Here is a 57671-nt window from a genome sequence, read left to right as displayed (position 1 = left end):
ATTTTTCGAACAAGGTTTTGCCGAGCTCATAATGTAACGATTCCTCTTCATAATAAATAATTTTCGGATTCAAGCAGGCACCTCCTCTCAATCTTATAGTTTGTCACTTTGTATCTTCAATATGCTAACTGTAAAAAAAATTGAATAGAAGGTTCTAAACTTCACTTTGTCCAAATATATATAAAATAAAATTAAATATGAGAAAAAGGAGGTGGGACTTCATGAGGAAGCCAAAATTCCTCCCCATCATCATGGTTGTAATCGTCTTGCCTAAAGTTATTGCAATAACGGTAACAGTGTCATTGAGTTAAAAAATGAGCAACCAATTAACGAAAGGAACATTGCGTTAGTTGGTCTCAACTACATATATTTAAAAGAAGGAGCCTAAAAAGGCTTTTTTTATTATATCAAATATATTACCTGCGATCTGAACGTTCTATCGCGTTGGAACATTTAAAAAAGAGGTATATATCCTTTGCATCTGTCCATACTACATACTAACTATTCATTGGAAGGAGATCTTTGAGTATGAAACTGATGCTTAAACTGGATATCATGCTTCATGTAGCAATCTTTGTTTTAGTTATTGCCTTTTTCTTTTAAGGCTCCTATTAAACCATAGATGCTTCATTTCAACCGTTGCTTTGAATGAATATGCCAGTGAAATTTATGTATTAAATATACATAAAAACCTGCTTATGAAAGTTGATACTTTTTAAGCAGGTTTTTAAATTTATCTCTTGATATGGATCCCGTCTTCTATATAGTCTCCGTTATCCTATCTGTTATTTGGTCCATCTGTATATTGCTTCTGCAAATATTTTCGTCGCTTTTATCATACCTGAGATAGAAATATACTCATCTGCCTGATGTTCTACCGCCTCTTCTCCAGGGAAGACCGGTCCGAAGGCTACACTGTTCGGTACTGTTCTCGCGTAAGTTGCACCGCCGATAGCAAGAGGCTCACTTTCCTTATCCCCTGTAAATTCTTGATAAACTTCCATTAATACCTTTACCAGCGCATGATCTTTCGGCACATATAATGGGGCTAAATGATCCTTTCTTTCAATGGAATAGCCAGTAGGTCCCACAACGGTCTCCATACCGAGGTAGACATCCTCTACGTCCATCGTAGCAGGATATCTGATATTAATGGTTAACCTAGCCTCTGTTTCATCAAGTTTAAATAAGCCTACATTGAAATTTAATTTTCCCGATGGCTCATCTTCAAAAGCACAGCCAAATCGCTCTCCGTGATAATCAAATCCAATGGTATCGTTATAGAACTTTATAAAAGCATTTACCTCTGAATTGTTGAATTCGATATCCTTCACTGCGTCAAACAAAATGGTGATGGCACTGAGGCCTACCTCCGGCATTGCTCCATGTGCAGAAATACCCTTCGCACTTATTTCTAAGCAATCCTCTACTCTTTCACAAGTAATGTCATAGCCGCTGTTTTTCTTATATTCAGCAATCTTGTCTGAGATGTCTCCGCCTGTTACTACTAACTTTGCCCGATCCGCGACCATATTCGGTGCGTTCCCGCCTTCGAAGCGAACCAAACGCAAACCTGATGCATTGACGTTATGTAAGCTTTTCATTACATCAAAGACAATCAATCCTTTTTCACAGTAAATAACGGGGAAGTCGGCATCCGGTGCGAATCCGGAATCTGGGATTTCTTCATGCGCCATATAATACTTCATCCCATCCCAATCCGTTTCCTCATCCAGTCCTAGGATCAACCGAATATCTTTGCGCGGTTTAAAGCCTGAATCTTTAAGGGCTTTCATCGCATAAAATGCTGCCATCGTAGGGCCCTTATCGTCAATCGTCCCTCTTCCGAACATCTTATCGCCCACTATTTCTCCGCCATAAGGCTCATGCACCCATCCACTGCCTTCCGGCACTACATCAAGGTGTCCCACCAGCGCAAAGATGCCATCGCCATCGCCCTTAAATTCGAGGTGACCACCATAATTGTCAACATTCTTTGCGGCGAATCCTTCCCTCTCTCCTATTGCAAGCATGGCATCCAATGCATCTTGTACGCCTTTGCCAAAAGGGGAATCCCCTTCCGGTTCTCCGGCAACGCTTTTTATCGCAACAATTTCTTGTAGATCTCTTAACATCTGATCTTTATACTGATCGATTAATTCCAAATAATTCCCCATGAGATTCCTCCTGTTATACGGTTGCCACTTCGATGCAAAGGAAGGCTATCGAAAATGCTACTAAAATTCCCATCAGCGGCAGAACAAATCTTAAGTATTTATCATAGTTCACATGAACCAGTTGCAAAATAACAAGGACTAAACCGGTCGGTGTAATAAAGCCCATGGTTCCCTGACCAAACAGATATGCTGTAATGACAACTTCTCTCGGAAGTCCAACCGCATCTGCAAGTGGTGCCATGATCGGAATGGAGAGCATAGCCAGCCCAGATGTGGAATTAATGAAGAATCCTAAAATAATATAAATAAAATACATCATAATGGCAAAGGCATAAGGGCTCATACCTGCTACCCATCCGGACATGGTGTTCAGCAATGCATCGGATACTAAACCGTTTTCCAAGATTACGTTGATGGATCTAGCGACACCGCAAATCAGTGCAACACCGATCATATCTCCTGCTCCTGCTAAAAATTCATTGACCATTTCTCTTTCGCCCATGCGTAAAATGATTCCCATGATAATCGCTGAAACTAAGAATAGGCCGGTCATTTCACCAAACCACCATTCCAGCTTCACTACACCATAAACCATGATGACAAAGGTGAAGAAGAATTGTACCAGAACAATCTTAAATCTGCCGGTCAATGCAGGAACCTCTGCTTCACTGCAATATTTTTCTTCAATATACGCTTTGCTTTCTAAGATATAAGATCTCTCCGGATGTTTTTTAACCATATTGCCATACCGGATGACATATAGGATACAAATAATCGTTCCGACAACAAGCGCTGCGATTCGTATTCCAAAGCCTTCCATGAAATTAATTCCTGCCGCATTGGATGCGATTACCGTTGCAAATGGGTTCACAGTTGAACACATTGTTCCTATGGATGATCCCAAATAAACGGCGGCGATCCCTACTAATGCATCATAACCTGCCAGCACAAAAATCGGAATAACTACTGCATAAAGGGCAACGGTCTCTTCACACATACCAAAAGTAGTACCGCCAAGTGCAATCAGAATAGTAATCAGAATAATAAGTATAAATTCCCTACCTTTTGTGGCCTTTGATAATGCACCCATACCCGCTGCGAATGCCCCTGATTTATTTAAATAAGCAAGCATACCACCCAATACGAAAATAAATAAACTGATATCAATTGTGTCGTACACACCATTCACCAAGGCTAAAACACAATCCGTGAAGCCCTGTGGATTAGGCTCAATCGCTTCATAGCTTCCCGGCACACCGATTGGCTTATAAATACTTCCATTTAAGAATAAGCCTAACTGCGCTTTTATATTTAGCTTATCAAGTGTTGCCTGATCCGCATCCATTGAAACAAGGCTTCCGTCAGGTGCGGTGACGTCAAACATATCCGTATCTGCGTTGTAAAGCAGCTTTGAGTATGATCCTGTCGGCATGAAATTCGTTCCTATAGCCGCAATAATTAGGATAATAAAAAGAATTGTAAATGCAGATGGAAATTGACGTTTTTTCTTTTGATTGATTGGAGTTTTATTCTCCATTAGATCTGTTTCTTCCATTTTTTCATCCCCTCAAATTTTATTTTTTTCTAGCTTTTATCAGCATAATTATATTATACATAAATTGGATACACTTCAATGTTTTTTGTGAAAATAATCTAAATAATTTAGAATTTTGTGTTAATTCAACAAATGCTGAATCAAATAAGAGTTGTCAGTGCACAAAAAAATAATAAGCTTGACTTTTATTCAATTGCATATTTTTCGTCGAAAAAGGAAATGAGAAGGTAAAATTTAGATGGAAATTACTTGACAAATTATATTAACAGGTATACATTCATACTATACCTATTAGTTAAGTATGAATTAAAAAGGGGAATTTTATGAATACAATTCAATTTGTAAGAAATTTAATCATAAAACGAATGCATAAAAAAAGATGCATCTGTTGTCATGCTTTAAAAACAAATTCAAGTGTCATATCCCGTCAAGAATTTTATTTTAAATTCCGAGCGGTCTAATGACATAGGCTGCTTTTCATAATAATTTATCCATTAAAGCAGTCTACTTATAGGCTGCTTTTTTATATAACATTCATTTGCCACAACGAAGACACCCTTATTCACCTTTATTGACTGACAAATCAATTTGATAGATTGGGAGTATAAGTATAATATGTTTGAAATAAAAAAAATAGAAAACAATAAATTAATAAATCTATCATCCAAGAGAAACTTTTCAGAGGAAACCGTGACTCTTCACGCACCTTTTTCTGAAGCTTCAAATTATCAGCAAATCATGAATGCTATTGAAGACCCTGTGTGGTATTGGAACATAGAAGATTCATTTATTACTTTTTCGAGCAAATGGAAAGAAATTACCGGATATGAAGAAACTCGTCTCCATATCAACAATGGGAAATGGATGTCCATCATCCATCAAGATGACCATCATATTATAAGGGACTATCTGTATCAATTTCAACAGAGACAAGTCAGACCTTTGACTTCTGAATTCAGAATCAAATTGAAGGATGAAACCTGTAAATGGTTCTCCTGTCATAGCATCGCCGCATACGATACACAGGATCAGCTTGTGAGTATTGCCGGCACACTTAAAGATATTTCTTATCAGAAATCAATGGAAGAGCAATTACGGTATCTGCATGATTATGACCCTGTTACAAAACTTCACAGTTATACATACGCCTTAGACATCCTAGCTTCTTATCTGAAGTTTAGCAAGAAAGGCACCGTTTTATTTATTGATATTAATGGATTTCGAAAAATAAAAAGTACCTATGGCATTTTAGTCGGTGATGAGCTGCTTCGCGTTATCGGCCGGTTGTTAAATGAACGGAGCAGAGAAAATGATTTAATATCTAGGATTGATGAAGACAAATTTATTATTTTAATGTCAGATAGTACCGACAAGCAAAAATCCGCTAAAGTGGCACGCAGAATTCTTAACGTGCTAAACACTCCGTTTTCTATATTTGATCAAGATCTATATGTTAATGTGTCCATTGGAATTGTATTTCTGCCAGGGGACATCAAAGATGTTTTTGACCTGATAAAACACGGTAATTCTGCAATTTATGCAGCACGCGAATCCAGCAGTGAAAAAATGGAATTTTTCAGCGAGCATTCAAAGGCTCGATATCCTCAGCGCTTCAATATCGAAAATGACTTGAGACGTGCATCTGAAAAAAATGAGTTTTCTCTTTATTATCAGCCGATTGTAAAAACTACAGGCAAATTAGCCGGAGTCGAAGCGCTGATTCGATGGAAACACCCCAAAAGAGGCCTTGTCTATCCAACTGACTTTATTCATATTGCCGAAACCAGCGGAATGATTGCATCCATTGGGAACTGGGTCTTAAATACGGCTTGTCTTCAGAATAAAGTGTGGCAGGACAAAGGTTATCCAAAAATACGAACGGCGGTCAACATATCTGCAAAGCAATTGCAAGAACCTGATTTCTTTAATACGGTGAAAACCGCCTTGAATATTTCCGGGCTTAACCCCGAATATCTTGAGCTTGAGCTTACCGAAAGCGTATTGGTTGAATCGATGAACAAGGCTGCCAAGACTTTAGAACGTTTAAAAGAAATGGGAGTAAAAATTGCATTAGATGATTTCGGCAATGGCTATTCTTCTTTAAATTATCTAAAATCATTGCCAATTGATAAGATTAAAATAGATCGGTCCTTCATTAAGGATATTAATAAGAATGCCAAGATTGAAGCCATCATTTCAGCCATGATTACGTTATCTCAAAAGATGAATCTGGAAATTGTCGCGGAAGGCGTTGAAGAAGCTGACCAATTGAATTTTCTAGATCAGATGGGATGCCATTTAATTCAGGGATACATTTATAGCAAACCGCTTCCCTTGGAAGATATTGAGCCTATTGTTAAACACTCAGAAATCATCCTCTCAGGGAATAGCTATAACTATTATCAAATATAGGCCGCAGCAAGGAGGTAAGACAAATGCAAACAGAAATGCCATCCGTATTGATCGTTGACGACAGCCCTCTGAATTTGATGTTTATTGAGAGTATTCTTAAGAGAAATCATTATAAGATAAAAACCGCCTCTACCGGTGCTGAGGCTATCGAAGTCCTTACAAATCAAAACCCCGATATCATTTTACTGGATATTATCCTGCCTGATTTATCTGGATTCGATTTATGCAAATCCATACGCTCCAATCCTGATACGGATTCGATACCGATCATCTTCATTTCATCCAGATCCGAACCGGATGAAATACAAAAAGGATTGCGAATCGGTGGCTCCGATTATCTCATAAAGCCTTTCAACGAGATCGAATTACTAGCCCGGATTGATAATCACTATAAATACAAAAAAAGCCAAGACAAACTGAAAGCTTTAAATGAAGAGCTTTTAAAAGCCAATAATATGATCGCCAAAAAAAATGAAGCCCTAGAAAATGCATTACTTCAGTTAGCGGAATTGGCAACCACTGATTCCTTAACTAATTTATATAACAGGCGTTACATCATGGAGCGAATCAATGAAGAAGTAATTCGATACCGGCAAACAGGAAGAGTTTTTTCTCTGGTTATATGTGATATTGATTATTTCAAGCAAATCAATGATCAATACGGTCACGATTTTGGAGATTATTGTCTGAAAGAAATTTCTAAAGTTATTTTGATTAATGTGCGAGAGGCGGATATTGTCTCCCGATGGGGCGGCGAAGAATTTTTGATCTTTCTTTCTGAAACAGATAAGCGATCAGCATACAAGTTAGCAGAACGCATTCGCTTTGCAATCAGTAAAATGTCAATCAGATATAACGACATCGATATTAGCATGACCGTAACGATCGGGCTTTCCGAATACAACGGTAATTCCAAAGTTGAAGAGAGCATTAAACGCGCAGATATTGCGCTTTATCGGGGAAAATCCGACGGTCGAAACAGAGTTGTTGTCGCATCTTAATGGAAGTTACGGGCAACTATCATCTCCCTGTCTTAAATAACTTACATGAAAGAGGTTTTTTCATTTCAGTTATTAACCCTTTATTAAATTGGTTGATTTCAATTCATCCAGCGCGGTATACGAAGCTTTTTATCCTCACCTGCATAGCCGATGGATTTCAATTACATAAATATAGCACTAACATTTCGTTAGTGCTATCCCAAGATTCATTTAGTTTTAATTTACAGTTTTTTAGGGCTTATCATCATAGTAATGATTCTTCCTTCAAGAGCAGGCGCCTTCTCGACAGACCCGACTTCCTTTATGGAATCAGCAAATCTTGAAAGTACATCGAACCCATCTGTTGTATATTTTTGTTGCCTACCCTTAAATCGAATACTTGCTTTTACTTTATTACCTTCTAATAAAAATTTACAGGCATTTTTACTTTTAACCTCTAAATCATGTTCTTCTATTTTAGCAGATAGTCTTACTTCTTTAAGCGTTACTACCTTTTGGCTTTTCTTCGCCTCTTTCTCCTTTTTAGCCTTTTCATACATGGTTTTATTGTAGTCAGCTATTTTGCATACTGGCGGTACAGCATTCGGAGAGATTTTCACTAAATCTAGATTCTTTTGAGATGCTAATTCCAGTGCTTCTGAAGTTGATACAACTCCAAGCATCGTTCCATCCGCATCAATAAGTCTGATTTCTTTATCTTTTATCTCATTGTTAATTTGTACTTCATTTTTGTTATTGCTAATAATAAATACCTCCTGTTTGGTCTTTCATAAAAAATAAAAGTGGATTAAATAATCCACTTTTGTTTGAAATAAACATCATTATTAGTATCTATTGCCATTATTTCTGTTATTTCTTTGTTGTTGTTTTCTTGCGGATCTACAAGAAGGACATCTCTGTGGTTCGTTTTCGAATCCCTTCTCTTTGTAGAACGCCTGCTCACTTTCAGTAAAAGTAAATTCTGCTCCGCAATCTTTGCATGTAATTGTTTTGTCAGCCATAACACTAACCTCCTTTTATTTTATTTAGGATTTCAAAATCAAAGACATCTCTCTAAATAAATCAAAGAAGGGTCGTCAAAAATCAATTAATCCATAACTGATAAAGTTTATATCAGCTCTTTAACTATAATATAATAATTGGAATTAAGCAAGAAGAATTACAAAAATATTTTTGAATTTTAAAAATAATTTTATGAAAAATAAAAAACCTACAGAAATTTAATCCTATAAGTTTAATTTTTTTAAAAAGCTATTTAGTTTTAGTAGTTTCTGTTATTGTTATTCTGGTGTTTTTTTGCTTTTCTACAGTCAGGGCATCTTTGTGGTTCGTTTTCGAATCCTTTTTCTTTATAGAAATTCTGTTCGCCTTCTGTAAAGATAAATTCTTTACCACACTCTTTACAAATTAAAGTTTTATCTGGCATTTCATTCCTCCATTTAATGTTAGACAAAATACTGATTTTTAACCTACCTTATAGTGAAAGGTATAATCAGATTTTTAAAATATTTATAATAATCTGAATATATCACACAACCAAAAGTAATGCAAGCTTTATTTATGATAAAATTTAAAGAATACTCTTGTAATGAGAGTAAAAAAAATCAGAGGCCAATAGCCTCTAACAAATGTTGCATAATTAATCCAATATCTACTTTCTGATATTGAAATAATCATTTCAATATGTAACATAAATACACCTTGAAATGATCCAAGGTGTTGCATTTAAACGAGCTTACATGAACTGTAAGCATTCGTTAATGACTTCTTGTGTGAGCACAAACTCAGTATTTTTTTCTTCTATCATTATTCTCTTCTTTCTTTTTTTATTTCTATTGCCATGAAACTTGATACCACTCCATCCGATTTTCAAAACTTCTATATGTTCGATATGTTTTAATGAAATCTATTTATTAGATTCTTCTATCTTTCGTTTCTTCTGTGAAAATGCCAAGTATATTCACATAGATATCGTCAGGCAGTCTTTCATCTAATAACGGCTTTCGACTTTCAATACCTAACATTTTATCTAAAATCTTATCAATACGAACTAGAGTTTTATGTTGATCAAAACCCAAGTTGGTAACTTCTTTTAATAAATCTAGTGCGGTTTTCATTTTATCTACCCCCTATTAAATGGATTACCGAATGAACCCAAGTCAGATTATTTATTAATGATACTTATTTCTGGAACTCCAGTCCCATATTAGCTATTATTTCCTTTTTAATTTTTTTTATTAAAAATAAAAAACTCCTGCAACAAAAATCGCAAGAGTAAAATAATATCTTATTTATTGATTATTAATTAAATATCTAGTACCCATTGAGTACATTCTTCTGCAATTTCTATATTATATCATATATAAAAGAATAAAGCAAGTAAATGTCGAATTATCATGTTGTTATCTTGCGATAATGTCAGTATGTAAACTATCGAGCGAAAATGTCACCCCTAAGATAAAATATAATTATGAAACAGGATGTGATTTCTTTGACTCGACAACAACTTAATAAACTCGATATTATCAACAAAGCAAACGCTGGCTTCCTAACTGTTCCTGAAGCTGCATTGGGACTTTCAGAACGTCAAGTACAGCGCTTAAAAAAGAAAGTGAGGGAATTAGGCTCTGCCGCTGTCGTTCATAAAAATTCTTTGAATATCCCGCATAACTCTCTTTCTAATGAAACTATTGATACTTAAAGGTGATTCTAAAAGGTATTCATTGCATGGGGCTATTGATGATGCAACAAGTCAGATCACAGGGCTTTACCTTTGTAAAAATGAATGTCTCATGGGATACTTTGCAATGCTTGAAAGAACTATTAAAAATTTTGGTATTCCCATGAGCCTTTATGCCGATAGGCATACAATATTCCAATCCCCAAACAAAGAGAAAGCTATTTTTGATTCCTCTATCAAGGTCAATGATACTCAATTTGGCAGATGTCTTAAAGAGCTTTCTGTTGAACTCATTCCTGCCCGTTCTCCACAGGCTAAAGGCAGAATTGAAAGGCTATGGGCTACATTACAAAGTAGGCTTCCTATTGAATTTTCAATTAGGAATATAACTTCAATTGACCAGGCTAATGAATTCCTTGCAAGCTACATTTATTCGTATAACAGTGAATTTGCCGTTGAGCCTGCTGATACAGATTCCATGTTCATTAAGCTGGACTCAGATATTAATCTTGATTATATACTTTGCATAAAGGAAACTCGGAACGTAGATTCCGGAGGCATATTCTCTTTTAATAACAAAACCTTTAAAGTAGAAGAAGGTTCTTATTCGGCAATGATTCCACTCAATACAAAGTGTCAAGTACTCACAAGCTCGAAGTTTGGTGTAAAGCTTCAATATCGAGGCATTGTGTTTGATGTATCCAGATGCATTCCTGCTAAGCGTAAACCGATACAAAAGAAAGAATCATGCACACCTTCAAGTCCGGCTGACAGTCATTACTATAAATATGGACAGTCTCTAGTTCCTAAATTAAACTACGATGAAACGGATCGTGAAATTATTTGTATGCTTGAAGATTTATTCTTCAGCAAGCAGGCATAAAGTATTTCTATCTAATCAATTATCTCTTAGTCGAGTTGACACGGGGGTGACATTTTCGCCCGATAATTAACTCGACTTAGGGGTGACATTTTCGAAAGTTATTGACAGTGAAGGTTGGAATTATCAATATAGGTCCCTTGGCCGACCCCCATTGTGAACATATTCGCATGTTCATTCAATAATGCCATGATTAATATGGTTCACTTTTTATAACTCATTCTGTTCTTATAAAAAGTTTCGTCTTTCAATAAATTAGATATGATGTAAAAATGACAGCTAATCTTAAAGTTTAGCTGTCACTACATGTATCATATTATTTAATTTTTAGTTATTCCATCTCAATCGTAGCAGGCGGTTTGCCCGTCAAATCATAAAACACCCTGTTTACATGTTTCACTTCATTTACAATTCTTGTGGTCACCTTTCCAAGCACGTCCCACGGAAGTTCTGCGGATTCTGCTGTCATGAAGTCGGAAGTGGTTACGGCACGAAGTACCACCGCATAATCGTAGGTTCTGAAGTCGCCCATGACCCCTACGGATCTCATGTTGGTAAGAGCCGCGAAGTACTGGTTGATATCCTTATCAATACCGGCTTTTGCGATTTCTTCTCTATAGATCGCATCGGCTTCCTGTACAATCTTTACCTTTTCTGCTGTGACTTCACCGATGATCCGGATGCCGAGTCCCGGGCCTGGGAACGGCTGCCTGAATACCAGATGATGAGGAATACCAAGTTCAAGACCTGCTTTTCTCACTTCATCCTTAAACAGCATACGAAGCGGTTCGATGATTTCCTTAAAATCTACACAGTCAGGAAGCCCGCCTACATTGTGGTGGGATTTGATGACTGCTGATTTGCCAAGTCCACTTTCGATCACGTCCGGATAAATCGTCCCTTGTACGAGAAAGTCTACCGTACCGATTTTCTTTGCTTCTTCTTCGAATACTCGGATAAATTCTTCACCGATAATCTTTCGCTTTGCTTCCGGCTCTTCTATTCCTGCAAGCTTGGTGTAGAATCTCTCCTGTGCGTTTACTCGAATAAAGTTTAGGTTATAATCTCCGCTTGGTCCAAATACGGCTTCGACTTCATCCCCTTCATCTTTACGAAGAAGACCGTGGTCTACGAACACACAAGTCAACTGATTTCCTACCGCCTTGGAAAGCATTACCGCCGCTACAGAAGAGTCCACTCCGCCGGAAAGAGCGCAAAGCACTTTTCCGTTTCCGACTTTTTCTTTGATAGACTTAATCGTTTCCTCTACGAAGGAATCCATCTTCCAATCACCTATACAGCCACAGACATCCTTTACGAACGCTTCCAGCATTGTTGTACCTTCCTGTGTATGATTTACCTCAGGATGGTGCTGCATTGCATAGAGGCCCTTTTCAGGGCATTCCATTGCTGCCACTGGGCATACCGGTGTGGAAGCAGTCGTCACAAAACCTTCCGGTGTTTTTGAAATATAGTCGGTATGGCTCATCCAGCAGATGGTCTTTTCCGATACATCTTTAAACAATGGGGACTTTTTATCAACAGTCACTTCTGTTCTTCCATATTCCGATACCGGTGCAGTTTCTACTTTTCCGCCAAGCTGATGGGCTAAAAGCTGTGCTCCGTAGCATAATCCCAAAATAGGAATACCCATCTTATATAATTCCGGATTGCACTGCGGAGAATCTTCTCCGTATACACTGTTCGGTCCGCCGGTAAAAATGATACCCTTCGGATTTAGCTCCTTGATTTTTTCCAGAGAAAGCGTATATGGATGCACTTCGCAATATACATTACATTCTCTCACTCGCCTGGCAATCAGCTGATTGTACTGACCGCCAAAGTCTAAAACGATAATTTTTTCTTGTTGCATTTTTGTCCTCTTTCGTTGTATTGCAATAAAAGTTATTTTTCATTTCAAATTTTAGAGCGCAGTTTACCCTCTATGATCTATCGGAGCGTATTATTGGAGGTATCCTTTAGGATAACGTCATGAGCTCCGCCTTCCACGATACTGGTTGCAGAAACCAGCGTAATCTTTGCATTCTTCTGAAGCTCAGGAATAGTTAACGTTCCGCAGTTACACATAGTAGACTTCACTTTATTTAAAGAGAGCTGTACATTGTCCTTTAAGCTTCCGGCATACGGAACATAGGAATCTACTCCTTCTTCAAACTTAAGGGTACCATCACCGCCAAGATCGTAACGCTGCCAGTTTCTAGCTCTATTGGAACCTTCACCCCAATATTCCTTTACATAAGTACCATTTATGTTAAGCTTATTTGTCGGAGATTCATCAAATCTGGAGAAATATCGTCCAAGCATGATAAAATCCGCTCCCATAGCCAGTGCCAATGTCATGTGATAATCGTATACGATGCCGCCGTCCGAACAAATCGGAATATAGATTCCGGTCTCTTCAAAGTATTCATCTCGCGCTTCTGCCACTTCGATAACGGCAGAGGCCTGTCCACGTCCGATGCCTTTCTGCTCTCTTGTAATACAAATCGAACCACCACCGATACCGATCTTGATAAAGTCCGCACCTGCTTCCGCCAAATAAAGGAAGCCCTCTTTATCCACTACATTACCTGCACCGATCTTAACGCTGTCACCGTATTTGCTTCTTATAAAATCAATCGTATCTTTCTGCCATTCGGAGAAACCTTCTGAGGAATCGATACAAAGTACATCCGCACCTGCTTCTACAAGCGCAGGAATTCTCTGTTCGTAATCTCTGGTATTCACACCGGCGCCCACCACATATCGCTTATGCTGATCCAACAATTCATTTGGATTTGCTTTATGGCTGTCATAGTCCTTACGAAATACAAAATGGGTTAAACGCTGATTTTTATCAATAATCGGAAGCGCATTCAGCTTATGATCCCAAAGCATATCATTGGCTTCGGATAAAGTACAGCCTTCCTGTGCATATACTAATGAAGAAAACGGTGTCATGAACTCAGAAATCTTCGTATCATTGCTCATTCTGCTCACTCTATAGTCTCTGCTGGTAACGATCCCTAAGATTTTGCCCTCCGCCGTTCCGTCATCGGTGATGGCTACAGTGGAGTGTCCGCTTCTTTTCTTTAATTCTAAAATATCCGCCAACGTTTGATCGGGTCTTAAGTTGGAGTCACTTTTTACGAATCCTGCCTTGTGGCTTTTTACTCTCTTTACCATGGCCGCTTGGCTTTCAATGGACTGGGAGCCAAAGATAAAGGAAATGCCGCCTTCTTTCGCCAGTGCAACGGCCATTTTGTCATCGGATACCGACTGCATGATGGCAGACACAAGCGGAATATTCATAATAATCGGGGCTGCTTCACCCTTCTTATACTTTACTACCGGTGTTTTTAAGCTTACATTGTCCGGGGTGCAATCCTTTGATGAAAAGCCCGGTACTAATAAGTACTCGTTAAATGTTCTTGATGGTTCATTGAAATACTGTGCCATTTCTCCTCCTTTTGCTTTTTTCATCCGCGTTATGCGGACTTTCATAGGCAACAAATTATAACTATCAATCAGTATCAAACTGATTTCGATTTCTTTTTTAACGTAAAACGCTGCTATTCCATGGTCTTTAGATAGCTGTCCCAATATTCTTCAAGGGTGATTCCCTTTGTATAGATCTCTTCCGCCGCAGTCTTTCCTACATAGCGTACATGCCACGGTTCATACATATAGCCTGTGATGTCTTCTTTCCCTAGAGGAAACCTTATGATGAAGCCGAACTTATGAGCGTTATCATTTAACCATTTCCCTTCCGCTGTATCAATATATTTTTTGGTCAGTTCATAATGGACAGACGGAGAGGAAACATCCGCCGATAAACCGGTCTGATGTTCGCTTTTGCCGGGCTGTGCGCTGAATGTATCTGCCGCAGCTTGTCCGTACGTGTTCACATAATTATTGTACAGCTGAGTCTGAAATTCATAACTTCTGTATGCAGTCGTTACAACGATGGTATAGCCTTCCTGTGCGGCAGCCTCAGACATTTGATTAAATGCTTGCGCGGCCTCTTCCCTCATATATCTTGAACTCGGACTTCTGTCTTCTGCATAATACTTGATCGCAGTTAGGTCAGACGGCTTGTACTCCTTGTCCACAGCATGTTGTTTATTGACAAGAATAAGTAAGCCCTTATTGATATCATTTGTTAAAGCTGTCGGTTGGATGGCTGATTGTGTCACCGCACCCGGCAATGCACCTTCCGAAGGATGTTTCACAGGACCTTCCGGTTGACCGCTGCCATGATTTGTGCCCCCTTGCGATAGTTCAAAGGCTGGCGGCAGTAGCCCGGAATGGCTTTCAGGATGAACACCGCTTGCCATCAGCGGTATCCCAAGTGAATAAAGAAAAGTTTGACTTACTAACAAGGCAACAGAAACAGCAACGATCAAACGCCTGGATAAGGACGTTTTTATTTGCTGCTTGTAAAAAATCATTTTTCGTTTTTCAGAAACGTAAAACTCACTCATGTCTACTCCCAATTGTCTGGATTTCGATTATTTTTCCCGATTTTTCCAGGCTCTACTCCCTTGTAATATGTCTTCTATTTAATATAAATAGCTTTGGGTTTAATTATACTATTTTATAACAAGTAGCGCTATAATACAACACAAAAGCGACCTATTTCAAAGTATTTTTGTCTAGAATTGGCTATTTTTAGCAATCAAAAGGATTTGACATTTATGAAAATTTCGAAGATTCATTTTCCGAACAAAAAATAAAAAGTCAAATTAATTGTACGGGATTTATCTTTTGTGCTTCCGTTTATATTATGAAAACGACGATATTTCCTTGTAATAAAATAGAGATAGCCTAAGGCTATCCCTATAATCGTAAATTTGAAATTTAAGTTTAAAAAAGTTTCTTTGCCATTTGAGTGGGCTTACATCATGCCGCCCATTCCACCCATGCCGCCGCCCATTGGAGGCATCATTGGTTCATCTTTCTTCGCATCAACGATACCTGCTTCCGTTGTAAGAAGCATTGCGGATGCGGAAGAAGCGTTTTGAAGCGCATATCTTGTCACTTTAGCAGGATCTACGATACCAGCTGTAATCATGTCCACATACTCTTCTGTCGCCGCATTGAAGCCAACACCGGTTTTGCTGTTCTTTACTTCAGCCACTACTACGGAACCTTCAAAGCCCGCATTTTCAGCAATCTGTCTAACCGGTTCTTCCAACGCTCTCATGATAATGTTTGCACCTGTCTTTTCATCCCCGGAAAGAGTTTCAATATATTTCGCAACGGCAGGGATAGCATTTACAAGAGCTACACCACCACCGGCTACGATACCTTCTTCAACAGCAGCCTTTGTTGCATTAAGAGCATCTTCAATTCGAAGCTTTCTTTCTTTCAGTTCTGTCTCCGTAGCAGCACCAACCTTGATTACTGCAACGCCGCCGGATAACTTCGCTAATCTTTCCTGAAGCTTTTCTTTGTCAAATTCGGATGTTGTATCTTCTAGCTGTGCTTTGATCTGACCGATCCTAGCCTTGATTTCATCCTGATGTCCTGCTCCGTCTACGATGACAGTGTTTTCTTTTGTCACCTTAACAGATGCAGCGGTACCAAGCATATCTAATGTAGCTTCCTTAAGATCATAGCCCACTTCTTCTGAAATCACTGTACCACCTGTTAGAACAGCAAGGTCTTCCATCATAGCTTTTCTTCTGTCACCGAAACCAGGAGCCTTCACCGCTACGCAATCAAATGTTCCTCTTAGCTTATTAAGAACTAATGTAGCCAGTGCTTCCCCTTCCACATCTTCTGCGATGATAAGAAGCTTTTTGCCCTGCTGAACGATCTGTTCAAGAATAGGAAGGATTTCCTGGATATTGGAGATCTTCTTATCTGTTAATAAAATGTATGGATTCTGCATAACAGCTTCCATCTTTTCTGTATCATTTACCATATAAGCGGATAAGTAGCCTCTGTCAAACTGCATTCCTTCCACAACTTCCAAAGTGGTTCCCATGGATTTGGATTCTTCAACGGTGATAACGCCGTCCTTGCCCACCTTTTCCATTGCTTCTGCGATCAGCTCACCGATATTGCTGTCTGCCGCAGATACAGAAGCCACTTGAGCAATGCTTTCTTTGCTTTCAACGGGCTTTGCAATATTCTGAATTTCTTCTACAGCTACATCAACAGCACCCTGAATACCCCTCTTCAAAACCATTGGATTCGCACCGGCAGCCACGTTTTTGAAACCTTCTCTGATGATGATCTGTGCAAGAAGTGTAGCAGTAGTCGTTCCATCACCAGCTACATCGTTTGTCTTTGTAGCTACTTCCTTCACAAGCTGTGCGCCCATGTTTTCTACAGCATCTTCCAGTTCAATTTCTTTTGCAATAGTAACACCGTCGTTTGTGATAAGAGGTGAACCGAATTTCTTGTCAAGAAGCACATTTCTTCCCTTCGGTCCAAGCGTAATTTTCACTGTATCTGCAAGCTGGTCAACACCTGCCTGTAATTTTCTTCTAGCATCTTCACCATAATAAAGTTGTTTTGCCATAATAAAATCCCTTCTTTCTTCTATTCAAATTTTCTAAACTCTCATTTTTCATGTATGTTTCATACATTTAAAAGCACGCAACAAGTGTCACATCGGCCCTCTTTGGCATTCTTCCCCCTACCGATGTTAATCTCTAATCTCAAAATCCTCATTCCTTATTTTACGATTGCTAATATATTTTTCTGTTCTATGATCGTGTATTCCTGTCCTTCATACTTCACATCTGTTCCAACGTATTTAGCGAAGATCACCTTATCCCCCACTGAAAGCTCCATCTTTTCCTCTTCTGTTCCAGGTCCTACTTCAATGACCTCTGCCATTTGCGGCTGTTCTTTTGCCTGTCCCGGTAATACGATGCCGCTCTTTGTCTTTTCTTCGGCCTCTACCATCTTGATTACTACTCTTGATCCTAAAGGTTTAATTCCAAAACTCATTTTAATATCCCTCCTGTAAAGTAATATATTTTTTAATAATTTTTTACTGATTTATGGGGCAGTGTCTAATTTTAATCTGCCAATGTACGTTGCGTTTGTTAGCACTCATTCTCATTGAGTGCTAATTCTATTTTAATCGAATCCCAATTAAAGTCAATACTTTTTTTAAATTTTTTCCTGCAATCTCTTCTACAAAAAAAGACATATCCCAATGTCTGGAATATGCCTTATATATGATATATATGATTTCCCCTTACAGGATATGCGTTTGTATTGCGATAAACAGCCACGGCAAAAATATGGCCGGTATTAAATTAGCTACCTTGATTTCTTTCACTTCCATAAAGTTAAATCCAATCGCGGCAATCAATAAGCTGCCTACCGCCGACATTTCCCTAATAATCTCTTCCGTCAACAGGTCTTTCATAAAAGTAGCACAAAGTGCAATACTGCCTTCATACAGTAAGACCGGAATAGCGGAAAACACCACACCAATACCCAATTGAGAAGCAAATATAATGGCAAGTATACCATCCAATATGGCTTTTGCGAAAAGCATTTCATTGTTGCCTTGAAGTCCGCTGTTTAAAGCTCCTACGATACTCATGGAACCTGTGCAAAATAAAATGGAGGTCGATACGAATCCTTGTGAGAAAGTTCCTCCCGAAAACCCCATTTTGTATTCAATCCATTGACCCAGCTTGTTCATACCTTTGTTGATATCCATTGCCTCACCGATCAATGCGCCGAGCACCAAGCTTAAAATCAACACCATCACCTGCTGATTTTGCAATGCCCCGGCTATCCCTATGTAAATTAAAGCCAGCGCGATTGATTTCATGACGATTTTTTCAAAACGTTCCGGCACACCTTTTATTACGTATGTTCCTAATACACCACAACCTGCAATTGCCAGTGCGTTTACCATTGCTCCTATCATAACTCCCCTTGTCCGTCTATTTTCTGCTGCTTACCGGTTATATGCTTCGAATATAGTAAAACAAATAATGCTGCGCAATTCCGCCGTATTCACCGAAATTCTGTTTTGCGTATTCAGCCATTGTTTTCACATCGTTTTCTTCGATCCCATAAAGTCGATTCATGACACGCTTTACCCATACATCAATAGGAAAGCTCTCGTGCTTTGCCATTCCATAGAGAAGGATGCAATTGGCGACCTTGGGCCCTACTCCGCAAAGCTGAGTCAGATAATCGTACGCTTCTTCCGTAGAAGCCTGCCTCATACGGTTTAAATGGCAAGCTTCCGATATGCAGGCTTCCGGGTCTTTTTCGCCTGCCACCGCCTTCGCCGTCTCCAAGATGTATTTGGCCCGATAGCCTAACCGAATGGGAGCTAAATCCTCTTCTGTCAGTCCGGCCAACCGAACAGCTGTTGGGAAGGAATAGTAACTTTTTCCGCGGTATTCTCCTGCATGTTCTCCAAAACGCTCACACAATCCGTCAATACACTTTTTTATTCTCGTGATATTGTTGTTCTGCGAAACGATAAAAGAAATTAACGCCTCCCACGATTCCTGCCTCAGAATGCGGATACCGTGCCCATAATCAATGGCCTTCGCCAGCACTTCATCTTTTTCAGACAGGAGTTTTTTTACTGCAGAATAATCCGTGTCTAAATCCAGATAAGGTTTCCACTTTTGTTCATATGCCTCTTCATCGATATTATCGATGATTAATGTTCCCGCAGACTTTTCATCTTCATACGGCTGGAACCGGATGTTGACAGGCATCCCGAAGGCAATCCCGTTATAACTTCCGTCTCGCTCTTTTGTCCATCGAAAACATTGTCCGGAATCAAACGTATGATCCGGATGAAAGTCTGTAATATTTTCTCTTACTACCATTTCTCTATACTAAACCTCTTATCTCCACATTCACGGAACATACATTGAAAGCCGTTATATATTCCACTCTCTCCGCAATTTCGGTTTGAAGAGCTTTTGCTTCCTCTATAATTTTGCTTCCGTAATTCAGATTTACCAGTACGGTTAATTCGAGTCCCTTTTTTGTGCTTTTAGTCAGTACGCTAAGCACCGAATCAACCGCTTCATTCGTACCGCCCAAATATTGAACAATATCCGTTACCACCTTATTGGAAATAAAAAACTCTCCAAGATAGCTGTAAGTCGGGCGCACCACCGAACGGTCGGTTTGCGTTTCCTTATTAAACCCAAAGTTTCGAATTCGTCTCAGCGGATGCAAAAAATACCCGGAGAAATCTGTTTTCAACTGACCTATCGGGGCAGGAATAACATGCTTTCCCAGCTCCACCCGCTGCTTCCTTGCTGCGGTTCGCTGGTCTTCTGTCGTAATCTCCTCAATAAAAATCCGCTCTTCTATCTCCGGCAGTTCCAGCCTTTCTGAAATACGATTAACCATACCCGTAGAGGTTCCCAGCAGTAATATCTTTTCCGGATCGGTTTCCTTTATTTTAGCCGCCACCTCTGCACGATGACTTTCATCGGTGAACAGAGCGGTCTTAATCGCACCTATTTTTGTCGCTTCTCTTTTTGCAGATTGACCTGCCAAAATACGACTTTCATATATAAAAAGGCCATCGTCAATAATAGCTGGAATTTCCATCTTCCCGCATAAATTCATGGCTTGATAACTTTTACCCGTTCCACTTTTTCCGACAAGGGAATAAACTTTCATCTTTACTTCTCCTTCTCCTTTTGTTATAATCTAGTTGGCTTGTTAGCACTTTAAAAAAGGAGGATTATCACTATGGCTTATAAAATTACAGATGCTTGTATCAACTGCGGAGCTTGCGCACCAGAATGTCCAGTAGAAGCAATCACTGAAGGCATTGGTGCGCACGTAATTGATGCGGACAAGTGTATTGATTGTGGCGCATGCACAAATTCATGTCCTACTGATGCAATCGTAGAAGGTTAATTTATAAATTCTACTATACTTAAGCGACCGTATTGCGGCAGTTTACTGCAAGGCATGCTTAGGTGAAATTCTTCGATTCAATTCGTAGATTATAACAAATAACCGTTTCAAAGGAAACGGTTATTTTCATTTTATCGCAGCTATTTGTTTTGATTTCTATTGATGTGATACGCAAGCGAATGCAGCCCGTCGCTTAAATGAACGTTTTCTACCGCTATATGATCCGGTACTTCAAGATCAACCGGAGCAAAATTCCATATGCCTTTCACTCCCGCAAACGCCATCTTATCAGCGATCTCTTGGGCAGAGTCCTTTGTTGTACAAATAATACCGATATCAATCGCATTTTCTTCTATATATTCCACTATGTTTTCATAGTCAAGAACACTGATGTCATTGATCTTTAATCCTATTAACTTAGGGTTTACTTCAAACAACGCGCAAACAATAAACCCTGCCTTATAATAGTAGGTATGATTTGCTATCGCCTGCCCCATATTGCCTGCCCCAACAACAATCATTTTGTATTCTCTGTCTAAACCTAAAATAATGCTGATTTCATTATAGAGGGCATCTACGTTGTACCCGTAGCCCTGCTGTCCGAAACCACCGAAATTATTTAAGTCCTGTCTGATTTGAGAAGCCGTATACCCAATTAAGTCACTCAATTCCCTAGAAGAAATCTTATCGACCCCTTTTCGCTGAAGTTCCTTAAGATATCTGCGGTATCTCGGCAATCTCTTGATTACTGCATTTGATATTTTTGTATTACTTTTCATATTCTGATTTTCCTTTTCCTCAAAATTAATCGTGGAAATCGTCGAACTGAAAAGCCCGCTTCCGCGGGCCCATCTACACTAGTTTAATTTTTCTTCAACATACCGAACGATGTCTCCAACACTCTGGAACTTTTCTGCATCTTCGTCAGGAACTTCAATATCAAACTCGTCTTCAATAGCCATGATAATTTCTACGGCATCCAGTGAATCTGCTTCAAGATCCTTCATAAGGTGTGTATCCATTCCAACCTGAGCCTCATCTACACTAAGCTGTTCAACGATAATCTCCTTTATCTTCTCAAATGTCATTTAATTAACCTCCATACTTTAGAAACTATATATTACCTATATACCATTTCATTTTGTTTCATTTTTCCTAATAGCCTGTCGACTAAAACCCATTATAATTTACTGTTTTAATATATGCAAGACTAATTTCAAAAAAAATTGTACAAATTTCAATGCAAGAAATGCGTAAAATTATTGATCTTGAAGCTCCAACCAATTGTTGTATGTTTCTTCCAATAACTGCTTTCTTTTTTCATTTTCTTCGTGATATTCCGCCAATAATATATGATCGCTGAACACTTTTTCTTCACACATCTTACTTTCAAAGTCGGAAATTTCAAGCTCCAAGCGTTCAATTTCCTGTTCCAGCCGTTTTTGTTCCCGTTCTTTTCTTCGTTCTTTAGCTTCCTGCTCCTTACTCCGCCTGCGCTGTTCGCTCGCACTTAACTCAGTCATTTTTTCTTCCGATTGCTGCATCACAAGTTCACTATTTTGCGTAAGATTTAATTCATTTAGATACTTTTTCCCAGATGCGATCTCTTGCTTTTTTTCCATGTAATAATCATACGAACCCAGATATGGTGTGATCCCATCTGTTTCCATTTCAAAAATCCGAGTAGGGATCTTATTTAAAAAATATCGGTCATGGGAGACGATGATAACCGTGCCTGGAAATTCCAAAAGAGCATCTTCAAAAATTTCCTTTGAAGCGATATCTAAATGATTGGTCGGTTCATCCAAAATGAGTACATTAGAGCCGGAAAGCATGAGTTTCAGTAAGGATAAGCGGGCTTTTTCGCCACCGGAAAGCGTTCCTACCTGAAGAAAAGCGCTTTCATTTCTAAATAAGAAACGTCCCAATAAACTCCTCATCTCCGTATCCGTATAGAGTCGGTAAGAATCCTTCATCTCATCAAAAACCGTATTGGCCGCATTCAGATTCTGCTGTTCTTGGTCATAATAGCCGAATTGCACATTGTGTCCGATTTTCAATCGTCCGCTGTCTGCTTCAAGATCCCGCATCATGATCTTAAGCAGCGTTGTTTTTCCAACCCCATTTGCCCCTACAATACAGATTCGTTCTCCTCTTTTGATGTCAAAATCAACGTTTTTAAAAAGCTCCTTACGGCGCGGACCGTAGCCAAACGCCTTTTCCAGACCTTCCGCCAGAAGTACGTCATTCCCGCTTTTAAATTGTTGCTTAAAATGAATTTTCATTTTCCCTACGACAGGTTCCGGCTTATCCAATACATCCATTTGCTGCAGGCGCTTTTCTCTGGATTGAGCCCTTTTAGCAAGCTTTTCCGTGCCATGCTGTTTGAACCGCCTAATGATTTCTTCCTGGCGAGAAATTTCCTTCTGCTGCTGTTCATACTTCCGAAGTTCTTCTTCCCGTCTCTGACGTTTCTGTTCGGCATAGGTAGTATACCCGCCTTGATATGTAACCAGTTTATGATTTTCTACTTCAAATATGCGATTAACCGTCTGATCTAAAAAATATCGGTCATGGGAAATCAAGATGACCGTTCCCGAATACGTCTTTAAATATTGTTCCAGCCACTTTAAGGTGCCTATGTCCAGATGGTTCGTCGGCTCATCCAGAAATAGAATATCCGGCTTTTTCAGCAGCAGGCAAGCTAAGGCAAGCCGGGTTTTTTCGCCGCCGCTAAGCGTATCTATTTTCTTATCATAGTACGCCTCTGTAAAAGCCATGCTGTTTAGGATACCGATCATTTCACTTTTATAGCTATACCCATTATGGCGTTTATACGCCTCCATCATTTCATCATACCGGTGCAAAATCTTGTCCACATCCTCTCCCTTCGAGGATTTTTCCGAGATTTCATGGGATAAATCTGCCATATCTCTTTCCAATTGTACAATATGTCCAAAGATGGCGCTGACCTCTTCCATTACAGTGTTGCTCAAACCAAAGTTTTCACTTTGCTTCAAGTATCCAATAGAAGTGTTGGAGGAGATGAAAATATTGCCTTCATCATAAGGCAATTGCCCCGAAAGTATATTCAATAAGGTGGTTTTTCCCGCACCGTTAGCACCCACAATACCGATTCGATCCCCTTCATTTACATGAAAAGAAATGTCTTTCAGGATCACATCTACTCCATACGATTTTGAAATATTCGTTGCCGAAAGTACTATCATTTATCTTTATTCCTTTTATTATAGTTTAATTTTAACCACTCAGTTTACTATCTAATTTTAGAGTATATTGATACATATATCTCTGCGAAGGAAAATTTCATCAGTGCACAGCTATATTGATTGCGTGTGAGGGCGCGTACATAGACGTACGTAACCGAACACGATATGAATATAGCGAAGCAATGGTGAAATTTAACGAGCAGATAAAGACAGATTCGGAAATGCATCCAGAGTCAGATCACTGACAAACCCCGCCTTATATTTGTAATATGCTGCGCAGCCGATCATGGCCGCATTATCCGTACATAAAATCGGTGACGGACAATATAATTGAATTCCATTTTTTTCGCATTGTTCATGCAGCATTTCTCGCAGCTTGCTGTTGGCCGCAACGCCTCCTGCTAGAACCAATTTATCCTTTTTCATCGCAAGGGCCGCAGTCACAGCTTTTGCGACGATGACATCCATCACGGCTTGCTGAAAGCTGGCAGCAACATCCGCTACCACCACTTCACGCCCCGCCTGTTTTTCTGAATTCAAATAGTTTAATACGCCTGTTTTAATGCCGCTGAAACTGAAATCAAAGCTTCCCTTTTCAAGAAATACCCGCTTAAACGGAATGGCCTGCGGATTTCCTTCTTTTGCGACTTTATCAATGAGCGGGCCGCCCGGATACCCGAGTCCAAGCACACGAGCTACCTTATCGAATGCTTCACCTGCCGCATCATCTCTGGTTCCGCCCAATACTTCAAAGGTATTATAATCTTTTACTTCAACAATATTCGTATGTCCGCCTGACACCACCAGAGCCATAAAAGGCGGCTCCAAGTCAGGATGTTCTATGTAATTGGCACTGATGTGCCCTTGAATGTGATGCACCCCGACCAGAGGAATATTCTTTGCGAAGGCAAAGGCTTTCGCTGAAGCAAGTCCTATGAGTAATGCCCCTACTAACCCGGGTCCGTAAGTGACACCGATTAGGTCCACTTCATCCCATGTCACACCTGCTTCTGCAAGTGCCTGATCGGTGACTTGGTTGATATTATCCAAATGATGCCTTGAAGCGATCTCCGGTACCACACCGCCAAACACCTGATGCACTTTTATCTGTGAAGAAATCACGTTGGACAAAACCTCACGCCCTTCAATCAGAAGGGCTACCGAGGTTTCATCACAGCTTGATTCGATTGCCATAGTTAAAAATTTTCCATTTTTCATTCCATTCTCCCGATGTAAGTATTTGCACTCACAATACATCTATTATCCGCAGACATATGCCTGCAGTTTTCACATGAAGTATAATCAGCCATGTTGAACGTGCTGAAATCATGCCTTCTTTCAAAGCGACTGCAATTCGTCATAGGTCTGCTCATCTCGTCATTAAAATCATCATAGTGATAGTTTTCATTTGTAGTATCAACACCACCATAGCCTGAATATCTCATCATCTTCGTAACCCTCCAAAATACTTTTTTTCTTTCCTTTAGTATCTCAAAGGGCTGAGGATTTATTCGCACGATGCGTTAGATTTTCTTCTCCACATAATGATTGCATCTTCGCCGTTATCCTGATAATAACCTTTTCTGATTCCAGCTTCTGTAAAATCAAATTTTTTATATAAATTTTGCGCCTGAATATTGGAAATCCTGACCTCCAGCGTGAAACTGTTCAATCCGGCCTGTTCTGATGCATCAAGCAGCACTTCAACCACTGCATTGCCGATTCCTTTTCGCCGGTATTCCGGAGCAACCGCCACGTTAGTGATATGGCCTTCCTCTAATATAGCCCAAAGGCCGGCGTATCCGACGATTTGTTCATTCAATTCCGCTACAACATAAAATGCCAGATTGTTTTCTTCAAGCTCCTGCCGGAACGCTTCTTCACTCCATGGAGCAGTAAAACAAACAAGATCCAAAGCGGCCATTTCCTCGATATCTGTGACTTCTGCTTTTCTGATGATTAAACTACTCATTCTGTCGTCCTTGGCTTTCCTCTAATTTTCGTTCCGCCTCAGCCTTTCTCATATAGTTTGGCTTTAACTCCTGATACTCTTTCAGCTGTCCCTCCCGATACAAGTCAAGGGCCAATCTCGCAACAGACGACGCAGTTTGACGGTTTACGCTTTCATTTGCAAACTCAACCTGTATATCGTTATTTAACGATGAGTTTTGCCATTGTTTGATTTTTTCTTTATAAGGTTCGACACCATCTCCAAAAAAAGTAATCGTATCATTCGGCTTACATGCCTGTTTGAGAAGTGCTAAAAGTTCTTCCAACGCATAGGCATCGCCTACAACGATCTCTTCTATGCCCTCCAGATTTCTCAGAGCGTTTTCCTTCCATTTGTATGCGCCTCCATATACCTGACTTCGTCTCGCATCAAAGATAGGGCAAAGGATGCCGCTCACATCCGGGGTATTATACAGAAAAGTTTTCAAGGTAGGTACCGAAATCGTTTTTAGTTGAAGGGCCTGAGCTAATGCCCTGGCGGAAGACACCCCTATTCGGATTCCCGTAAATGATCCGGGTCCTTCCGACGCTGCGATTGCTGTCAAATCGCCTATCTGCAATTGACTTTTTTCGAGCACTTTTTCTATCATCGGCATCAAATACTGCAAATGATTCAGTGTTCCTGTCGATACTTCTTCAAAAATTTGTTCTTTTTCATTTATAATGGCAACAGAAGCGGTGGCCCCTGTCGTTTCAATAGCTAATATGTTCATTTAATGTCCCCCGGTTCCTGTATCTCATACACTCTTTCGCCTTCAAGTTCTCCATAATAAATACGAATTATGACCGCATCCTCCGGAATTAACTCCATAATAAGATCAGCCCACTCTACCACGGAGACACCTTTGCCGAAAAAATACTCCTCATAACCTAATTCGTACATCTCCTCCGCATCATTAATTCTGTACACATCAAAATGGTATAAAGGCATTCTCCCGTCATGGTATTCCTGAACGATCGTAAAAGTAGGACTTGTAATCATTTCTTGAATCCCAAGACCCTGTGCTATATATTTGGTTAAAGCAGTTTTCCCGGTTCCTAAATCCCCGATCAATGCGACCACTTTACCCGGGGTTAAGGTTTCAGCAAGCTTTATCCCAAATTCTTTTGTATCTAGTTCATTTGTAATAATTATTTTTTTCATAAATTATATTTTAACATAGAATATTTTTTTATTAAACATCAAAATGGAATCTTCTCTTTTTGCAACATACTGCTTTTTCTTTAATAGATTTCAATTATATTGGTATTTTGTTCTTTTACTGTTATTTTATATATCATTTCCTCGATATATAAGATATATCTATAGAAATTATAAAGGGGAATAGATTATGCAAATTCATACAAATTCTGTTTTTTCAAATACCGGCAAACCATTTAATCCTGCCAATAAAAATACTTCCAGTAAGAATTCCTTGATAGATAGTCTTATGGACCAACGGGAAAGTCTGATTAAAAAGAGAAACGCGCTTATGGCAAAAACTGCTGAAAACGATCAGCCTTTGGATACCATACAAGATCAATTGAAAATCTATAATCAGCAAATTGAAAATCTGACAGCTCAAATAGCTCAAGAAACCCGTGCTGCCGCCAAGGAAACGGTACGCGACGCACAGACCAATCAAAATCAAATGCAGGACAATATAGATTCGTCTCCGAAAACTGAGGAAGAATTAACAAATGACAAGTTAAATCTTGTATCTAAATTAGGGACAAACTTTGATACCATCAAAATCATGGGCTCTATCAAAACCAAACTGGAAAGTGAAGCGAATGTTACCGAGAATCAAATTAATACAGACAACCAAAACAGAGCTGATTTTATAGAGCATGTAGCTTGGTCAAATCCGGAAGCCGCAAGCTTACTGTCCAAGCAAGGTGCCAGTGAAAACAAATATGATAAATTAGCATCGCTTACTATGCGCATTTCGGAACTGATGAATATGCTCGGAGACCAGATGACCGAAGCCCAGCAGGAGATAGAAGACACGAAATTGCAAGAAAAGATTCAGAATTTGATGCAACAATGGCACAAAAAAGAAGATATCGACAATGGCGACTCTGCTGGTAAAGCAGATTCGCAAGAGATTCCTGCTTCAAATAACGCCTTGATTAAACTTGATGAAGCTTTCAAACATGCGATGTCTGCGACAAAAGATTTCTCAGACAATCTTCCTCAATGGCTTCAAGAAGCAGAAGAAATCAATCTGTCAGGCATAAAAAAAGAAGATTTTCTGAATGACAAATTACGTGACTGGGAAGACAACTTACAAAAGAAATCCCCGGATGAATATGAATCATGGAAAAGAATAACTGCTTCTTTAGATATAACCGTTTAACAATAAAAGGGGGCCTCCCATATTATATCATTCGTTTTTGAGGCACCCTATTTTTATACATTTTTATTGTTTGATCGATCTACTTATGTAAAAATCCCGAAAGTCTCTTATATAATAAGAATGTGATGATGGAATTTACACCTGCTTTCAGTAAATTAAACGCGATAATATAAGGTAATAACCCTTTTACCACACTTACCGGAACCCCCATGAAATATGGCGTTACGATCAGATTGGCAATGACCATCATCACCGTCATCGTAGCAACACCCGCAGCAAGTGCAACCACTGCTTTGCCTCTGCTCTTATGTCCTCTATAAATAAGACCTGCAACTAATACAAAAGAGCCTGTAGCCAGAATATGCATGATGATTCCATATAATCCGCTCGCCGCGCTTACCGTGGTTCCCTGTATAATGGCTGTGACTGTTACTAACAGGATTCCTGCCAAAGGGCCGAACGCAAATGTTCCAATAAAAATCGGAATATCCGCAGGATCATATTCTAAGAAAGCAACCGGCGGAAAAATAGGGAAGTGTACTAAGTAAACCAGTACGACAGAAATAGCCACCAGCATTCCCATCTTGGCAAGTTTTATCGTTTTGTTCTGACTATTCATTTTTTTAGTTCCTTTCATATATACATATATAAAAAATCTCTGATCTGTTCAGAAAAGCGCGACTTCCGTCCTTCTGCATTTCTTTTAATCTAATAAAATCATACGATATTTCTCATTAGATAAAAAAAGCCCTGAGATTTCTCTCAGGGCAGCTCATGCGAAAATAAGCGTGAAAATACGCGTTTCTTTCATCCGGACTATACCGTCGGTATCGGAATCAAACCGATTCTGCCTTTCGGCTCGCGGACTCGTAGCGCAACGCTCTTTACCGCCGGTGAGGACTCACACCTCGCCCTGAAACAGATTGTTGTTCAGTTGTTTACAACCTTACAGTTCAGTATAGACTTAACTGATCTTTATGTCAACAGCTTTTAATTTGTCCGGGCAAAAAACATTTTTTATATTTCCTTCGTTAAACGGAAGATCGCATCGGCAAAAATTTTTGCGTTTAAGACGAGCTTTTCAATCTCTATGTATTCATTCTTCTGATGGGCTAAAGATGGTTCGCCGGGGAATACACTTCCAAAAGCGATAATATTCTTTGCAGCTCTCGCATAGGTTCCTCCACCGATCACAATCGGCTTGCTCTCAAAATCTCCGGTGTGTTCCTTATAAACTGCCATCAAGGTCTGTATCATCGGATCATCCGCAGGGATATAGATCGGGTCCTGTCCTTTCCCTTTGATGACTCCCATATTGTATTTATTGATTACAGGCATCATCGATTCGTATACGGCTTCCTCCTTAAACGTAACGGGATATCGAATGTTAATGGTCAGCCGCACTGCCTCATGATCTAAATCAATCTTTCCCACGTTGAATACAAGCTTGCCTGATGGTTCATCCGATAGGCCACAGCCCATGGAAGCGCCGTCCAATTCAAACCCAATATGGTTATTATAGAACTCAACGAACTCATTTACATCATCATTTATTATGTCAAGTCGACTCAAAAAATCCATTAATACCGTAATCGCATTGAGTCCTTCTTCCGGTCTTGCCCCATGCGATGAAATCCCCTGAACGGTTACTTCTAAGCTCTTCCCGATACCTTTACAATTTAATCTGGCACCATAAGCTCTTTGTCCTTCAGCAGAACAATTTTCATTTCTGTACTGCGCTGCCAGCTCTTTTACTTTCTCGTAGACTTCCATTTTATCGGCTCTCAATACTGCTCTGGCATTGTCCGCAACCATATTAGCTGCATTGCCGCCTTTTAAGCTTCGAAGTTCTAAGCCCTTGTTTATCGTCTTTCCTAATTTCTTCGCCAGATCAAATACAAGAATGCCCTTTTCACCATGAATGGCCGGATATTCGGCATCCGGTGTAAACCCGAAAGTAGGCGGTTTTACTTTGGACAAATAGTAGTCCATCCCTTTCCAGTTTGTTTCCTCATCGAGCCCTAAAATCAGCCGAACCTTTTTAGCCGGGATGATTCCGCTTTCTTTTAATGCTTTCATAGCATAATATGCCGCGACAATCGGCCCTTTATCGTCAAAAGTGCCTCTCCCGTAAATTTTGCCGTCCACCACTTGCCCGCTATAAGGATCAAACATCCAGTCCGTTCCCTCAGGCACCACATCCAAATGGCCGATAATTCCCATGATTTCATCGCTGGTCGCAATAATATCGCCAGCTTCGTCCGTCAAATATCCGCCAAATTCAATATGCCCTCCGTAGTGATCTATATTTTCGGTCTCAAAGCCGTCCTCTTCCGCTTTCTTTAACATGTAGGCAAAGGCCTCCGCTACCCCTTTCCCAAAAGGCGCATTCGGCAGTGGTTTATCTTCCACACTTTTGATTGCCACCAGCTCTTGGAGCATTTGTATCATTTCTTCTTCGTATTCATCAATTCGATTTAAGTATTCCATTTGCGTCCTCCAGTGCTTGCTTCGCCCTCAGCAAATGCCCTGATGCAGCAAGCGTCTCATTGGTATCTAAATTTCTGTCCAGCGGAATGATCTCATAAATCGGCTTATCTCCCGATGAATATTTTTCTACCCACGTAGGGATTGCACTCATTTGGATATCCGTGATTTTGTCTTCCGATTTAATATATTGAATCGTCACTTGAGCCAATATGCCTTGTTCTGTATATCGGTTGTCCAACGTTTCCGTTCTTTGATTGGAAATAAAATTCCCCATGCTATAAAACACCGGGACTGTCTTGCCCGTTGTTTCATTTTTGATATATTCCATTTCTTGAAGAACATGCGGGTGAGAACCGAAAATGATATCCACATCCATATCTTCTACACTTTTCTTCGCCATATATTTTTGCCACTGGTTCGCAGACATCTGATATTCTTCACCCCAATGATAATACAAGATGACAATTTGTGCACCATCTTGTCTGGCTTCCTCACAAACACTTTTTATTTCTTGTAGATCCGTATCAATGGTATCATAACTGAAGGAGTTGATCAGCTGGGCGCTTTCAGAGGAAATAGGATTACCGTTCATAGACGTTCTTCCGTTTCCGGAGGAAGTCTCATAGGTATACGGTATAACAGCAATTTTCACATCTTTCACTTCTACCATGGCGTATCTTTTTTCCTCGGTAGTAAGTCTGCTTCCTGCTGTATTCAGATCCATTCCCCGGAGCACCTCAAGCGTTCTCTTCATACCGTTCAGGCCTTTATCCATCATGTGATTATTGGCAGTCATTGCGACATCAAAACCTGTATCTTTCAATGCAGCGGCTAACGCATCCGGTGCAGAAAAGGTCGGATATCCGGTATACGGCTTTCCTGCGAAAGTAGTCTCAACATTACACAAAGCGAGATCAGCCTTGTAAATATAATCTTTTACGTATTTGTAGTTATTGTTGTAACTGTATGTACCTGTTTTCGAATCGTATTGGCAAGCTATCTGCGGATTATGAACCATAATGTCCCCTACACAGGTTATATTTAACTCAACTGGGGCCTCCGGTTCTTCTATTTCTTCATTCTGTGAGGTCTCTTGATTTGGATCGAAATAACTGCAACCACTAAAAAGCAGTGGGAATGCAATTAAACACCCCACTGCAATTAAATTCAATATCAGAAGCTTTGCTAATTGATTCGTTCTCTTAGCAATTTCCATATGTTCCCCTTACTGTACGTTTTCAACGCCTGCGATTTCAGGATATGATTCTTTAAGAATTCTTTCTACGACAGCTTTTAATGTCATAGTTGCACCTGGGCAGCCAGCACAATGGCCTTGCAATCTTACTCTAACAATATTGTCTTCTGTAAGCTCAACAAATTCGATATCTCCGCCATCTCTTTGCAAAAACGGTCTGATATTTTCTAAAGCATCTTTTATTTTCTGCTCCATCTCGATCCTCCTTTATTATTACCAATTTCTCTATTTCATGATTGGTATTCTTATTTTACCACAAAATCCGATAATTCCATAGTAAATATTTTATACGATTTTTGGCAATGTATACTTGTTGCTAATCTATTCCAGTCATACTTCTATTCACCCATATTGACAAGCGCAGGTTCCATTGTATAGACTGATTCAGCCTGTCCGCTATGAATCTGTTTCACTACTACGGATTTGATCGGGTCCCCGTTGATGTCAAAGGTAATGGTTCCGGAAGAGCCTGGAAATGATTTTGTTACGAACAGTGTATCTTTAAGCTTCTCGCCGTCTAAGGCCGTCCCTGCCTTATTTAACGTATCTACAGCGATCATATAAGCATCAAACGCTAAAGCAACCGCACTTTCAGGAACGGCATCTTTCCCGTACTTCGCTTTGTAAGCTTTTTTAAAATTATCCGACATCACGGTTGTATCCGTGTTCGGGTCAAAGATGGTTGAAAAGGTAACTCCTTCTGCCGCATCTTTTCCCATCGCCGTAATTAAATCTTGGGAATCCCAATGATCTGTTCCTAAAAACACGGCATGAACGCCTAGCTCTTTTGCCTGTTTCATAATCACAGCAGCATCATCAATTTTAGCCGGTAAAAATACTACCTGAGCGCCGGAATCCTTTATTCTCTGAAGTTCCGCTTTAAAGTCTTTATCTCCTGTATCATAGTCGCAGGTAACCACTATCGAAGCCGGATTCTCTGTCATCTGAATGTATTTATCAGAGAACCGCTGAGCAACCGCTGTCGCATAGTCATCATTTAACGGTCTCATAATCGCCGCAGAAGTGGTACCGAGCTTTTCCGTCGCATATTTAGCCAAAGCAACCCCTTGGAAGGATTCCAATAAGCATACTCTAAAATAATATGGATTGTTACTGGTCACCAATGGATTGGTATTCGTAATGGCAATAGCCGGAATTTTTGCATCCTCGAAGTATTTTACCGCAACCAGAGAATTGGCACTGCCGTAGCTTCCCAATACTAAGGCCACTCTTTTTTTAACGAGCTCTTTTGCAGCACTTTCTGCCACGTTAATGTCCGACTTATTGTCCACGTAGACCAGCTCTATTTGCTTTCCTAACGCAGTAGGAAACATGTCGTGAGCCAATTCAATACCCTCTATCTCCAATTTCCCCTTGTCCTTATCTTTACCGCTTAAAGGCTGAAATACACCAATCCGCACCGTTGCTTCCGGCTCACTTTCCTTTTCAAAGAATTCCACTTTAAAATTGTCAAATGTTGCACATGCTGACAAACTGCTGGATAGCAATAGCGTAAAAGCGATAACGAAGGCCAGTTTCATTTTATGTCTCTTTTTCATGTCTTTCATTGTATATAATCTCCCATTAATTATCCCATATCTTTATATATTAACAAAAGTTCTGCTTTTTTTCAATAGCAGGTGAACTTTTCACAAATGTGTGTTTAGCCCATTCTTCTGATGGTATATATAAATCATAATTAAATTATTTGCTGATGATAAGAAATATCTATCGATAGGTCTATCTTTTCAGCTAAATATCAAAATTTTTTAGATTATGGAGGATTAAGATTATGAAATGGACTTGTTCAATTTGCGGTTATATTCATGAAGGTGCGGAGGCTCCGGCACAATGTCCACAATGTAAGGTCAGCGGAGATAAATTCATAGCATCTCAAGAAGGTGCCAGAGAATGGGCTGACCAGCATGTAGTTGGAGTGGCTAAGGGTGTTGATCCTGAAATCCTGGAAGGTTTAAGGGCAAATTTCATGGGAGAATGTACCGAAGTTGGGATGTACTTAGCGATGTCCAGAGTAGCGCATAGAGAAGGCTACCCGGAAATCGGGCTTTATTGGGAAAAGGCAGCTTGGGAAGAAGCAGAACATGCTGCAAAGTTTGCTGAATTACTCGGTGAAGTGGTTACTGATTCTACAAAGAAGAATCTTGAATTGAGAATCGAAGCCGAAAACGGTGCTTGCGCCGGCAAGAAGACTCTTGCAACGTTAGCGAAGCAGCAGAATTTAGATGCCATCCATGATACGGTTCATGAAATGGCGAAAGACGAAGCCAGACACGGTTGTGCTTTTGAAGGACTTTACAACAGATACTTCAAATAAATCGGGCTCACAGCATAAAATCCCCTTTGACATCAGGAAACATCCTATGCCAAAGGGGATTTTATGTTTTTTAACGAAATTCATTTTATGTCAAACGGTTCTCAGGAGTATGTTTCCCTTATTATTCTCAGAAGGCACGAGTAAAGATATCGCTGTTTTCCAGCAGTTTCTCAACCGTATCAAATCCTAGTTGCTCAAGCAATTTAAGAACATAAGGATTTTCGATAGGAGTTTGGTAGAGTGCTTCATCTCCAAACCGATTGACGTTTTCACATCCTTCTTCTTTGTTAATCATCGCTTTTGGCCCACCGACACAACCGCCGATACACCCCATGCCTTCATAGAAATTAGCCTCATATTTTCCCCCTATCAATTCATTCAGCATCGCACGGCAACCAGGTACTCCGTCTGCATATTTCGTTCGAATCCGGATGTCACGATTAGGATTCAGATACTTTAACGTGTCTGAAACGGCTTCGCTTACACCGCCAGCGCGAGCATAGATGCGTCCTGCACGGGAGGTATTTTCTCTATCGTCGTCTTCCATGTCGGAGGGATTGACCTCCAGTGCTTCAAAGATATCATGAACCTCTTGGAAGGTAAGTACAAAGTCTACAGCATCGGCGACATCTTTTTCACGGGCCTCTGCTTTCTTAGCCATGCAGGGTCCGATAAACACCGTCTTGCTATTGGGATACAACGTCTTGATAGTACGGCCGCTGGCCACCATCGGGGACACAGATCCTGGAACATGCGGCATGAGCTCATGATATACCTTACGTATCATAGCGATCCACATAGGACAGCAACAGCTGGTCAGTTGATAGTCTGATTCTGTTGTGATATTGTGGTCAAACTCCAGTGCTTCCTTTAACGTAAGGATGTCCGCAAACAGCGCTACCTCAAGCATGCCTTCAAAGCCGATTTTTTTCAGAGCAGATCGGAGTTTTCCTGGGGTGACCGCTTGACTGAACTGACCAAGAAAAGCAGGAGCCACTAATGCATAAACATGTCCTTCATGTGAATCAAGCGCCTGTAACACCGGCATGATGTCTTTGCTAGAAGTCAGATTCTTGTATTTGCAAGCGTCAACACAAATGTTACACCCCACACATTGATTTGGGTCAATAGATATTCCATCGCCCTCTTTTGCCTTCATCGCGTCAAAAGGGCATCTGGCGGTGCAGTTCTCCTGCTCCTTTACATCGCAATCGCAATCCTCTAATCGCCAGATAACCGGATATTTTCGCGGATTTAACAGGCAATCAAGCTGTGTTGGATCACAATCGTCCCAATACGTGTTCCTATCCGCTCCATGCAGTGAAGACTTCACAAGTCTTCTATAGAGTTGTTCAAATGTTGCCATAATACATTCTCCGTTTCAGCTTTGCAAGGGCTGATTGTTCTGACCTTGCATTATTTCTCTGTTTGATGTTGATGGTCTTTCATTACTTATTATGCCATTGGTTTTGAAATTTATCTAGACAGATAAAAAACTGGGGCTATCTAAAAAATAGTCAAACTATTTTAAGAAGCCCCAGCCTTATATTTATAGATTATATCCTATTTTTTCTTCTGATTAATGAACCATCGCTGCAATAATTGGTGCGATGATTAAGGAAATAGTACCCATAACCTTGATTACAGCGTTTAAAGAAGGACCTGCTGTATCCTTGAACGGGTCACCGATTGTATCTCCGACAACCGCCGCCTTATGAGCCTCGGAACCCTTACCGCTATGTGCTCCTGCTTCAATGTATTTCTTTGCATTATCCCATGCACCGCCTGCATTGGACATTGTAAGAGCCAGTAACACACCGCTGGCAGTACCGCCAACCAACATACCGCCGATTACCTGTAGTGCCATCTTAGGATCAAATGTCGCGATTCCGAAACCGACAACGATTATGCTTAACGGAGCAAGAATTCCCGGCTTAATCATTCTTTTGATCGCAGCCTTTGTTGAAATATCTACACACTTCTTGTAGTCTGCCTTCGCTGTTCCCGCAAGAAGTCCAGGGATTTCTCTGAATTGTCTTCTTACTTCTTCAATCATATCAAATGCCGCTGCACCAACTGCTCTCATGGCGAACGCACAGAATAAGAATGGAATCATCGCACCGAAGAGCAATCCCAAAAGAATCATCGGATTTAATATGTCAAGTGTTGCCAGACCTGCTCTCTGTGCAAAGGCGGAGAATAACGCGATTGCTGTGATTGCAGCAGATCCGATAGCAAATCCTTTTGCTATCGCTGCCGTTGTGTTTCCAACAGAGTCAAGCTTGTCCGTCACTTCACGAACGGATGGATCAAGACCAGCCATTTCAGCAATACCACCGGCATTGTCTGCGATCGGTCCGTAAGCATCGATTGCTACGATGGTTCCTGCCATGGATAACATGCCCATTGCAGCTAGCGAGATTCCGTAAAATCCATAATGACCGCCTCCAGGAACTAAGTAAGCTACGGCAACGGTTGCAATGATGATGACGATAGGCATCGCAGTGCTTTCAAGTCCTACCGAGAAACCGTAAATCGCATTGGTTGCTGCTCCTGTTTCAGATGATTTGGCAATGCTTTTAACCGGTGCATATGCATGAGATGTATAGTACTCTGTTACTAATCCGATCAAGATGTTTGCAACTAATCCAGCCATAATTGCGATAAAGAACTGGATTTGATGATCCTGAAGTAAGTACCTCGTCAGGAAGAATGCTGCCACTGAAGATAAGATGAAAGAAGTATAAAGGCTTCTGTTCAATCCGGACTGTGGATTTTTCTCGTCTCCTGTGTAGATAAAAATCGTTCCGATAATGGAAGAAATGATACCGATTGCGCCTAAAAGCAATGGAAGCAAAATGCCGATTTCTCCGTGAAGGAAGGAACCTAACAGCATTGCTGCGATGACAGTGGCTGCATAGGATTCGAATAAGTCCGCACCCATACCTGCAACGTCACCAACGTTGTCCCCTACGTTATCCGCGATTACAGCAGGATTTCTTGGGTCATCTTCAGGAATTCCGGCTTCCACTTTACCAACTAGGTCTGCACCCACGTCCGCAGCTTTGGTGAAAATACCGCCGCCGATACGTGCAAAAAGAGCGATCAGTGAAGCGCCGAATGCAAAGCTGTCGATTGCTGCAATCTGGTCAGGATTTCCTTTTGCAACAAAAATGTAAAGCAATGAGACGCCAAGCAAGCCAAGGCCTACAACCCCCATACCCATTACAGAACCGCCTTTAAATGCAATTCCAAGTGCTTTTTTTATGCTGCTCTTTGCTGCATGTGTAGTTCTGGCATTGGCTCTGGTTGCAATATACATACCAAGATATCCTGCAAGTGCTGAGAATAATGCACCAACGCCAAACGCGACAGCAGAAGACCATTTGTGTTCAGTTAAAAATCCTAAAACGATAAAGATGATAATTGCGATTGGTAATAAGGTCTTATACTGCCTGTTTAAAAAGGCCATGGCACCCTGCTGAATTGCCTCAGAAATTTCAATCATTTTTTCAGTTCCCATGTCCTCTTTTAGAACTGAACTTGACAAATAAGCTGCAAATATTAGTGCCACAATAGATGCTGCCAAAACAAGAGTAGTCATTTTCTAGTATCTCCTTTGTAAATAAAAAATTGATGATAAATATAGCTTTAATGAATCATTAAAGCATACTGTATACCGTATTCGCGAAATTCTTTTTTTTTCATTTCATCATGAATCAATGTGCACCGTATTTTCCATTGAAATTTGAGAATTTAGGCATCCGAAAATGAATAGAAGAGTCTAACGCAATGCTAGGTAAACATTGGTGATTATTATGATCAATGTCAATCCGAAATAATCATCTTACTATTCTATATCACGTGATGAAATAAGTCCAATAAAAATTATTGATTTTATTATAAAAATTTATAATTCCCAGATAATGTTACAATATTCGACTTCCGCATGAAATAATTGTTTATTTTATCCAATTCAGGGTATATAATTTTCATAAAATAAGTAAACCGACTTTTATATTTTGCTTCGGCGAGCATATAAAGTCAAGGAAAAACTTATAGTCCATATCCTATCACGGATTATCAAAGGAGGGAAATAATCATGGCATATAATTGGACTAGTGATTTAGAAACAGGAAACGGCACTATTGATGAACAACATAAACAATTAATTGCTGCTATTAATAATTTGCTTGAAGCCTGTTCACAAGGAAAAGGAAGAGATATATTAAAAGAAACAACAGCTTTTTTATATGACTATACGGCCAAGCATTTTGCTGATGAAGAAAAGCTTCAAATAGCAAGCCAGTATCCTGATTATGCAAATCACAAGCAGTATCATGAAGGCTTTAAAAAGGTTGTACGCGAGATTATGCAACAATTAAATGAAGAAGGCCCTACCCTTCTTTTAGTAGGTAAGGTAAACAGCAGCATCGGCGGATGGCTTATCAATCACATCAAGAAAGAAGACGTGAAAGTAGCTACCCACATTCGTTCTAAACAGAGTTAAAACTTAATACATAACATAAAAAGAGGAAGTCTCGTTATGAGAGTTCCTCTTTCTTACATTACCAATGCTATTCAAAAATTGCTTTTATGTCTCCTGCTGAAGTTCTTGCTTCTATGCGGTTTTCTCCACTGTCACCAGTACTATTACTCGCACTGTACGAACCGCCTCTTTGTTCCCCGTCTACTTTTATATCTCCTAACTGCATGTCAAAATGTAAGGAATATTGATCTTTTCCAAGGGTTGAAATCAGTTTAATATCCCCCATTTCAGCAGACAGGCTGCTTACTCCCTTTAAGATGCCTTCTATGTGCATATCCCCCATTTTTGTACTTGCTGTTAAACCATTTGTTTCAGTGTCTTTAGTCTTTATATTTCCCAAGCTTGAATCAAGTTCTGCGGTCTCTATATTGACTTTTTCAAGATTGACATCCCCTACATCAAGTTTGATCTTTAAGCTTTTTGTTTTAATATTCGAAATATCAATATCCCCTAAATTGTTATTCATCGTAATAAACTCCAGATTCGTTCCTTTTGGATAATAAATTCGATATTCGAGGTCTTCACTGCCTTTAAAAGAAGACCACTTTTTTACACTGAAATCGACACCTCCTTTACCGAATTTATCAACAATACTTAAAGATCCGTCTGAAAAATTGATATTCGGTTTTCCAAAGCCCTTATCGTACGTATATTCTATTTTAAATTCATCCCCTTCCACAAGATAAACTTCTCCGATACCTACTTTCGTTTCTATCGACAGAATAGGCTGATTGAACTTTATGGTTTCAGTCTCCGTCTTTCCGCTAAATCCTGCTTGACTTTCCGGTTTGCGTAAGCTTAGATTAAAACTGCTCTTATCATCGTTTAAATTCCATGACATATGCTTTAGGTTAATATTTCCGTCCGCCCCCAGCATCAGCCCTAACCCGGCCAGACAAGTCCCGGCTATAATTAAACAAATACAAGTTATAATAAATACTTTTAGTCGTTTACTCATTTCTCTTCCCCTCCGTCTGATTGGTCTTCATTTGTCTTTTTTCGTTCATCTTGCTAGCACTAAACTGCACCAGCTTCTTTGTCACAAATACGACAGCCACTGCAAGCAGCGCAGTTACACCGATTAATGCCATACCCGTTCCTATGGCAAATAGTCCGTTCACAAAATTAACAAAAAGAATAGAAAATCCTATTACAAATGCAATAATACCGCTTACGAAAAATGCGCCCAAGCAGAAAAGGGCAGCCAGCAGAATAGACCCTACCGTCAACAACATAGCGAGCGCAAACAGCCCTCCGGCTATTGCCAGCGGAAGCGCCACCGGCGCAGTAAAAATGCCTAAAATGATCCACCATATTGCGGAGACCCCTTTTCTCCCTTCCTGACGGCTACCGGATTTTTTATCGCTTAACTGTTTTACTGCAAAATCAGCTTTAATTTGAGTGGCAATTCTTGACGGATTACCAAATTCTCGCAAAACAGCTTCTTCATTTTCCGGTCCTGCTTCATCAAAATATTCATTATAATAATCAATCACGTTTTGTACTTCATCTTTAGGAAGCTTCGACAGTTCAAACTGGAGCTTCTTTATAAATTCCTGCCTATTCACCCTGATCCCCCTCACACAATAATGCATCTACTTGATTTTTGTAAATGATCCAGTCTCTTTTATACAGTTCACACTTCGCTTTACCTTCGTTGGTTATGGCATAATATCTTCTGTTTCTTCCTTGAAACGGTTGGTCATACGTTCTCAGATAATCTTCTTTTTGCAATCTGCGCAAGACCGGATAAAGCGTCGATTCTGATATATCCATCACCTGCTTCATTGTCTGCGTTAACACATAACCGTAGGTGTCACCCTTTGAAAGTACGGATAGCACACAGGCATCAAGCAAGGCTGATCCAATTTGAAATCCCATTTTCTCCCCCTTTTCTTATGCAGTATATTATTTCGATAACAATACTATACGTCATATAATATTATTCGTCAATACCTATATTCTTACGAATTTCTTAACAAAAATGAAGGTCACTTGATGGATACAATAAAAGAAATAATTATTGTCCCTAATTCATTGAATTCAAGGTTTGTGAGGTTTGCATACAGTCCTCGAAATATGCTATGATAGAATCAACTTTTATAACGAAGGAGATATTTTTTATATCACCATTTTAGGACTTTATTTAGGAGGGAAAAATGCCAGCAAATAACCGTTATCCACAACTTGAAGTGGATTTAAAAAAATTGAGACATAATATAGACACCATGGCCGCACTGTGTCAGCAAAAGGGAATAAACATCGCAGGTGTTATAAAAGGATTTCATGCCATTCCGGAATTGGTTAAAGAATTTGACGAATCAAACTGCCAATACATAGCCTCATCCAGAATGGAACAAATTATTGAATCCAAAAAAGCAGGCTGCAATACTCCTTTCATCATGATTCGTATTCCAATGCCCAGCGAAATTCCTGATCTAGTAAAATATGTAGACTACAGCCTAAACAGTGAAGTTTCGATCTTAAATAAGATAAATGAAGAGTGCCTTCGCCAGAATAAACGACACGGTGTTATTCTGATGGCAGATCTCGGGGATTTAAGAGAAGGTTTCTGGGATAAGGAGGAAATGCTGCAAGCGGCACTTCATGTAGAAAAAGACTTATCTCACATAGACTTAATGGGTGTCGGTACCAATTTAGGCTGCTATGGCTCCATTAAAGCCACTCCTGAGAAAATGAATGAACTGATTGACATTGCGGAAAGAATTGAATCGGCCATTGGGCGCAAGCTAGAGATTATTTCCGGCGGAGCTACTACCTCTGCCATCATGGTCTTTGACGGCAGCATGCCAGAAAGAATCAACCATTTAAGAATCGGTGAAGGCATGATATTAGCCTACGATTACGGAACTTTATTTGGGGTCGATGCGAGCTTTTTAAATCAAGATGTATTTACGCTGAAAGCTCAAGTTATTGAAGTAAAAGATAAGCCGAGTCATCCCGTGGGGGAATTATCTTATGATGCGTTCGGCCGTGTTCAAACGTACGAAGACAGAGGCATTCGAAGAAGAGCCTTAGTGGCTTTAGGAAAGGTCGATATCGGAGATGCAGACTGCTTATTGCCTCGTAATAAGTCTATTGAAATCCTTGGGGCAAGCAGCGATCACCTCATTTTAGATATAGAAGACTGCAAAGACGACCTTCACGTCGGAGACATTTTGGAATTTGATTTATGCTATGCAACTATTGTTTATGCAACAAGTTCCAAAAACATTACTATTTGCGTGAAATGATAAAAAGTCCTCTTCGAGGAGCTTTTAGCTCCCATTCGGTTGCATTTTATCCGTAGACTTTTTTGATATTCCGTCCATATCGCAAGCGATATTTCCTGCATAATAAAAAGAGGGGCCTCATCATGATTCATCTGAATATCGTTGAGACACCCTCTTTTAAATTGCTTATCGTTTATTTGCTTCTGCAAATCGTTTGATCTTTTTAGACGTATTTTTTTCAAATTCTTCTTTTCGGAAGACAATGCGCTTTACCCTTTTAAATAAAGGCACCTCTTCATTGATTTTATCCACTTCCTCCCAGAGCAGCTTCTCCACATCGGAATCGGCATAATCCGCTCCCAGTCTTTCGGCGGTTTCCTCCTCATCTACCCGAATAGCAGCCACAATCAACGTATCACTGCCGTCGTCGGAGTCCTTTTCATAGACAAAAGATTCCAAGATAAAAGGAATTTTACTCAGATAATATTCAATTTCTTCAGGGTATACATTCTTTCCGTTCTTTGTAATAATGACGTTTTTCTTTCTTCCGGTAATGTATGCATAGCCTTCTTCATCAATATAGCCCAGATCCCCCGTATAGAACCAGCCATCCTTAATAACTTCAGCGGTAGCTTCGGGCATATGATAGTAGCCAAGCATCACATGACCGCCTTTTACACAAAGCTCGCCTATCCCCTCTTCATTTTCGTCGACTATTTTCAATTCAAAGTTCGGCAATGCTCTTCCGATAGACGCAGATTTTGTCGCTGTATCCGGATTTAATGCCGCAATGGGGGCACATTCTGTCAAACCATAGCCCTGAAGTGCATTCATGCCAAAATCGCGCAACCCTTCTAAAATATCCGGATTAATAGCGGCACCTCCGCAAATCAAGAGCCTCATGTTGCCGCCGAAAATGGCTCGAATGTCCTTTAAGAAAATCTTTCCTAAATCAATTTTAAATTTTCTCGTTTTCTTATTGAGTGAAATAACCTTACGAAGCAGATCTTCCTTACCTTCTTTTTTTACACTCTGCCAAATCTTTCGATATAAACTTTCAAAGATAGCAGGAACACCCATAAAGACGGTCGGTTGCGCTTCTGCCAAATTCTTCGTGATGTATTTTAAGCCTTCACAGTAAGCAATAGCCGCTCCTTTATACAGCGGAAGTAAAAATCCGCAGGTACATTCGTACGTATGGTGGATTGGTAATATCGAGAAAAAAATATCGGTAGAACGAATATCCAACACGGACGGAGCACTCATCAAATCTTCTGTAATATTTCCGTGAGACAGCATCACACCTTTTGAAATGCCGGTTGTACCGGAGGTAAACAATAAGATGCTCATCTCATTCCTATCAATCTGTGCATCCAAAAAGGTTCGGTCGCCTCCTTGAAGCAACAGTTTCCCTTCCTCCAAAAGCTCGTCTAAATTATGCACCTTCTTCTGTTCACTTTTTGAATCCAGATTTACGAGCATCTTGAGCACGGTTTCACCGCTGTCCAGCATTTCGCGAAACATTTTTTCATACCGCTCCGCAAAGAAAACACAGCTCACTTCTGAATTGGCAATTAACTGCATCAATTCATTTGCTTTCAATTCCTTGTCCAGAGGAACCACTACGCCCGTCCCACAAACCGTTGCCAGATACGTAACCGACCATTCATAGCTGTTATCCCCGATCACGGCAATGCGCTTATCCTTCATGCCCCTCGCAATAAGGGATGTACCCAATGCATTGATATCTTGCAACGCCTGCTTATAGGGAATAGGCTGATACGGCTCGCCCTTTTCTCTCTTTACAAGGAACGCCGTATTTTCGCCATACAGCGCTGCGCTGGTTTCAATCATGTGTTTCAGATCCATAATTGGTCTGCTTTTTTTATAGCGGATATACGGATCCTCACTGTCATTGATTCTTTTTACAAAGGCTTCCGCATGCTCAAGTTCTTTTCGCTTGATTTCCAAATATTCTTGTTCACTGTACTTTCTCATATTCCATTCCTCACTGCATCCATAAGAATTCGCTCTTATCAATTGCTCCTATTCGCCTCATCAAAACGTTTGATTTTTCGTGTAGTCGTTTTTTCAAATTCCGTTTCCCGGATAGCAAAACGCTTCACTCTCTTATATAAAGGCATTTGTTCATTGATTTGATCGATTTCTGTCTTTATGAACTGCCTTAGCTCTTCAAGGGACAAGTCTCCGGCGGCTTCGCAGATTGCCTCTCGGTCTAAATAGACCTCTGCTTTGACCACCGTATCTCCTGTTTTATCGTCTTCGACTCCGTAAACCAGCGTTTCTTCTATAAAATCACTTTGCATTAAATAAAACTCTACTTCTTCCGGAAAAATGTTCTTACCGTTTTTCGTTACAATGACACTTTTTTTCCTTCCGCAGACATAGAGGAATCCATCTTTGTCAAAATACCCATAATCACCCGTATAAAGCCATCCGGCCTTCAACACCTTTGCGGTTTCTTCCGGATCATTGTAGTACCCCAGCATAACGGAATCACCTTTGCAGATAATTTCCCCGACTCCGTTTGCATCTGTATCTACAATTTTAATCTGGGTTCCGGGCATAGGCAGCCCCACTGCTGCCGGCTTGCTGTAACGATCTTTGTTCACGGCAATGATAGGCGAATTCTCCGTCATGCCATACCCCTGTATCATAGGAATTCCCATAGCCTGTATATTTTCTATCACACCCGGATCAATCGCTGCTCCTCCGGCAATAAATAAATTCATGTGGCCGCCAACAGCATGATGAACACTTTTAAAAATAGCCTTCGTGATCTTTGGATGATTATATAACTTCAATTTTTTAGAAAGAGCAATCATCTTCTTCATCTTGTCTACCTTACCGGATGCTTGCGCCTGCTTCATGATTTTCTTATACATCGACTCAAAAACTAAAGGCACACCAAGCATTACGCCTGCATGAACCTCTTGCATGTTTTTTGTGATATATTTTAAGCCTTCACAAAAGGCTATCGTCATCCCTTGATAGATCCCCGTAAAAATGTGGCAGGTCAATTCATAAGAATGATGCATCGGTAACACGGACAGCCCTATATCTTCATGGGGTATGGAAACATATTTAGACATATTATACACGTTTGCCGTAATATTTTTATGGGAAAGCATCACCCCTTTAGCCAGTCCGGTAGTTCCTGAAGTGAACAAAATAGAACACAGTGCTTCCCTGTCAATCTCGGCATCAATAAAGTCTCGGTTTCCGCTTTCTAATAATACAGCCCCTTCCGCAATCAAGTCCGCGAAAGATATTACATGCACAGCGTCACCTTGTTCCATGCAGCACTGATAGGAAATCGAGTTCTCTAGATACCCCAAGGCTTCCTTTACGACAGTCTCCAATCTTTTCGAGTACATAATAGCACTCACTTCGGCTCTTTTCAGGAGATTTGCGATTTCTTTCGGCGGAAGTTCCCGATCCAGCGGAACAACGATACCCGTTCCATTCGTCACGGCTAGATAAGTCACTAGCCATTTATAGCTGTTTTCACCGATTACCGCAATTTTTTTACCTTTTAACCCCATGTGAATAAAAGCTGTTCCTAACGCATCAATATCTTTTTTAAATTGTCCATACAAAATAGGCCGATATTCTCCACCAGGTACATCTTTTACTAAATAAGCCTCTTTTTGTGCGAAGAGCTCCACGCTGGAGTTCACCATATCCTTTAAATCATGGATCGACCTAAATTCATACAGCACATCTTTAAATTTTTTATCATTCATAGGGTCATCAAACCGTCCTTTTATCTCAGGGAACACCTAAACATTATTTGCCTATTACCCGTCGCTATATATTTATGTTTCTTTATTTTAGCGTAGTATATATATTGAAATAGCTTACAGCTATTTTACTATAGTAACATTTTTAAGGTATTGATTCAATATAAAGCAACGAATTACGCAGTTAAACGATTCACTCCTTTATAAATTTTATATTTCCTCTATAACAACGAAAAAAAGCGATAGGGTCTCCTCTGTTAGAAACCTTATCGCCGTGCATTTCTTGTCATTATTCCTCCGATTTTTCTGATAGCAATATTTCTTCGATGATATGAGCGGCATCCTCAATACATCCGTCACAAGTTCTCAATACTTCTCCGCCTGTCATTCCTTTAATTTCATTGCACATAATGGATCCATTTTTATCAAAAAATTCCTGTGTCATTTTTTTCATATTTGCATAAGTCGTTTTCTTAGTGGCAGGGGCTTCCAAATTTCCGTCACTATTTTTCATCCCATTTATCATTGCCATCGCAGTTACTGCTCCGCAGGTCCCCATCGTTCCCATACCTAAACCGTATGATTCTGCCAAACGAAAGGCTGTTTGCTCATCTATGCCAAACAAATCACAATAGGCACAAGCTACCGATTGAGCACAATTATATCCTTTCTTATGATTCGCTACTGCTTGTTCCACTCTCTTTGACATGACTTCCTCCCAATCTATTCTTTCCATTTTATTTAAGAGTATCATAGGCCGCTTATAAAGTAAAGTTGGCTTTCTTTCTTAAATATATTCTCACGCTGTCCCTATAATCCCCTTTATACAACTAAACTATTCCATTTCCCTTCAATTTTATGACCAATGAACTATTTTATACTATTTATATATGAATGATAGCATTACAATTGCTTTTTTCATATTTCTTTAAATCCTAGGGTTAGAAAAGGGCGTTTTATGTTATACTAGATAAAAAAAGAAGGAGTGATGAACATGCAAAAATTATTTGATTATTCGGATCGTTATATCAAAAAATTAACTTGGAAAGATTTTGCGCTTATTAAACTCTGCCTTTGTTCCATGGGAATTTTAATCGGCCTTGCCATTCCAAAGAAGGCATCTAAACCTGTCGCAGTTACTGCCGGAGCGACCTTCATTGCAACTTACATTCCTTTAATGATGAAATTCGTTCAACTCATTGAAAAGGATTGTGCAAAAAGATAAAAAAACATAAAAGCCGTTGGACAACTTCAATCGTATCCTTACGGCTTTTTCATTTTCGTTTGAGCTTCACTTTTACCGGTTTATTTAATTTATCCCATTACTGACGCAAAGCAATCCACGATAACCGGATCGAACTGGATGCCTGCATTTCGTTTCAATTCTTCAATCGCTTCCTCTTTGCTCATCGCTTTTCGATAAACCCGATCATGCATCATGGCATCATACGCATCAGCCACCGCTAAAATACGACTCAACAACGGAATATTTGCTTCTTTTATTCCACGTGGATATCCGCTTCCATCCCAATGTTCATGATGAGCCAATATGTTTTCTGCGACCACGGAATATTTGAGCGTATATTGAGCAATACGATAGCCGATTTCCGCATGCCGCTTGACATCTTCCCATTCTTCTGCATTCAATTTTTCCGTTTTTTCCAATAATTCCTGATCAATACCTAACAACCCCACGTTATGAGCCTCTGCCAAAAGAGTCAGTTCTTGCATTTCTGCATCGGACAACTTTAAGTGCACTCCGATTTCTTTGCAATATTGCTCGATTCTACGTTTGCGCTCTTGGTCTTCCAACTTCTTTTCATACAAAGTATCCATCAGGATGTTTGTCATATATTTTTTAAGAACTCTGCCCTCCAATAGTTTTTGATGATACATCCGCTCTTCAGCCTCTTGTATCACACTTTCAAGATTCTCTTTTTTCATCTTTACGGAACATCCCATTCCAAGACTCAATTGAACAACCCCATGACTGTTTTTTACACAGCTTTTCTTAATATTGCTCATAATTTTTTGCGCCGTTTCCATCTTTGTTTTCGGTAAAAAAATTAAGAACTCATCTCCGCCCCATCTTGCAACCACATCATTTTCGCGGCAGTTTTCCTTCAATATTTCTGCTATTTTCCGGAGCAGGTGGTCGCCTTGCTCGTGCCCAAAAACATCGTTGGCTAATTTTAATCCGTTCACATCTCCCATGATTACCGCCAGCGGCATCTGTTCTTTGGTATCCAGCCGTTTCATTTCTTCTTCCATATATCTGCGGTTATAGAGTCCTGTAAGTGCATCATTATAGCTAAGAAACAGGATTTGTTCCTGTTGTTTTTTATCCTTACTCACATCACGAAAAACCATCACCACACCAAGCACTTCCCCATCCTCATTCTTGATCGGAGCAGCACTGTCTGCTATCGGGACAAATTTTCCGGTTTTATGAATCAATAATGTATGATTTTCCAGAGAAACGATTTTCCCTGTCTTTAACACTTTCGCAATAGGAGATTCTACAGTTTCGCCTGTCTGCTCTTTTCGTAATTTAAATACACTGACAAACGGATTATATTTCATTTCCTCTTCCGACCATCCAATAATTTCTTCTCCTGACTGGTTAATAGAGGTTATAAGTCCTTGCGTATCCGTTGTGACCACACCATCCCCGATTGATCGGAGGGTAATACTCAGCCTTTTTCTTTCACGGTTCAGTTCTTCTTTCAAGTTTTCCCTGTCGGTTACATCAAAAATGATTGAAAAAAGAACGGTCTTTTCATCATAAGGAATGGGGGAGGAATAGACATCCACGCTCTTGATTTCTCCGCTTTTTAAACGATGCGGGAATACAAAATACCCCTCACTTTTTTCTAACGCTGCGACACGTAATTCTCTCACTCTATCGTTAGGCAGCATATTAATATCTTGAATATTCAGCCGTGTAATTTCTTCTTTACTATATCCATAGAAGTCACATGCAGCAGGGTTGGCATCTAAAATTTGCCCGGACTGCGGTTCAATGATTAACATGACAGCCATATGGCTGTTGAACATCGATTGCAATCGCAGTAAGGTTTCTTCATACTCCTCCTGCAACTTTTTCAACTCCGTAACATCCTTACTTGATGTAACGAGATATTTCACTACCCCTTCTTGTATAACGGGGGTAATACTCGTAAGCCAAACCCGATCCCCGGTTGCAAAATGGAATATATGCTCGTACGTTATAGTTCTTACCAGGTCTCGGCATTTTTGGTAGTTTTCCAGTACAAACTTGCCCTCTTGCCCAAATACGTCACTTGGTGTTTTCCCCTCGATATCCTGAGAGTTAAATCCGGATCTTGTTTGATGAACGGTATTGTTTCGTATATAACGAAAACCATCCTCTTCACACTTCACCAAGGACATTGCATCCTGTGTGCTATTAAAAATAATCTCTAAGTCCTTATAGAGGTGTTCGATTTCCCGTTTTTGATTTATCAATATGTTGTTGGTTTTCACCTGCTCCGTAATGTCTTGAAAAACAGCTACAAAATATCCTTTCTCCGGCGAAGATGCCGTAACGTTATACCATCGATTGAGAATAGCCGAATATTGAGTAGATTCCTTTATTTCTCCTGTCAATGCCACATGTCCATAGAAGGAGATCCAATCAAAGTTATCGTTTTTGATAGCAGGCAGAACTTCAGTTACTTTTTTCCCAACAATGTTTTCTGTTTTGAGTCCGGTCATTTTCTCAAAAGAGGAATTTGCATCAATAAATATATAATCCTCCGGTTTGCCTTCGCTATTTAAAATCAATTGGTGGTAAGCATATGCCATCGGTAACGTTTCAATGATGCTGCGTACAATTTTTTCATTCATTTCTCTCAACTTACCCATCTCCTTTCAAGTAACCTGCTACATCTTTTTTTCTACAATTGAAACGATTTTATATTTTTTTTGATTATACCATTCCTCCACAGGGTTTACATTCAGAAAATTATAAAATCTCGATTCATTTTATAAAAAAACTTGTTCTTGGTATCAAAAGAGGGGTTTTGTACAGCCTCACGCTCTAATCCTGTTACTCTGCGATAAATTGATTTCGCCCGGCCTTTTTTGCTTTGTATAAAGATCGGTCTGCCGTGGAAAGTACATGGTTCATATCAAAATCCGTCATAAGGCCTTTCCATTGGGTACATCCAATGCTTAATGTTAATTTAGAACATATTCCATTCTCATTAAAATGAATCATTGGAGCCGTTCGTATCAGCCTATCGGCTATCGTCTGTGCCAACGCTAAATCCGTATAAGGTAAAATGATAATAAACTCATCTCCGCCGTATCGTCCGGCTATATCGGTGGAACGAATGCATTCTCTAATTAGAATGGCAACTTTTTGTAAAACGATATCCCCGGTCTTATGCCCTTCTTGGTCATTGATGTGTTTAAAATGATCAATATCAATAATAAGAAAGCTTACTTCAACTTCATCAGACTTGGATTCTTCTAATAATAAATTCTTTAATCGGTCATTAATATATCTTCTATTATATAATCCGGTTAAAAAATCTGTATTGGCTTCCCATTCTTTCAAATCGTTTAGCCTCTTCAGTTCATTATTTTGCACTTCCAATTTTTGTTTTGAAGCTTCAAGCGATTGGTTGGTTCGTTGTATAACTGAAATTAAATGCTGATTTTCAAATAAGGAAAAAATTTGCCGAATCATAATCAACATGATAGAGATTACCGTACCTGCAATAAGGGGATCCTCTAATATATATTGACCTAATACAATAATGATTAGAAGGCAGGTAGTGAGATACGGGAGTAAAAATCGAAAATATTCTTTCAGTAAGAGATGTTGTCTCGCCAGCGAGGATTGCTTCGTTTCCTCATTCGATTCTGAGGACTCCGAATATACTGCGACCAAAGCAAAAGTCCAACATCCAATCGGCCATAGAGGATCTATAAATCCGCCGGAAATATAGGTGTAGTTCTGTAATACCAGATAAATCTGATCCGCCACAAACCATACTAAAAATGCCATGCTAAGCAATAGATGCGATTTTTTATTTGTTGATTTTGGTGTAAATAAGAGAAATAAAGAAAGAACGGCTCCCAAGTAGCCAATATCAAAAATTGGATAGGATAACGATACGGCTTTCTCCCAAAAAGTAAGGGAAGAGTCCGCCGCAATCGGTATTAAAAAAAACTTCCATATTAGAGTTAAGCTAACCGTCATTGTGATAAGAGCATCGAACGCTGTTCGAATCAAATTGAATAGGCTTTCTTTTCTTATGTAAACGATCATACCGATGAAATAGAAAATAGAACTAACCATATAAAAGAGGTCACATATGGAAAGAATGGGAACTTCTTGATGCAATACAAGCTCAAAATAGCTCCAGATCATATCGCCAATCAGATAGGACACTGTTCCTGCAAAAAAGATCTTCCAAACGATCTTATTTTCGTTTTTCTGCCATTGAAAACTCATGCCAATAAAGAAAAGGCTTGCAACTTCTCCCAAAATACTAAATGAATCTGAAATAACAATCCTGTCATTTTTAAATACTAAAAGCAGCAAATAATAAGCAAAGGTATACAATACAAGTAAATCAACTGCCTTTTTTCGGGTAACTGATAAAGAAGTCTTCATCTTATAGTACCTCTCTTGACCTTCTCGGCAAATTTGTTTTATATTTTTATCGTAATCCTTTGTATACCAGCTGTCAAGTTTTCCCACCCCGTTGACTGAGATTATTTTCAGTCAGATCGTCCGTATAAAAGCTTCCACATTTTAAGCAGAAGCCTATGAAGCGTATTTTCTTATAGTTTACCTATAACGTAAAAACGGCAATTCTGTCATTAATATTTCGTATCCCGGGAACTGCCGCAAAAATCTTTCCTCGGAGAGAATACTTTTTCATCTCGCAGTTAAAGCTTTTTTCATCTATCAGCTTCAGTCCGTCGCAAAGCTTTTCGACTTCTTTTCCCGATTTCACTCCCCATTTGAAGGTCGCTTTTGTGTACTTCACGGTATCATGATGTTTACTGCCTTTCGCTGCATAAGGCGACATGAGCTCTGCCAGTACTGTAACATTCTTAAAATGGTCCTTTATAATCTGAAAAAGCTGCTTTACTTCTTCTTCTTTCAGATACATCAACATCCCTTCTATAAGAATAATGGTTTGATCTCTTTTTTCAACAACCAGCGGCCACGTAGCATCTAGTGCGGATTTTGCAACCAAATGTACTCGGTCTTGCTCGGGGAAAAACTGTTTTCGGGCTGTAATCACGTCTTCAAAGTCCAAATCGTACCAGATAATTTCTCCATTATCCACTCGTGAGAATCTTGCATCAAAACCACAGCCAATAGAAACGCATGCGGCGTTCGGATACTTTTTTATGTAATGCTTGAGGGCATCATCAAAAAGAATGGTTCTTGCTACCACTCCTTCATGACTCATAAATTTATCATATTTAGAAATATCTATGCCTAACTTCCCTACAATTTCTACAGCCATAGGGTCTTGTATTCTTGCATTGTCCCGTTTTGTTTCGCTGGCCTTAATGGCAAGGGGTATTAACATTGTTTCCTGCACTCCATTTAATAAAAGCATCTTATTCCTCCATATCTCAAAGTATTCTCTTGGTTAGCATAAGCTAACCAAACTGTTGGTATTATACTAATCCTATTTCTTCCATTTGTCAAGATGTCTGATAGGTTATGAGCTATTTATTTGGTTTGAGACAGAAAGAAATACGCGGAAAGGTTCTTATTATAGCATGATATGGGATGTTTACTTGCACAGTAAAAAGGTAACTGATATAATAGAAGGGATTCATTATAACAGGTAAGAGGAGTTATTCAACATGAGCAATCCAAAAACACGCGATAAAGAATTAAAAGAAAACTCTACTATGGCGGTGAAACGTGCATACGACTATATAAGGGATATGACTATCGATTTTTCCGTCCGTCCTGGAGAGCAGATAAATGAAATTGAGGTTGCAAGTAATCTGAAAATGAGCCGCGTACCTGTACGCGAAGCACTAAACCGCTTGGTTATGGGCAGCTTTGTAACGTTTGACCCTGGCAAAGGGTTTTTTTGTCGTAAGTTCAGCGAGTCGGAAATGAAAGATCTGTACGGTGTACGTTTTGATCTTGAGATGGGAGCCGTGCGTCAAGCCTGTCAGAGCGGAAATGATGATGAAATTTTTTCTATCCTGACGGAGTGGCAAAAAATTGCGGATACCTATTTAAACATACGGAAAGAAGAGTTAATCTTCCTTGACGAGCTATTTCATATTAGAATTGCCACTTTATGCGGAAACATGGAACGAGTTGCCTTCCTGCAAAACATCTACGAAAGAATCCGGTTTGTCCGCCGAATCCATATTGAGAAGGATTCAAGGCGCAATGCGTTAGTAGAGGAACATCTTAGGCTTATACAAGCCATTTTAAAGCATGATGAAGTCTTATCGGCTGAACTGCTGGAGCATCACCTTGGCGTTAATTCTCAAGAGCTTAAGGAAAACATCCGCACTGGGATGTTACGTATCTATGCCTCTGAGATCACATAATGAAAAATAATGAAAAACTTCCTTCCCTCTTGAATGTTTTAGTTTCACTCTTGAAGGCCAGGAAGTTTTCTTATTTACTATTCTATCAACCATTATTTTCTGATAAAAAGGCTTCTATATTGGCAATGACTTTACGTGCCAGACGCTGTTTCGCCAAGGAGGTGAGTCCTGCCGAGCGTTCTCCGCAGAAAGCGTTCGGCATACCGGTGATCTCTTTGCCCAGACCTGCGACAGTATCACTGAGCGCATAGTTCCCCGCAATTTTCAGCCAGTTTTCTAAAGCCGGTATTTCATGGGACGGACTAATCGAAGTGTTCACCAAAATTTTTCCGTTTCCAAACAAGCCAAATTCGCGTTCGCCCATTAACACAACATTTTTATTCAGGCAAGTAATCAGGATATCCGTTTTAGCAAGCAGGTCATCCAAAGGCAGATAGCTATAGCCATTGACGATCTCAAGTTCTGATTTGCGCGTACGGCTAAAATAGTAAATGTTTGCTCCAAAAAATTGTAAAGTGCGGGCAACTATACTTCCAACCGTACCCATACCTACGATACCAATATCCAGACCAGTCAATTCTGTAGGCTCTTCTTTCCACATAGCATTGCCTCTGCCATGCAGCAAACGAACTAATTCGCTTACTACATATTCTGCGACGCCTTCATCACCGTAGTCACGTACACCAGTGACTACTATACCCTTTTCATTGGCATAGCGAATGTCAACGTTGGCGCTTTCAGGAGCATAGAGGCTGCAGCACATACCGATATACCGTATTTGAGGACAAGCCTCCAGTACCTCTCGGTCGATACGGCTTGTGTAACTAAGCATGACACAGTCTGCACTGCCGATTCGTCTAATTATCTCATTATTATTTTCAGGAATATCCGGATAAACCTCAGATGCTTCCGCATAGCAGGTCAACTTCTGATCCCATTCCGGCAGTAATTTGGTTGGCTCGATCGCCACCATTTTCTTGAATTTATCCATAGTCGTACGATTCCTTTCCAATTCATTTTAGTGTTTAGATTACTATTATAATCAATAAGTCAAACATTGGTTGGAATTTTATTGTACCGAATACACCAAGGAGAGTTAATCGGGTAGTACCTCCTTGATGTATTGTATGTTTGCTTGCTATCTATTTTTTATTTGCTCTATTATTCTTTTTCCGCGCTCCGTTCCGACTCTCTCAAAGAAATCAATGACAGCTTGTCGATAGATTCCCTGCTTTGCATCGGCGATTGCCTTAGGCAGCGCTTCACGGAATAGCTCAAAGCACTCAATATCAGGATGTGAATAGTTCAATCTGATATATTCAACAGCGCCTTCTTCTCCGAGTCCATCCCCTGTAATCGTTCCTATTTTATACTTCAGCAGTGCTGTGGATATCTCCTGAGCGGATACGCCTGTACCGGACACATCGATGATCATGCAAAAACCATACTGCGGTTTTACAGGAATGGTAACCCCTTCAGTCATTGCTACTGTTTCTTCAATGTGCTTATAATTACGGCGAACAATTTCCGTGCTCTTTTCTACGTAATCATGATCTCTCATCGCAGCAAGAGTCGCATACTGTCCCGGATAATTGATATGGATTTTTGTAGTTTCCATCTTAATCAGGAATGCACCACGGATCAGAGCCGGGTGTCCTGCCATGAAGCCAACACGAAGTGCCGGTAAGCCGTATCCCTTCGATACACCGCTGACGGAAATAACATGATCCATAGGCGTTTCCGGCGTATGCAGGGATGCCATCGCATAGTGCTGTGCAGAAGCATCTGTCTGATGCGTATTATGCGTAATATTGTTGAAGATAATGATATTGTTTTTACGAGCGATTGCTGCAATTTCCAATAGCTCTTCCTTCGTGGCAACAACGCCGAACGGGTTGATCGGATCACAAACAACAATCATCTTTGTCTTCGGTGTAATAGCTGCTTCAAGTTCCTTAGGATCCAATTTGTAACCGTTATGTTTTCCAAGCTTAATTGGTTTTACTGTTGCACCGCAGATTTCTGCGCCCGGTACAAAGTGGAAGTATGCGGGGTCTGTTGTAATGACCTCATCACCGGGATTCAGGAAAGTCGCGTATGTATAGCCGATACCGCCTTGAGCACCTTCAACCCCCAATACCGTAAAATCTTCAGAGAGCTCACGACCAAATTTTCTTCTCGCTACTTCCGCTTTTAATTCAGGAAGTAAGTCCGGCGGGTATACTCGAAGCTCTTCCACGGTCGAATGTTCCTTCATCGCATTGATAGCTGATGCCGGAGGCCCGATCAGATTAGCCATATACCCCATGTCATAATATCCTTCCCCCGTTACATTATAAATGCCGTTTGGAAGAAGTTCATCCCAATTGAGCCCCAAAATATCCACTGCACTTTTAAATGTAAAGTAGTTTCCCATACCCTGCGGGTGATGAAGCAACATCTTAGCCTTATCTGATAAAAAGGTTTCTTGCAGTTGATTAGAATTCATTGTACTTCTCCTTTCACTACAATGCTTACGGTAATTATTTTAATTATAATAAGCATTATTACGAATATTATTATTTATTTTATACAAAATATCATAACGAAATATATTTGTCAATCGCTTGGGATTATTTCATGTAAAAAACAGATTCCCCAATAGGCTTGGAGGCAGAATAGTTCCATTAGATGAGAGAAGCCAGGACTAAAGTCCTGGCTTCTCTCTCGTGTTATTTTTTAACGTCAATGTCCCATATGAAAAACAATCTCCTTCTATAAAAACACCGCCAGACTATGAAGTCTAGCGGCACTAATCAATAATTTTCTCTATTTCTTCCTGCATCACCGTATCGGTTATGGTCAGGCCATTTTTTGTGTCAATATCAGCTTCATAAGTAGATCCAGGTTTATAGATTTCTACAATATAAGCCGTATCCCCATTTTTTAATAGAACCTTATCATATAACTCTACTTCCACCAGTAATCACTCCTTCCCCATCGGAATATTAGCATTATCGGCCTTTGGTAATGTATTAATTATATCATTTTAATTTGATTTTTCAACTGTCTCTATATCGCGTTTTCCGGGTATGATTTCATATTCTGCTATGTCTTGATTATTATATGCGTACTTCTTGGCTTTCATGTCTTTGAGTTTTTTAGGAGTATATGCGGTCGCTAAAACTTATCGTTACATGAATATTCGACAAAATTTAAAAATCCATTCATAATAAGACTAAGAAATATTTATTATGGAGGAATTTACTTGATGCACTATTTCAAAAATTTATCTAAGCAATATCTTGATTACTGTCAATATCAAAAAAATCTTAATCCCAAAACACTAAAAGCTTATAAGATTGATATCACACAATTTTTACGAGTTTCCAATCAAATTGATGAGTTTTTAAATAAAAGCTATTTATCAAATTATGTGACACAGCTTCATAAATTATATAAACCAAAAACTATCAAAAGAAAAATCGCAAGCATAAAAGCTTTTTATAATTGGTTGGAATTTGAAGAATTTATTCAAGAAAACCCTTTTTCAAAAATAAACTTAAAATTCCACGAGCCACGAACTTTACCTAAAACTATTAATTTAGACGGGATTACTGCTTTATTAAAAACTGCCTATCAGGAATTGACTACGAATAGTGATTCCTATTGTAAAACTATGGCCTGCCTACGGGATATAGCTGTTTTAGAACTTTTATTTGCAAGTGGTATGAGAGTTTCAGAACTTTGTTCATTAAGAGAAGAAGATATAAGTCTTATCAACGGACGAGTTCGAATTTATGGCAAGGGCTCCAAAGAACGATTCATAACTATTAGTAATGAAGAAGTACTGTTAGCATTAAGAAACTATAATGATGCTTTCAGAGAACGCATTCGAAAATCCGAATATCTTTTTGTAAATAGACTACATAACAGACTTTCAGAGCAGTCAGTCAGGTTCATGATTAAGAAATATGCTAAAAAAGCAAAAATTCAGCAGCATCTTACCCCACATATGTTTCGTCATTCGTTTGCAACTTTATTATTGGAAGAAGATGTTGATATAAGGTATATCCAGCAAATTTTAGGTCACAGTTCTATCACTACAACTCAAATTTACACGCATGTATCGACTAAAAAGCAACAAGATATTTTAACTTTAAAGCATCCTCGAAATCGAGTTTCAGTTAAATAAATCGTACTCAAAAAACAATTCTCCAACCAATAAAGGATAATATGTAATTATCGGTTGTTGGAGGAGAGAGACTTCCGTAGATTTATAAATATTTTTTTGAATTATATAGGTAGCATTTCATTTATCT

General features: G+C 39.6%; 54 protein-coding genes and 1 riboswitch (1 of these 55 running past the window's edge). Of the genes, 12 read left to right on the top strand and 42 right to left on the bottom strand.

The window, feature by feature from the left end:
• The 3 genes from JYB65_RS13235 to JYB65_RS13225 all read right to left on the bottom strand — a co-directional run.
• Window positions 1-73: the 5' portion of an SPL family radical SAM protein gene (locus JYB65_RS13235; protein WP_206583163.1), read on the bottom strand. Its footprint begins 923 nt before the window's first position; the window shows 73 of its 996 coding nt (coding positions 1-73); the start codon lies at window positions 71-73; its stop codon lies off the left edge, out of view.
• Between the two features lie 712 nt (window positions 74-785).
• Window positions 786-2177 carry a dipeptidase PepV gene (gene pepV, locus JYB65_RS13230; protein ID WP_206583162.1) on the bottom strand — a complete coding sequence of 464 codons (1392 nt, stop codon included), beginning with the start codon at window positions 2175-2177 and terminating at the stop codon, window positions 786-788.
• A 13-nt stretch (window positions 2178-2190) separates the two neighbouring features.
• Window positions 2191-3732 carry a YfcC family protein gene (locus tag JYB65_RS13225; RefSeq protein ID WP_245156683.1) on the bottom strand — a complete coding sequence of 514 codons (1542 nt, stop codon included), beginning with the start codon at window positions 3730-3732 and terminating at the stop codon, window positions 2191-2193.
• 615 nt (window positions 3733-4347) lie between these two features.
• Between JYB65_RS13225 and JYB65_RS13220 the strand changes: the two genes are divergently transcribed.
• Entirely contained in the window at window positions 4348-6144 is a 1797-nt protein-coding gene (locus JYB65_RS13220) for a putative bifunctional diguanylate cyclase/phosphodiesterase (RefSeq protein WP_206583161.1), read from the top strand.
• Between the two features lie 23 nt (window positions 6145-6167).
• A complete protein-coding gene (locus tag JYB65_RS13215) occupies window positions 6168-7145 on the top strand; it encodes a diguanylate cyclase (protein ID WP_206583160.1) in 978 nt (325 codons plus the stop codon).
• 221 nt (window positions 7146-7366) lie between these two features.
• Here the strand turns inward: JYB65_RS13215 and infC are convergent, their stop codons facing one another.
• The 4 genes from infC to JYB65_RS13195 form a co-directional block, all read right to left on the bottom strand.
• Window positions 7367-7891 (bottom strand): translation initiation factor IF-3, encoded by a 525-nt coding sequence (gene infC, locus JYB65_RS13210; RefSeq protein WP_206583203.1) that lies wholly within the window; start codon window positions 7889-7891, stop codon window positions 7367-7369.
• Window positions 7892-7969: 78 nt separating this feature from the next.
• The gene (locus tag JYB65_RS13205) at window positions 7970-8146 is read right to left on the bottom strand and encodes a zinc-ribbon domain-containing protein (RefSeq protein WP_206583159.1); all 177 of its coding nucleotides are present in this window, start codon (window positions 8144-8146) and stop codon (window positions 7970-7972) included.
• Window positions 8147-8406: 260 nt separating this feature from the next.
• Entirely contained in the window at window positions 8407-8571 is a 165-nt protein-coding gene (locus JYB65_RS13200) for a zinc-ribbon domain-containing protein (protein WP_206583158.1), read from the bottom strand.
• A gap of 487 nt (window positions 8572-9058) precedes the next feature.
• The gene (locus JYB65_RS13195; RefSeq protein ID WP_206583157.1) at window positions 9059-9262 is read right to left on the bottom strand and encodes a hypothetical protein; all 204 of its coding nucleotides are present in this window, start codon (window positions 9260-9262) and stop codon (window positions 9059-9061) included.
• A 353-nt stretch (window positions 9263-9615) separates the two neighbouring features.
• Here JYB65_RS13195 and JYB65_RS13190 point away from each other — a divergent pair, with 353 nt between their 5' ends.
• Window positions 9616-9846, top strand: coding sequence for a helix-turn-helix domain-containing protein (locus JYB65_RS13190; RefSeq protein ID WP_206583156.1), 231 nt, complete (start codon window positions 9616-9618; stop codon window positions 9844-9846).
• Between the two features lie 106 nt (window positions 9847-9952).
• Window positions 9953-10708, top strand: coding sequence for a hypothetical protein (locus JYB65_RS13185; RefSeq protein WP_206583155.1), 756 nt, complete (start codon window positions 9953-9955; stop codon window positions 10706-10708).
• Window positions 10709-11036: 328 nt separating this feature from the next.
• Here JYB65_RS13185 and guaA read toward each other — a convergent pair whose 3' ends face one another.
• From guaA to JYB65_RS13145, 8 genes are all read right to left on the bottom strand, one after another.
• Window positions 11037-12578, bottom strand: a complete 1542-nt coding sequence (gene guaA, locus JYB65_RS13180; RefSeq protein WP_206583154.1) for a glutamine-hydrolyzing GMP synthase — start codon at window positions 12576-12578, stop codon at window positions 11037-11039.
• Between the two features lie 77 nt (window positions 12579-12655).
• Entirely contained in the window at window positions 12656-14164 is a 1509-nt protein-coding gene (locus JYB65_RS13175; RefSeq protein WP_206583153.1) for an IMP dehydrogenase, read from the bottom strand.
• 113 nt (window positions 14165-14277) lie between these two features.
• Window positions 14278-15189, bottom strand: a complete 912-nt coding sequence (locus JYB65_RS13170; RefSeq protein WP_206583152.1) for a M15 family metallopeptidase — start codon at window positions 15187-15189, stop codon at window positions 14278-14280.
• A gap of 413 nt (window positions 15190-15602) precedes the next feature.
• Window positions 15603-17237 (bottom strand): chaperonin GroEL, encoded by a 1635-nt coding sequence (gene groL / locus JYB65_RS13165; protein WP_206583151.1) that lies wholly within the window; start codon window positions 17235-17237, stop codon window positions 15603-15605.
• 155 nt (window positions 17238-17392) lie between these two features.
• Complete coding sequence (locus JYB65_RS13160) at window positions 17393-17671, bottom strand: co-chaperone GroES (protein WP_206583150.1); 279 nt, start codon at window positions 17669-17671, stop codon at window positions 17393-17395.
• 253 nt (window positions 17672-17924) lie between these two features.
• Window positions 17925-18611, bottom strand: a complete 687-nt coding sequence (locus JYB65_RS13155) for a DUF554 domain-containing protein (RefSeq protein ID WP_206583149.1) — start codon at window positions 18609-18611, stop codon at window positions 17925-17927.
• A gap of 37 nt (window positions 18612-18648) precedes the next feature.
• Entirely contained in the window at window positions 18649-19536 is an 888-nt protein-coding gene (locus JYB65_RS13150; protein WP_206583148.1) for a DNA-3-methyladenine glycosylase family protein, read from the bottom strand.
• 4 nt (window positions 19537-19540) lie between these two features.
• A complete protein-coding gene (locus JYB65_RS13145) occupies window positions 19541-20347 on the bottom strand; it encodes an Asp23/Gls24 family envelope stress response protein (RefSeq protein WP_206583147.1) in 807 nt (268 codons plus the stop codon).
• Between the two features lie 72 nt (window positions 20348-20419).
• On the opposite strand from JYB65_RS13145, the gene JYB65_RS13140 reads away from it, so the two are divergent.
• A complete protein-coding gene (locus tag JYB65_RS13140; RefSeq protein ID WP_206583146.1) occupies window positions 20420-20590 on the top strand; it encodes a DUF362 domain-containing protein in 171 nt (56 codons plus the stop codon).
• A 140-nt stretch (window positions 20591-20730) separates the two neighbouring features.
• Here JYB65_RS13140 and JYB65_RS13135 read toward each other — a convergent pair whose 3' ends face one another.
• The 8 genes from JYB65_RS13135 to tsaE all read right to left on the bottom strand — a co-directional run bounded on the left by JYB65_RS13135 (window position 20731) and on the right by tsaE (window position 26974).
• Window positions 20731-21369, bottom strand: coding sequence for a redox-sensing transcriptional repressor Rex (locus JYB65_RS13135; protein WP_206583145.1), 639 nt, complete (start codon window positions 21367-21369; stop codon window positions 20731-20733).
• 78 nt (window positions 21370-21447) lie between these two features.
• The gene (gene acpP, locus JYB65_RS13130; protein ID WP_206583144.1) at window positions 21448-21678 is read right to left on the bottom strand and encodes an acyl carrier protein; all 231 of its coding nucleotides are present in this window, start codon (window positions 21676-21678) and stop codon (window positions 21448-21450) included.
• Between the two features lie 171 nt (window positions 21679-21849).
• Window positions 21850-23820 carry an ABC-F family ATP-binding cassette domain-containing protein gene (locus JYB65_RS13125; RefSeq protein WP_206583143.1) on the bottom strand — a complete coding sequence of 657 codons (1971 nt, stop codon included), beginning with the start codon at window positions 23818-23820 and terminating at the stop codon, window positions 21850-21852.
• Window positions 23821-24012: 192 nt separating this feature from the next.
• Window positions 24013-25038 (bottom strand): tRNA (adenosine(37)-N6)-threonylcarbamoyltransferase complex transferase subunit TsaD, encoded by a 1026-nt coding sequence (gene tsaD / locus JYB65_RS13120; protein WP_206583142.1) that lies wholly within the window; start codon window positions 25036-25038, stop codon window positions 24013-24015.
• Complete coding sequence (locus tag JYB65_RS13115) at window positions 25035-25268, bottom strand: hypothetical protein (RefSeq protein WP_206583141.1); 234 nt, start codon at window positions 25266-25268, stop codon at window positions 25035-25037. The genes tsaD and JYB65_RS13115 overlap by 4 nt, the downstream gene beginning before the upstream one ends.
• 59 nt (window positions 25269-25327) lie before the next feature.
• Complete coding sequence (gene rimI, locus JYB65_RS13110; RefSeq protein ID WP_206583140.1) at window positions 25328-25792, bottom strand: ribosomal protein S18-alanine N-acetyltransferase; 465 nt, start codon at window positions 25790-25792, stop codon at window positions 25328-25330.
• Window positions 25785-26543 (bottom strand): tRNA (adenosine(37)-N6)-threonylcarbamoyltransferase complex dimerization subunit type 1 TsaB, encoded by a 759-nt coding sequence (gene tsaB, locus JYB65_RS13105; RefSeq protein WP_206583139.1) that lies wholly within the window; start codon window positions 26541-26543, stop codon window positions 25785-25787. Before tsaB ends, rimI begins: the two co-directional genes overlap by 8 nt.
• Window positions 26540-26974 carry a tRNA (adenosine(37)-N6)-threonylcarbamoyltransferase complex ATPase subunit type 1 TsaE gene (gene tsaE / locus JYB65_RS13100; protein ID WP_206583138.1) on the bottom strand — a complete coding sequence of 145 codons (435 nt, stop codon included), beginning with the start codon at window positions 26972-26974 and terminating at the stop codon, window positions 26540-26542. The genes tsaB and tsaE overlap by 4 nt, the downstream gene beginning before the upstream one ends.
• A gap of 187 nt (window positions 26975-27161) precedes the next feature.
• Here tsaE and JYB65_RS13095 point away from each other — a divergent pair, with 187 nt between their 5' ends.
• A complete protein-coding gene (locus tag JYB65_RS13095) occupies window positions 27162-28169 on the top strand; it encodes a hypothetical protein (RefSeq protein ID WP_206583137.1) in 1008 nt (335 codons plus the stop codon).
• A 79-nt stretch (window positions 28170-28248) separates the two neighbouring features.
• On the opposite strand, the gene JYB65_RS13090 is transcribed toward JYB65_RS13095, so the two are convergent.
• The 5 genes from JYB65_RS13090 to JYB65_RS13070 form a co-directional block, all read right to left on the bottom strand.
• On the bottom strand, window positions 28249-28788 hold the full coding sequence (locus tag JYB65_RS13090; protein ID WP_245156682.1) for an ECF transporter S component: 540 nt from the start codon (window positions 28786-28788) through the stop codon (window positions 28249-28251).
• A 176-nt stretch (window positions 28789-28964) separates the two neighbouring features.
• Window positions 28965-29094, bottom strand: a riboswitch (FMN riboswitch).
• A gap of 92 nt (window positions 29095-29186) precedes the next feature.
• A complete protein-coding gene (gene pepV, locus JYB65_RS13085) occupies window positions 29187-30659 on the bottom strand; it encodes a dipeptidase PepV (RefSeq protein WP_206583135.1) in 1473 nt (490 codons plus the stop codon).
• Window positions 30637-31875: a CapA family protein gene (locus JYB65_RS13080; RefSeq protein WP_206583134.1), complete on the bottom strand. Its 1239-nt coding sequence runs from the start codon at window positions 31873-31875 to the stop codon at window positions 30637-30639. The genes pepV (JYB65_RS13085) and JYB65_RS13080 overlap by 23 nt, the downstream gene beginning before the upstream one ends.
• 9 nt (window positions 31876-31884) lie before the next feature.
• Window positions 31885-32109 carry a NifU family protein gene (locus tag JYB65_RS13075; RefSeq protein WP_206583133.1) on the bottom strand — a complete coding sequence of 75 codons (225 nt, stop codon included), beginning with the start codon at window positions 32107-32109 and terminating at the stop codon, window positions 31885-31887.
• A 143-nt stretch (window positions 32110-32252) separates the two neighbouring features.
• On the bottom strand, window positions 32253-33482 hold the full coding sequence (locus JYB65_RS13070) for an ABC transporter substrate-binding protein (RefSeq protein WP_206583132.1): 1230 nt from the start codon (window positions 33480-33482) through the stop codon (window positions 32253-32255).
• Window positions 33483-33703: 221 nt separating this feature from the next.
• Here JYB65_RS13070 and JYB65_RS13065 point away from each other — a divergent pair, with 221 nt between their 5' ends.
• Entirely contained in the window at window positions 33704-34249 is a 546-nt protein-coding gene (locus JYB65_RS13065; RefSeq protein WP_206583202.1) for a rubredoxin-like domain-containing protein, read from the top strand.
• A 127-nt stretch (window positions 34250-34376) separates the two neighbouring features.
• On the opposite strand, the gene JYB65_RS13060 is transcribed toward JYB65_RS13065, so the two are convergent.
• Window positions 34377-35615, bottom strand: a complete 1239-nt coding sequence (locus JYB65_RS13060; protein WP_206583131.1) for a [Fe-Fe] hydrogenase large subunit C-terminal domain-containing protein — start codon at window positions 35613-35615, stop codon at window positions 34377-34379.
• A 213-nt stretch (window positions 35616-35828) separates the two neighbouring features.
• Complete coding sequence (locus tag JYB65_RS13055; RefSeq protein ID WP_206583130.1) at window positions 35829-37853, bottom strand: sodium-translocating pyrophosphatase; 2025 nt, start codon at window positions 37851-37853, stop codon at window positions 35829-35831.
• A 498-nt stretch (window positions 37854-38351) separates the two neighbouring features.
• Here JYB65_RS13055 and JYB65_RS13050 point away from each other — a divergent pair, with 498 nt between their 5' ends.
• The gene (locus JYB65_RS13050; RefSeq protein WP_206583129.1) at window positions 38352-38759 is read left to right on the top strand and encodes a bacteriohemerythrin; all 408 of its coding nucleotides are present in this window, start codon (window positions 38352-38354) and stop codon (window positions 38757-38759) included.
• A gap of 67 nt (window positions 38760-38826) precedes the next feature.
• On the opposite strand, the gene JYB65_RS13045 is transcribed toward JYB65_RS13050, so the two are convergent.
• Genes JYB65_RS13045 through JYB65_RS13035 form a run of 3 tightly spaced genes read right to left on the bottom strand, consistent with a single transcriptional unit; the run spans window position 38827 to window position 40679 of the window.
• A complete protein-coding gene (locus JYB65_RS13045) occupies window positions 38827-39756 on the bottom strand; it encodes a DUF4097 family beta strand repeat-containing protein (RefSeq protein WP_206583128.1) in 930 nt (309 codons plus the stop codon).
• Window positions 39749-40366, bottom strand: coding sequence for an HAAS signaling domain-containing protein (locus JYB65_RS13040; RefSeq protein WP_206583127.1), 618 nt, complete (start codon window positions 40364-40366; stop codon window positions 39749-39751). The genes JYB65_RS13045 and JYB65_RS13040 overlap by 8 nt, the downstream gene beginning before the upstream one ends.
• The gene (locus tag JYB65_RS13035) at window positions 40359-40679 is read right to left on the bottom strand and encodes a PadR family transcriptional regulator (protein ID WP_206583126.1); all 321 of its coding nucleotides are present in this window, start codon (window positions 40677-40679) and stop codon (window positions 40359-40361) included. Before JYB65_RS13035 ends, JYB65_RS13040 begins: the two co-directional genes overlap by 8 nt.
• Window positions 40680-40957: 278 nt before the next feature.
• Here JYB65_RS13035 and JYB65_RS13030 point away from each other — a divergent pair, with 278 nt between their 5' ends.
• Window positions 40958-42052, top strand: coding sequence for an alanine racemase (locus JYB65_RS13030; protein ID WP_206583125.1), 1095 nt, complete (start codon window positions 40958-40960; stop codon window positions 42050-42052).
• A gap of 165 nt (window positions 42053-42217) precedes the next feature.
• On the opposite strand, the gene JYB65_RS13025 is transcribed toward JYB65_RS13030, so the two are convergent.
• From JYB65_RS13025 to JYB65_RS13015, 3 genes are all read right to left on the bottom strand, one after another.
• A complete protein-coding gene (locus tag JYB65_RS13025) occupies window positions 42218-44029 on the bottom strand; it encodes an AMP-dependent synthetase/ligase (RefSeq protein ID WP_206583124.1) in 1812 nt (603 codons plus the stop codon).
• 38 nt (window positions 44030-44067) lie between these two features.
• Window positions 44068-45798, bottom strand: coding sequence for an AMP-dependent synthetase/ligase (locus JYB65_RS13020; RefSeq protein WP_206583123.1), 1731 nt, complete (start codon window positions 45796-45798; stop codon window positions 44068-44070).
• Window positions 45799-46084: 286 nt separating this feature from the next.
• The gene (locus tag JYB65_RS13015; protein ID WP_206583122.1) at window positions 46085-46504 is read right to left on the bottom strand and encodes a C-GCAxxG-C-C family protein; all 420 of its coding nucleotides are present in this window, start codon (window positions 46502-46504) and stop codon (window positions 46085-46087) included.
• A gap of 285 nt (window positions 46505-46789) precedes the next feature.
• Between JYB65_RS13015 and JYB65_RS13010 the strand changes: the two genes are divergently transcribed.
• Window positions 46790-47020, top strand: a complete 231-nt coding sequence (locus tag JYB65_RS13010; RefSeq protein ID WP_206583121.1) for a hypothetical protein — start codon at window positions 46790-46792, stop codon at window positions 47018-47020.
• 89 nt (window positions 47021-47109) lie between these two features.
• On the opposite strand, the gene JYB65_RS13005 is transcribed toward JYB65_RS13010, so the two are convergent.
• The 3 genes from JYB65_RS13005 to JYB65_RS12995 all read right to left on the bottom strand — a co-directional run bounded on the left by JYB65_RS13005 (window position 47110) and on the right by JYB65_RS12995 (window position 52406).
• Window positions 47110-49662, bottom strand: coding sequence for a PAS domain S-box protein (locus JYB65_RS13005; RefSeq protein ID WP_245156685.1), 2553 nt, complete (start codon window positions 49660-49662; stop codon window positions 47110-47112).
• Between the two features lie 202 nt (window positions 49663-49864).
• On the bottom strand, window positions 49865-51442 hold the full coding sequence (locus tag JYB65_RS13000) for a GGDEF domain-containing protein (RefSeq protein WP_206583119.1): 1578 nt from the start codon (window positions 51440-51442) through the stop codon (window positions 49865-49867).
• A gap of 181 nt (window positions 51443-51623) precedes the next feature.
• Window positions 51624-52406, bottom strand: a complete 783-nt coding sequence (locus JYB65_RS12995) for a class I SAM-dependent methyltransferase (protein ID WP_206583118.1) — start codon at window positions 52404-52406, stop codon at window positions 51624-51626.
• 253 nt (window positions 52407-52659) lie between these two features.
• On the opposite strand from JYB65_RS12995, the gene JYB65_RS12990 reads away from it, so the two are divergent.
• Window positions 52660-53370 (top strand): GntR family transcriptional regulator, encoded by a 711-nt coding sequence (locus tag JYB65_RS12990; protein WP_206583117.1) that lies wholly within the window; start codon window positions 52660-52662, stop codon window positions 53368-53370.
• A gap of 85 nt (window positions 53371-53455) precedes the next feature.
• Here JYB65_RS12990 and JYB65_RS12985 read toward each other — a convergent pair whose 3' ends face one another.
• From JYB65_RS12985 to JYB65_RS12975, 3 genes are all read right to left on the bottom strand, one after another.
• On the bottom strand, window positions 53456-54361 hold the full coding sequence (locus JYB65_RS12985) for an NAD(P)-dependent oxidoreductase (RefSeq protein WP_206583116.1): 906 nt from the start codon (window positions 54359-54361) through the stop codon (window positions 53456-53458).
• A gap of 147 nt (window positions 54362-54508) precedes the next feature.
• Window positions 54509-55858 carry a pyridoxal phosphate-dependent aminotransferase gene (locus JYB65_RS12980; protein WP_206583115.1) on the bottom strand — a complete coding sequence of 450 codons (1350 nt, stop codon included), beginning with the start codon at window positions 55856-55858 and terminating at the stop codon, window positions 54509-54511.
• Between the two features lie 303 nt (window positions 55859-56161).
• Window positions 56162-56329, bottom strand: a complete 168-nt coding sequence (locus JYB65_RS12975) for a hypothetical protein (protein WP_206583114.1) — start codon at window positions 56327-56329, stop codon at window positions 56162-56164.
• Window positions 56330-56620: 291 nt separating this feature from the next.
• On the opposite strand from JYB65_RS12975, the gene JYB65_RS12970 reads away from it, so the two are divergent.
• Entirely contained in the window at window positions 56621-57544 is a 924-nt protein-coding gene (locus tag JYB65_RS12970; RefSeq protein WP_206583113.1) for a tyrosine-type recombinase/integrase, read from the top strand.
• The last annotated feature ends 127 nt before the right edge of the window (window positions 57545-57671 follow it).

This window comes from Clostridium aminobutyricum (assembly GCF_017255415.1).
Lineage (GTDB): Bacteria > Bacillota > Clostridia > Peptostreptococcales > Anaerovoracaceae > Aminipila > Aminipila aminobutyrica.
The sequence above is the reverse complement of the archived record's forward strand: the minus strand, read 5'-3'. Positions and strand labels throughout refer to the sequence as shown.

Excerpts from the sequence above, each read along its gene's own strand:
- pepV (WP_206583162.1), bottom strand. The coding sequence starts at position 2,177 with ATGGGGAATTATTTGGAATTAATCGATCAGTATAAAGATCAGATGTTA.
- JYB65_RS13225 (WP_245156683.1), bottom strand. The coding sequence starts at position 3,732 with ATGGAAGAAACAGATCTAATGGAGAATAAAACTCCAATCAATCAAAAG.
- JYB65_RS13220 (WP_206583161.1), top strand. The coding sequence starts at position 4,348 with ATGTTTGAAATAAAAAAAATAGAAAACAATAAATTAATAAATCTATCA.
- JYB65_RS13215 (WP_206583160.1), top strand. The coding sequence starts at position 6,168 with ATGCAAACAGAAATGCCATCCGTATTGATCGTTGACGACAGCCCTCTG.
- JYB65_RS13205 (WP_206583159.1), bottom strand. The coding sequence starts at position 8,146 with ATGGCTGACAAAACAATTACATGCAAAGATTGCGGAGCAGAATTTACT.
- JYB65_RS13200 (WP_206583158.1), bottom strand. The coding sequence starts at position 8,571 with ATGCCAGATAAAACTTTAATTTGTAAAGAGTGTGGTAAAGAATTTATC.
- JYB65_RS13195 (WP_206583157.1), bottom strand. The coding sequence starts at position 9,262 with ATGAAAACCGCACTAGATTTATTAAAAGAAGTTACCAACTTGGGTTTT.
- JYB65_RS13190 (WP_206583156.1), top strand. The coding sequence starts at position 9,616 with ATGAAACAGGATGTGATTTCTTTGACTCGACAACAACTTAATAAACTC.
- JYB65_RS13185 (WP_206583155.1), top strand. The coding sequence starts at position 9,953 with ATGCTTGAAAGAACTATTAAAAATTTTGGTATTCCCATGAGCCTTTAT.
- guaA (WP_206583154.1), bottom strand. The coding sequence starts at position 12,578 with ATGCAACAAGAAAAAATTATCGTTTTAGACTTTGGCGGTCAGTACAAT.
- JYB65_RS13175 (WP_206583153.1), bottom strand. The coding sequence starts at position 14,164 with ATGGCACAGTATTTCAATGAACCATCAAGAACATTTAACGAGTACTTA.
- JYB65_RS13170 (WP_206583152.1), bottom strand. The coding sequence starts at position 15,189 with ATGAGTGAGTTTTACGTTTCTGAAAAACGAAAAATGATTTTTTACAAG.
- groL (WP_206583151.1), bottom strand. The coding sequence starts at position 17,237 with ATGGCAAAACAACTTTATTATGGTGAAGATGCTAGAAGAAAATTACAG.
- JYB65_RS13160 (WP_206583150.1), bottom strand. The coding sequence starts at position 17,671 with ATGAGTTTTGGAATTAAACCTTTAGGATCAAGAGTAGTAATCAAGATG.
- JYB65_RS13155 (WP_206583149.1), bottom strand. The coding sequence starts at position 18,611 with ATGATAGGAGCAATGGTAAACGCACTGGCAATTGCAGGTTGTGGTGTA.
- JYB65_RS13150 (WP_206583148.1), bottom strand. The coding sequence starts at position 19,536 with ATGGTAGTAAGAGAAAATATTACAGACTTTCATCCGGATCATACGTTT.
- JYB65_RS13145 (WP_206583147.1), bottom strand. The coding sequence starts at position 20,347 with ATGAAAGTTTATTCCCTTGTCGGAAAAAGTGGAACGGGTAAAAGTTAT.
- JYB65_RS13140 (WP_206583146.1), top strand. The coding sequence starts at position 20,420 with ATGGCTTATAAAATTACAGATGCTTGTATCAACTGCGGAGCTTGCGCA.
- JYB65_RS13135 (WP_206583145.1), bottom strand. The coding sequence starts at position 21,369 with ATGAAAAGTAATACAAAAATATCAAATGCAGTAATCAAGAGATTGCCG.
- acpP (WP_206583144.1), bottom strand. The coding sequence starts at position 21,678 with ATGACATTTGAGAAGATAAAGGAGATTATCGTTGAACAGCTTAGTGTA.
- JYB65_RS13125 (WP_206583143.1), bottom strand. The coding sequence starts at position 23,820 with ATGATAGTACTTTCGGCAACGAATATTTCAAAATCGTATGGAGTAGAT.
- tsaD (WP_206583142.1), bottom strand. The coding sequence starts at position 25,038 with ATGAAAAATGGAAAATTTTTAACTATGGCAATCGAATCAAGCTGTGAT.
- JYB65_RS13115 (WP_206583141.1), bottom strand. The coding sequence starts at position 25,268 with ATGATGAGATATTCAGGCTATGGTGGTGTTGATACTACAAATGAAAAC.
- rimI (WP_206583140.1), bottom strand. The coding sequence starts at position 25,792 with ATGAGTAGTTTAATCATCAGAAAAGCAGAAGTCACAGATATCGAGGAA.
- tsaB (WP_206583139.1), bottom strand. The coding sequence starts at position 26,543 with ATGAACATATTAGCTATTGAAACGACAGGGGCCACCGCTTCTGTTGCC.
- tsaE (WP_206583138.1), bottom strand. The coding sequence starts at position 26,974 with ATGAAAAAAATAATTATTACAAATGAACTAGATACAAAAGAATTTGGG.
- JYB65_RS13095 (WP_206583137.1), top strand. The coding sequence starts at position 27,162 with ATGCAAATTCATACAAATTCTGTTTTTTCAAATACCGGCAAACCATTT.
- JYB65_RS13090 (WP_245156682.1), bottom strand. The coding sequence starts at position 28,788 with ATGAATAGTCAGAACAAAACGATAAAACTTGCCAAGATGGGAATGCTG.
- pepV (WP_206583135.1), bottom strand. The coding sequence starts at position 30,659 with ATGGAATACTTAAATCGAATTGATGAATACGAAGAAGAAATGATACAA.
- JYB65_RS13080 (WP_206583134.1), bottom strand. The coding sequence starts at position 31,875 with ATGGAAATTGCTAAGAGAACGAATCAATTAGCAAAGCTTCTGATATTG.
- JYB65_RS13075 (WP_206583133.1), bottom strand. The coding sequence starts at position 32,109 with ATGGAGCAGAAAATAAAAGATGCTTTAGAAAATATCAGACCGTTTTTG.
- JYB65_RS13070 (WP_206583132.1), bottom strand. The coding sequence starts at position 33,482 with ATGAAAGACATGAAAAAGAGACATAAAATGAAACTGGCCTTCGTTATC.
- JYB65_RS13060 (WP_206583131.1), bottom strand. The coding sequence starts at position 35,615 with ATGGCAACATTTGAACAACTCTATAGAAGACTTGTGAAGTCTTCACTG.
- JYB65_RS13055 (WP_206583130.1), bottom strand. The coding sequence starts at position 37,853 with ATGACTACTCTTGTTTTGGCAGCATCTATTGTGGCACTAATATTTGCA.
- JYB65_RS13050 (WP_206583129.1), top strand. The coding sequence starts at position 38,352 with ATGGCATATAATTGGACTAGTGATTTAGAAACAGGAAACGGCACTATT.
- JYB65_RS13045 (WP_206583128.1), bottom strand. The coding sequence starts at position 39,756 with ATGAGTAAACGACTAAAAGTATTTATTATAACTTGTATTTGTTTAATT.
- JYB65_RS13035 (WP_206583126.1), bottom strand. The coding sequence starts at position 40,679 with ATGGGATTTCAAATTGGATCAGCCTTGCTTGATGCCTGTGTGCTATCC.
- JYB65_RS13030 (WP_206583125.1), top strand. The coding sequence starts at position 40,958 with ATGCCAGCAAATAACCGTTATCCACAACTTGAAGTGGATTTAAAAAAA.
- JYB65_RS13025 (WP_206583124.1), bottom strand. The coding sequence starts at position 44,029 with ATGAGAAAGTACAGTGAACAAGAATATTTGGAAATCAAGCGAAAAGAA.
- JYB65_RS13020 (WP_206583123.1), bottom strand. The coding sequence starts at position 45,798 with ATGAATGATAAAAAATTTAAAGATGTGCTGTATGAATTTAGGTCGATC.
- JYB65_RS13015 (WP_206583122.1), bottom strand. The coding sequence starts at position 46,504 with ATGTCAAAGAGAGTGGAACAAGCAGTAGCGAATCATAAGAAAGGATAT.
- JYB65_RS13010 (WP_206583121.1), top strand. The coding sequence starts at position 46,790 with ATGCAAAAATTATTTGATTATTCGGATCGTTATATCAAAAAATTAACT.
- JYB65_RS13005 (WP_245156685.1), bottom strand. The coding sequence starts at position 49,662 with ATGAATGAAAAAATTGTACGCAGCATCATTGAAACGTTACCGATGGCA.
- JYB65_RS13000 (WP_206583119.1), bottom strand. The coding sequence starts at position 51,442 with ATGAAGACTTCTTTATCAGTTACCCGAAAAAAGGCAGTTGATTTACTT.
- JYB65_RS12995 (WP_206583118.1), bottom strand. The coding sequence starts at position 52,406 with ATGCTTTTATTAAATGGAGTGCAGGAAACAATGTTAATACCCCTTGCC.
- JYB65_RS12990 (WP_206583117.1), top strand. The coding sequence starts at position 52,660 with ATGAGCAATCCAAAAACACGCGATAAAGAATTAAAAGAAAACTCTACT.
- JYB65_RS12985 (WP_206583116.1), bottom strand. The coding sequence starts at position 54,361 with ATGGATAAATTCAAGAAAATGGTGGCGATCGAGCCAACCAAATTACTG.
- JYB65_RS12980 (WP_206583115.1), bottom strand. The coding sequence starts at position 55,858 with ATGAATTCTAATCAACTGCAAGAAACCTTTTTATCAGATAAGGCTAAG.
- JYB65_RS12970 (WP_206583113.1), top strand. The coding sequence starts at position 56,621 with ATGCACTATTTCAAAAATTTATCTAAGCAATATCTTGATTACTGTCAA.